The sequence below is a fragment of the Streptomyces sp. NPDC029139 genome (assembly GCF_055564335.1).
Genome location: NZ_JBVHWN010000001.1, coordinates 57,672 through 115,342, shown reverse-complemented (window position 1 = coordinate 115,342; position 57,671 = coordinate 57,672). Strand labels below are relative to the sequence as shown.

At 72.4% G+C, this 57,671-nt stretch carries 43 protein-coding genes (2 of these 43 cut by a window edge); 23 read left to right on the top strand and 20 right to left on the bottom strand.

Annotated elements, in window-relative coordinates:
* Positions 1 to 34, top strand: partial view of a helix-turn-helix domain-containing protein gene (locus tag ACZ4VW_RS00465; protein WP_467956868.1) — the 3' end only. It extends 1,037 nt beyond the left edge of the window; 34 of the gene's 1,071 nt are visible here — the last part of the coding sequence; its start codon lies off the left edge, out of view; its stop codon occupies positions 32 to 34.
* A 58-nt stretch (positions 35 to 92) separates the two neighbouring features.
* Here ACZ4VW_RS00465 and ACZ4VW_RS00460 read toward each other — a convergent pair whose 3' ends face one another.
* The 4 genes from ACZ4VW_RS00460 to ACZ4VW_RS00445 form a co-directional block, all read right to left on the bottom strand.
* Positions 93 to 830: a tyrosine-protein phosphatase gene (locus tag ACZ4VW_RS00460; RefSeq protein WP_467956866.1), complete on the bottom strand. Its 738-nt coding sequence runs from the start codon at positions 828 to 830 to the stop codon at positions 93 to 95.
* Positions 831 to 839: 9 nt separating this feature from the next.
* Positions 840 to 1,448 (bottom strand): helix-turn-helix domain-containing protein, encoded by a 609-nt coding sequence (locus tag ACZ4VW_RS00455; protein ID WP_467958113.1) that lies wholly within the window; start codon positions 1,446 to 1,448, stop codon positions 840 to 842.
* 244 nt (positions 1,449 to 1,692) lie between these two features.
* Complete coding sequence (locus ACZ4VW_RS00450; RefSeq protein WP_467956864.1) at positions 1,693 to 2,379, bottom strand: response regulator; 687 nt, start codon at positions 2,377 to 2,379, stop codon at positions 1,693 to 1,695.
* Positions 2,376 to 4,154, bottom strand: a complete 1,779-nt coding sequence (locus ACZ4VW_RS00445) for a sensor histidine kinase (RefSeq protein WP_467956862.1) — start codon at positions 4,152 to 4,154, stop codon at positions 2,376 to 2,378. Before ACZ4VW_RS00445 ends, ACZ4VW_RS00450 begins: the two co-directional genes overlap by 4 nt.
* A 187-nt stretch (positions 4,155 to 4,341) precedes the next feature.
* Here ACZ4VW_RS00445 and ACZ4VW_RS00440 point away from each other — a divergent pair, with 187 nt between their 5' ends.
* A complete protein-coding gene (locus tag ACZ4VW_RS00440) occupies positions 4,342 to 5,748 on the top strand; it encodes a cation:dicarboxylate symporter family transporter (protein ID WP_467956860.1) in 1,407 nt (468 codons plus the stop codon).
* Between the two features lie 246 nt (positions 5,749 to 5,994).
* Here ACZ4VW_RS00440 and ACZ4VW_RS00435 read toward each other — a convergent pair whose 3' ends face one another.
* The 3 genes from ACZ4VW_RS00435 to ACZ4VW_RS00425 all read right to left on the bottom strand — a co-directional run bounded on the left by ACZ4VW_RS00435 (position 5,995) and on the right by ACZ4VW_RS00425 (position 9,372).
* Positions 5,995 to 7,464 (bottom strand): glycoside hydrolase family 16 protein, encoded by a 1,470-nt coding sequence (locus tag ACZ4VW_RS00435; protein WP_467956859.1) that lies wholly within the window; start codon positions 7,462 to 7,464, stop codon positions 5,995 to 5,997.
* Positions 7,465 to 7,597: 133 nt separating this feature from the next.
* Positions 7,598 to 8,479, bottom strand: a complete 882-nt coding sequence (locus ACZ4VW_RS00430) for an aldo/keto reductase (RefSeq protein ID WP_467956857.1) — start codon at positions 8,477 to 8,479, stop codon at positions 7,598 to 7,600.
* Positions 8,479 to 9,372 (bottom strand): NAD-dependent epimerase/dehydratase family protein, encoded by an 894-nt coding sequence (locus ACZ4VW_RS00425; protein ID WP_467956855.1) that lies wholly within the window; start codon positions 9,370 to 9,372, stop codon positions 8,479 to 8,481. The genes ACZ4VW_RS00430 and ACZ4VW_RS00425 overlap by 1 nt, the downstream gene beginning before the upstream one ends.
* A gap of 44 nt (positions 9,373 to 9,416) precedes the next feature.
* Between ACZ4VW_RS00425 and ACZ4VW_RS00420 the strand changes: the two genes are divergently transcribed.
* The 3 genes from ACZ4VW_RS00420 to ACZ4VW_RS00410 all read left to right on the top strand — a co-directional run bounded on the left by ACZ4VW_RS00420 (position 9,417) and on the right by ACZ4VW_RS00410 (position 10,789).
* Positions 9,417 to 9,959 (top strand): Lrp/AsnC family transcriptional regulator, encoded by a 543-nt coding sequence (locus ACZ4VW_RS00420; RefSeq protein WP_467956854.1) that lies wholly within the window; start codon positions 9,417 to 9,419, stop codon positions 9,957 to 9,959.
* A 96-nt stretch (positions 9,960 to 10,055) separates the two neighbouring features.
* The gene (locus ACZ4VW_RS00415; RefSeq protein ID WP_467956852.1) at positions 10,056 to 10,448 is read left to right on the top strand and encodes a MerR family transcriptional regulator; all 393 of its coding nucleotides are present in this window, start codon (positions 10,056 to 10,058) and stop codon (positions 10,446 to 10,448) included.
* Between the two features lie 5 nt (positions 10,449 to 10,453).
* Positions 10,454 to 10,789 (top strand): thioredoxin family protein, encoded by a 336-nt coding sequence (locus tag ACZ4VW_RS00410; protein WP_467956850.1) that lies wholly within the window; start codon positions 10,454 to 10,456, stop codon positions 10,787 to 10,789.
* Positions 10,790 to 10,804: 15 nt separating this feature from the next.
* Here ACZ4VW_RS00410 and ACZ4VW_RS00405 read toward each other — a convergent pair whose 3' ends face one another.
* Positions 10,805 to 11,827, bottom strand: coding sequence for a DUF6817 domain-containing protein (locus tag ACZ4VW_RS00405; protein WP_467956848.1), 1,023 nt, complete (start codon positions 11,825 to 11,827; stop codon positions 10,805 to 10,807).
* Between the two features lie 133 nt (positions 11,828 to 11,960).
* On the opposite strand from ACZ4VW_RS00405, the gene ACZ4VW_RS00400 reads away from it, so the two are divergent.
* The gene (locus tag ACZ4VW_RS00400) at positions 11,961 to 14,195 is read left to right on the top strand and encodes a HelD family protein (RefSeq protein ID WP_467956846.1); all 2,235 of its coding nucleotides are present in this window, start codon (positions 11,961 to 11,963) and stop codon (positions 14,193 to 14,195) included.
* Here the strand turns inward: ACZ4VW_RS00400 and glgB are convergent.
* From glgB to ACZ4VW_RS00375, 5 genes are all read right to left on the bottom strand, one after another.
* Positions 14,182 to 16,437 carry a 1,4-alpha-glucan branching enzyme gene (gene glgB, locus ACZ4VW_RS00395; RefSeq protein WP_467958111.1) on the bottom strand — a complete coding sequence of 752 codons (2,256 nt, stop codon included), beginning with the start codon at positions 16,435 to 16,437 and terminating at the stop codon, positions 14,182 to 14,184. The two genes, ACZ4VW_RS00400 and glgB, sit on opposite strands and share 14 nt — an antisense overlap.
* Before the next feature lie 187 nt (positions 16,438 to 16,624).
* On the bottom strand, positions 16,625 to 17,977 hold the full coding sequence (locus ACZ4VW_RS00390; RefSeq protein WP_467956845.1) for a maltokinase N-terminal cap-like domain-containing protein: 1,353 nt from the start codon (positions 17,975 to 17,977) through the stop codon (positions 16,625 to 16,627).
* 241 nt (positions 17,978 to 18,218) lie between these two features.
* Positions 18,219 to 19,946 carry a maltose alpha-D-glucosyltransferase gene (treS, locus tag ACZ4VW_RS00385; RefSeq protein WP_467956843.1) on the bottom strand — a complete coding sequence of 576 codons (1,728 nt, stop codon included), beginning with the start codon at positions 19,944 to 19,946 and terminating at the stop codon, positions 18,219 to 18,221.
* Complete coding sequence (locus ACZ4VW_RS00380) at positions 19,943 to 21,928, bottom strand: alpha-1,4-glucan--maltose-1-phosphate maltosyltransferase (RefSeq protein WP_467956841.1); 1,986 nt, start codon at positions 21,926 to 21,928, stop codon at positions 19,943 to 19,945. Before ACZ4VW_RS00380 ends, treS begins: the two co-directional genes overlap by 4 nt.
* 356 nt (positions 21,929 to 22,284) lie before the next feature.
* A complete protein-coding gene (locus ACZ4VW_RS00375) occupies positions 22,285 to 23,280 on the bottom strand; it encodes an SDR family oxidoreductase (RefSeq protein ID WP_467956839.1) in 996 nt (331 codons plus the stop codon).
* 118 nt (positions 23,281 to 23,398) lie between these two features.
* On the opposite strand from ACZ4VW_RS00375, the gene ACZ4VW_RS00370 reads away from it, so the two are divergent.
* The 8 genes from ACZ4VW_RS00370 to ACZ4VW_RS00335 all read left to right on the top strand — a co-directional run bounded on the left by ACZ4VW_RS00370 (position 23,399) and on the right by ACZ4VW_RS00335 (position 35,673).
* On the top strand, positions 23,399 to 24,352 hold the full coding sequence (locus tag ACZ4VW_RS00370) for an AraC family transcriptional regulator (RefSeq protein WP_467956837.1): 954 nt from the start codon (positions 23,399 to 23,401) through the stop codon (positions 24,350 to 24,352).
* 164 nt (positions 24,353 to 24,516) lie between these two features.
* Positions 24,517 to 25,065, top strand: coding sequence for a hypothetical protein (locus tag ACZ4VW_RS00365; protein ID WP_467956835.1), 549 nt, complete (start codon positions 24,517 to 24,519; stop codon positions 25,063 to 25,065).
* A 754-nt stretch (positions 25,066 to 25,819) separates the two neighbouring features.
* Positions 25,820 to 27,235, top strand: coding sequence for a 4-hydroxyphenylacetate 3-hydroxylase family protein (locus ACZ4VW_RS00360; RefSeq protein ID WP_467956834.1), 1,416 nt, complete (start codon positions 25,820 to 25,822; stop codon positions 27,233 to 27,235).
* 14 nt (positions 27,236 to 27,249) lie between these two features.
* On the top strand, positions 27,250 to 28,779 hold the full coding sequence (locus ACZ4VW_RS00355) for an MFS transporter (protein ID WP_467956832.1): 1,530 nt from the start codon (positions 27,250 to 27,252) through the stop codon (positions 28,777 to 28,779).
* A 156-nt stretch (positions 28,780 to 28,935) separates the two neighbouring features.
* Positions 28,936 to 30,138 carry a monodechloroaminopyrrolnitrin synthase PrnB family protein gene (locus ACZ4VW_RS00350; RefSeq protein WP_467956830.1) on the top strand — a complete coding sequence of 401 codons (1,203 nt, stop codon included), beginning with the start codon at positions 28,936 to 28,938 and terminating at the stop codon, positions 30,136 to 30,138.
* Between the two features lie 11 nt (positions 30,139 to 30,149).
* Entirely contained in the window at positions 30,150 to 31,544 is a 1,395-nt protein-coding gene (locus ACZ4VW_RS00345; RefSeq protein ID WP_467956828.1) for an FAD-dependent monooxygenase, read from the top strand.
* 201 nt (positions 31,545 to 31,745) lie between these two features.
* A complete protein-coding gene (glgP, locus tag ACZ4VW_RS00340; RefSeq protein ID WP_467956826.1) occupies positions 31,746 to 34,337 on the top strand; it encodes an alpha-glucan family phosphorylase in 2,592 nt (863 codons plus the stop codon).
* Positions 34,338 to 34,467: 130 nt separating this feature from the next.
* Positions 34,468 to 35,673, top strand: coding sequence for an alginate lyase family protein (locus tag ACZ4VW_RS00335; protein WP_467956824.1), 1,206 nt, complete (start codon positions 34,468 to 34,470; stop codon positions 35,671 to 35,673).
* A 7-nt stretch (positions 35,674 to 35,680) separates the two neighbouring features.
* Here ACZ4VW_RS00335 and ACZ4VW_RS00330 read toward each other — a convergent pair whose 3' ends face one another.
* From ACZ4VW_RS00330 to ACZ4VW_RS00315, 4 genes are all read right to left on the bottom strand, one after another.
* Positions 35,681 to 37,330, bottom strand: coding sequence for a sensor histidine kinase (locus tag ACZ4VW_RS00330; protein ID WP_467956822.1), 1,650 nt, complete (start codon positions 37,328 to 37,330; stop codon positions 35,681 to 35,683).
* A gap of 120 nt (positions 37,331 to 37,450) precedes the next feature.
* Positions 37,451 to 38,119 (bottom strand): response regulator, encoded by a 669-nt coding sequence (locus ACZ4VW_RS00325; protein ID WP_467956820.1) that lies wholly within the window; start codon positions 38,117 to 38,119, stop codon positions 37,451 to 37,453.
* A gap of 86 nt (positions 38,120 to 38,205) precedes the next feature.
* On the bottom strand, positions 38,206 to 40,254 hold the full coding sequence (locus ACZ4VW_RS00320) for a M4 family metallopeptidase (protein ID WP_467956819.1): 2,049 nt from the start codon (positions 40,252 to 40,254) through the stop codon (positions 38,206 to 38,208).
* Positions 40,255 to 40,437: 183 nt separating this feature from the next.
* Complete coding sequence (locus ACZ4VW_RS00315; protein ID WP_467956817.1) at positions 40,438 to 41,337, bottom strand: TetR/AcrR family transcriptional regulator C-terminal domain-containing protein; 900 nt, start codon at positions 41,335 to 41,337, stop codon at positions 40,438 to 40,440.
* 124 nt (positions 41,338 to 41,461) lie between these two features.
* Here ACZ4VW_RS00315 and ACZ4VW_RS00310 point away from each other — a divergent pair, with 124 nt between their 5' ends.
* Positions 41,462 to 42,946: an MFS transporter gene (locus ACZ4VW_RS00310; RefSeq protein WP_467956816.1), complete on the top strand. Its 1,485-nt coding sequence runs from the start codon at positions 41,462 to 41,464 to the stop codon at positions 42,944 to 42,946.
* A gap of 251 nt (positions 42,947 to 43,197) precedes the next feature.
* Here the strand turns inward: ACZ4VW_RS00310 and ACZ4VW_RS00305 are convergent, their stop codons facing one another.
* Both ACZ4VW_RS00305 and ACZ4VW_RS00300 read right to left on the bottom strand, forming a co-directional pair.
* Positions 43,198 to 45,279 carry an ABC transporter ATP-binding protein gene (locus tag ACZ4VW_RS00305; RefSeq protein WP_467956814.1) on the bottom strand — a complete coding sequence of 694 codons (2,082 nt, stop codon included), beginning with the start codon at positions 45,277 to 45,279 and terminating at the stop codon, positions 43,198 to 43,200.
* On the bottom strand, positions 45,276 to 47,048 hold the full coding sequence (locus tag ACZ4VW_RS00300; protein WP_467956812.1) for an ABC transporter ATP-binding protein: 1,773 nt from the start codon (positions 47,046 to 47,048) through the stop codon (positions 45,276 to 45,278). The genes ACZ4VW_RS00305 and ACZ4VW_RS00300 overlap by 4 nt, the downstream gene beginning before the upstream one ends.
* A gap of 275 nt (positions 47,049 to 47,323) precedes the next feature.
* Here ACZ4VW_RS00300 and ACZ4VW_RS00295 point away from each other — a divergent pair, with 275 nt between their 5' ends.
* From ACZ4VW_RS00295 to ACZ4VW_RS00280, 4 genes are read left to right on the top strand one after another with little or no spacing between them, the layout of a single operon-like run.
* Positions 47,324 to 48,229: an ABC transporter ATP-binding protein gene (locus ACZ4VW_RS00295; protein ID WP_467956810.1), complete on the top strand. Its 906-nt coding sequence runs from the start codon at positions 47,324 to 47,326 to the stop codon at positions 48,227 to 48,229.
* A complete protein-coding gene (locus tag ACZ4VW_RS00290; protein ID WP_467956808.1) occupies positions 48,226 to 48,969 on the top strand; it encodes an ABC transporter permease in 744 nt (247 codons plus the stop codon). Before ACZ4VW_RS00295 ends, ACZ4VW_RS00290 begins: the two co-directional genes overlap by 4 nt.
* 20 nt (positions 48,970 to 48,989) lie before the next feature.
* Complete coding sequence (locus ACZ4VW_RS00285; RefSeq protein WP_467956806.1) at positions 48,990 to 50,459, top strand: sensor histidine kinase; 1,470 nt, start codon at positions 48,990 to 48,992, stop codon at positions 50,457 to 50,459.
* A complete protein-coding gene (locus ACZ4VW_RS00280) occupies positions 50,452 to 51,093 on the top strand; it encodes a response regulator (protein WP_467956804.1) in 642 nt (213 codons plus the stop codon). The genes ACZ4VW_RS00285 and ACZ4VW_RS00280 overlap by 8 nt, the downstream gene beginning before the upstream one ends.
* Before the next feature lie 348 nt (positions 51,094 to 51,441).
* On the opposite strand, the gene glgX is transcribed toward ACZ4VW_RS00280, so the two are convergent.
* Positions 51,442 to 53,658, bottom strand: coding sequence for a glycogen debranching protein GlgX (glgX, locus tag ACZ4VW_RS00275; RefSeq protein ID WP_467956802.1), 2,217 nt, complete (start codon positions 53,656 to 53,658; stop codon positions 51,442 to 51,444).
* Positions 53,659 to 53,854: 196 nt separating this feature from the next.
* Between glgX and ACZ4VW_RS00270 the strand changes: the two genes are divergently transcribed.
* The 4 genes from ACZ4VW_RS00270 to ACZ4VW_RS00255 all read left to right on the top strand — a co-directional run.
* A complete protein-coding gene (locus tag ACZ4VW_RS00270) occupies positions 53,855 to 55,072 on the top strand; it encodes a L,D-transpeptidase (protein WP_467956801.1) in 1,218 nt (405 codons plus the stop codon).
* Positions 55,073 to 55,257: 185 nt separating this feature from the next.
* Entirely contained in the window at positions 55,258 to 56,502 is a 1,245-nt protein-coding gene (locus ACZ4VW_RS00265; protein WP_467956799.1) for a L,D-transpeptidase, read from the top strand.
* Between the two features lie 75 nt (positions 56,503 to 56,577).
* Entirely contained in the window at positions 56,578 to 57,345 is a 768-nt protein-coding gene (locus ACZ4VW_RS00260) for an enoyl-CoA hydratase/isomerase family protein (RefSeq protein ID WP_467956797.1), read from the top strand.
* A gap of 101 nt (positions 57,346 to 57,446) precedes the next feature.
* A protein-coding gene (locus tag ACZ4VW_RS00255; protein ID WP_467956795.1) for an ATP-binding protein crosses the window boundary here: on the top strand, positions 57,447 to 57,671 show its start. It continues 279 nt past the right edge of the window; the window shows 225 of its 504 coding nt (coding positions 1–225); the start codon lies at positions 57,447 to 57,449; its stop codon lies beyond the right edge, outside the window.

Sequence of the window (57,671 nt, the reverse complement as noted above, 5' to 3'; positions counted from 1 at the left end):
GGGCCAGCTCTTCAGCTTCGACCGCCGGACGTGAGGGGTGTGCCCGATCCGGCGGACACGACCGGAGTGATGTCCGCCGGATCGGGCACCCCCTACGTCGCCGCGGTTTCCACCAGACGCGTGCGCAGCGCCTCGACCACGGCCGGATCGAGACCGACGTGGCCGGTGACGTACCCGTACACCGACCCGTATTCCGCCCGCAGGTCCGCCAGGAAGAGCCGCATGATCTCGGCGGGTGCCCGGCCGTAGCCCGGCCAGCGCAGTTCCCGGCCGGGGTGGGCGGCCCGCCAGTCGGCGACCAGGCGCTCCGTGGCCAGCTCGGTCAGCGCGAAGTCGTCGAGGATCTGCTCGTCGGAGACGTCGAGGAGGCCGAGCAGCACGGCGGCGAGCAGGCCCGTGCGGTCCTTCCCGGAGGCGCAGTGGAAGACGAGCGGACCCTCCGCGGCGGCGATCACCTCCAGCGCCTCGCGCAGCTCCGCCGCGCCGTCGGCCGCGACCTCGGCGAACCGGTCGGCGAGGTAGCGCCACGGGTCCAGCTCCGGGTCGATCTCCGCCTGGTCGTAGGGGCGGTGCTCGATGCTCAGGTTGTGCCAGGTGATGCCGTCGGTCTCCGGCATGCGGCCCTTCGCGGTGATCTCCCAGGGGTAGCGCAGGTCGATCACGGTGGCCACGCCCAGCTCCTGGAAGCGGTTCAGGTCGGCGCCGCGCAGCTTGGCGAGGGAGTCGGAACGGAAGAGGACGTCCCAGCGGACGGTTCCGCCCTCGGCGGTCCGATAGCCGCCCAGATCACGGAAGTTGTGCAGGTTCTCGAAGGGCACGTGTCGTCTCACGCCGACACCCTACGAGCCCACCGCCTCCCAGAAGTGCTGGACGATCCGGTCCAGGTACGCGCGGCCCGAATCCCCGCTGTCGCCCGAGGCGCCCCAGCTGCTCGTCGCCGCCATCTTCGCGTGGTAGTCCGTGTGCAGTTGCTGGAGCGCGTGCTCCAGGGTCCGCTTCGGCATGGGGAGCAGCTTCACGGCCGGGCGGACGTACGCCTGCCAGCGGGTCGTGGCGGCGTCGCGCAGCAGCTGGGCCAGGTCCTCGTCCCTGCCGGTGACCGTGACCAGGTCGCGCGGGCCGAGGCCGAGCACCTCGGCGAGGGCGGCGGTCTGGCGTTCGTTCCCGCGCCAGCGGCCCGATTCCTCCATCCGCAGGTAGGCGGCCCCGTCGAGGCCCAGGCGCCGCGCCAGGTCGTCCGGGGCGAGGCCGCGGGCCATCCGGTGTTCACGCAGAGTGGTGGCGGCGGCGATCAGCTCCCCGGGGGCGCACCAGAGGACGCCGGCGAGGGCGGTGAGTTCCTGCGAGGTGGGGGCGAGCCGGCCGCGTTCCCAGGCGACGACGGTGTCGGGGGAGACGTCGAGGCCGTACTGGGCGCGGAGGCCGTAGGCGACATGGCCCGGGGCCATGCCGAGGCCCTCGCGCAGGCGCCGCGCGGCGAGGGCGTTGAAGGGAGGGGAGGGAGGGGAGTGGTGCACGACTACCACGCTAGGTGCGGTACGTGACGAATGGCTACGGTGCGTTCACCCAAGGCCAGAAGTCGTAGAAACGTCGGAACCGGTCGGTAGCATTCCGTAATGATCTCTGTGGTTTCGGTAATCGGCGCGAGGCGTCCGCTGACCGGTGTTCCGGTGCCCTCGCGGGCGCCCCGGCTCAGCGGTTGAGCGTCGTGATCCACCGGTACTGGAGCTCCGGTCGGCCGATCTGTCCGTACTGCGGGGCCCGCGCGGCCCGCCCGTCCGAGACCAGGTGCTCCAGGTAGCGGCGCGCCGTGATGCGCGAGATCCCGACGGCGACGGCGGCCTCCGCCGCGGTCAGACCGGACGGCGCGTCGCGCAGGGTGCGGGTGACGGCTTCCAGGGTCGGGGCGCTCAGCCCCTTGGGGAGCGAGGCGGGCTGCGGGGTGCGCAGGGTGGCCAGCGCCCGGTCCACCTCGTCCTGCCCGGACGCCTCCCCGGCGCTGGCGCGGAACTCGGCGTACCGGGTGAGCCGGTCCCGCAGGGTGGCGAAGGTGAACGGCTTCAGGACGTACTGCACGACCCCGAGGGACACCCCTTCCCGCACGATGGCGAGGTCACGGGCGGACGTGACGGCGATGACGTCGGCGGAGTGCCCGGCGGCGCGCAGCGACCGCAGCAGCTGAAGCCCGTGACCGTCGGGCAGGTAGAGGTCGAGCAGGATCAGATCGACGGGCAGGCGATCGAGCACGCGTACGGCGGCGGCCCGGGTGTGCGCCACCCCGACCACGCCGAACCCGGGCACCCGCCCGGCGTACAACGCGTGCGCGTCGGCGGCCACGGGGTCGTCCTCGACGACCAGCACGCGGATGTCCTGGCTCATGCGGACACCTCCGCGCCACTCGCACCGAGGGCGAGCTCCGGCCCGGACTCCGGCTCCGCCCGCCCGGGCTCGTGCCCCGGCCGGCCGGCTTCCTGCGGCGGCTTCCGGTCCGACTCCCGGTCCGACCCCCGGTCCGGTCGCCCCGGCTCCCGTACGGGCTCCGACGTCAGCGGCAGCCGTACGGTGAACTCGGCGCCGCCCTCCGGGGAGCGGGACAGGGCCACCGTGCCACCGGCTCGGGCCGTCGCCTGGCGGACCAGGGCGAGGCCGAGTCCGCGCCCGGGGCCGTTGGTGGTCCAGCCCCGGTCGAAGACGGCGTCCTGGTCGGCCTCGGGGATCCCGCGGCCCGAGTCACCGACCCGGATCAGGAGCTCGCCGCCGTGCGTGAGGGCGGTGACCCTGACCACGGGCCGTACGCCGCCACCGGCCGCCGGTCCCGTCCCCGGGGTCCCGCTCGCCGCCTCCACCGCGTTGTCGATCAGATTGCCGAGGATCGTGACGAGGTCGCGGGACGGCAGGGCCGGCGGCAGCAGGCCGTCGTCGATGCGACTGTCCTCGGTCAGGATCAGCTCCACCCCCGACTCGTTGGCCTGCGCCGCCTTGCCGAGGAGCAGCGCCGCCAGGACCGGCTCGCCGACCGCGTCGACCACCCGGTCGGTGAGCGCCTGGGCCAGCTCCAGCTCGGCCGTCGCGAAGCCGACGGCCTCCTCCACCCGGCCCAGCTCGATCAGCGAGACGACCGTGTGCAGGCGGTTGGCGGCCTCGTGGGCCTGTGAGCGGAGCGCCTGGGTGAACCCGCGCTCCGAGGTCAACTCACCCGACAGCGCCTGAAGTTCCGTACGGTCCCGCAGGGTGACGACCGTTCCCCGGCGCTCCCCGCCCACCACCGGACGGGTGTTGACGACGAGCACCCGCTCGGCCGTCAGATGGAGCTCGTCCACCCGGGGCTCGGAGGCGAGCAGCGCGCTGGTGAGCGAGACGGGCAGTCCGAGGTCCGCCGCCGACCGGCCCACCACCTCCGCGTCCAGACCGAGCAGCGCGCGCGCCCCGTCGTTGATGAGCGCGATCCGCCGCTGTCCGTCCAGCATCACGAGCCCCTCGCTCACCGCGTGCAGCGCGGCCTCGTGATAGTCGTGCATCCGGCTCAGCTCCGCCGCGTTCATGCCGTGCGTGTGCCGCCGCAGCCGGGCGTTGATGACGTACGTGCCGGCGCCGCCGAGCGCCAGCGCCGCCCCCGCCATGCCCAGCAGGGCCGTCACCTGCTCCCGTACCTGCTCGCTGATCCGCTCGATCGTGATGCCCGCGCTGACCAGCGCGACGACCCGGCCGCCGTCGCCGTACACCGGCGTGATCGTCCGGACCGAGGGCCCGAGCACGCCCAGGTGCGTCTCGGAGAAGGTCCGCCCCTGGACGGCCGGCTCGATGTGCCCGAGATACGTACGCCCTATCTGCTCCGACTCCGGATGCGTCCAGCGCCTGCCGTCCGGGGCCATGATCACCACGAAGGCGACCCCGGTCCGCTGCCGCACCGTCTCGGCGTACGGCTGGAGCCGCGCCGTCGGGTTCGGGGAGCCGACGGCCTCCACCACCGACGGGGAGCCGGCGACGGCCGTCGCGGTCGCGGTGGACTGGCGGCGCGCGGTCTCCTCCGCCTGGGCGCGGTCCGTGACGTACGCGAAGACCGCGCACCCGGCCACGATCGCGGCCACCAGCACGACCTGCATCGCGAAGAGCTGGCCGGCGAGGCTGCGAGGCCGGGGGAACGTGAGGCGCATGCCGGTAAGTGTGCCTGGCCGGATTTGCGCCGGGGAATCGCCGTTCCCGAATCGTTTTCCGCCGAAGCCGGTCGGCGGACCTCCGACGGCCCGCCGACCGGCCGCCGACGCTTCGCCCGTGAACGAAACGAACGTAAGGGTGACCCGGGTCACAGGGTGATGGATAGTCGCGGGGATCCACCGGGACGTGGACACCCATCAGTACGAGGAGGACCCCGTGGCCGCACAACGGGACCGTACCCATTACCTGTATCTCGCCGTCATCGCCGCCGTGGTGCTCGGCATCACCGTCGGCTTCGTGGCGCCGGGAGTCGCCGTCGAGCTCAAGCCGCTGGGCACCGGCTTCGTGAACCTGATCAAGATGATGATCTCGCCGATCATCTTCTGCACGATCGTTCTCGGTGTCGGCTCCGTCCGCAAGGCCGCGAAGGTGGGGGCCGTCGGCGGACTCGCGCTCGGGTACTTCCTCGTGATGTCGACCGTCGCCCTCGCCATCGGCCTGCTCGTCGGCAACCTGCTGGAGCCCGGCTCCAGCCTCCACCTGACGAAGGAGGTCGCCGAGGCCGGCGCCAAGCAGGCCGACGGGGCGAGCGAGTCCACCGCGGACTTCCTGCTGGGGATCATTCCCAAGACGCTGGTCTCCGCCTTCACCGAGGGCGAGGTCCTGCAGACCCTGCTCGTCGCCCTCCTCGCGGGCTTCGCGCTCCAGGCGATGGGCAAGGCCGGGGAGCCGGTCCTGCGCGGCATCGGCCACATCCAGCGGCTGGTCTTCCGCATCCTCGCCATGATCATGTGGGTCGCCCCGATCGGCGCCTTCGGTGCCATCGCCGCGGTCGTCGGCGCGACCGGCGTCGACGCGCTGAAGTCGCTCGCCGTCATCATGATCGGTTTCTACGTGACCTGCGCGCTCTTCGTCTTCGTGGTGCTCGGCGCGCTGCTGTGGCTGGTCGCCAAGGTGAACCTCCTCGCGCTGCTGAAGTACCTGGGCCGCGAGTTCCTGCTCATCCTGTCCACCTCCTCCTCCGAGTCGGCGCTGCCGCGGCTGATCGCGAAGATGGAGCACCTGGGTGTCAGCAAGCCCGTCGTCGGCATCACGGTGCCGACCGGCTACTCCTTCAACCTGGACGGCACGGCGATCTATCTGACGATGGCCTCGCTCTTCGTCGCCGAGGCGATGGGCAACCCCCTCTCGCTCGCCGAGCAGATCAGCCTGCTGGTCTTCATGATCATCGCGTCGAAGGGCGCGGCGGGCGTGACCGGCGCGGGCCTCGCGACCCTCGCGGGCGGCCTGCAGTCGCACCGGCCCGAGCTGGTCGACGGTGTCGGCCTGATCGTCGGCATCGACCGCTTCATGAGCGAGGCCCGCGCCCTGACGAACTTCGCGGGCAACGCGGTCGCGACGGTGCTCGTCGGCACCTGGACCAAGGAGATCGACAAGGCCCGCGTCTCCGAGGTCCTGGCCGGCCGGGTCCCGTTCGACGAGAAGACCCTGGTCGACGACCACGCGCCGGCGGGGGACGAGGAGTCCGCCGTCCCGGACCAGCGGGCCGACGCCGCCGTGGGCGGCGAGGAGAAGGCGCGCGCGGGCGTCTGACATACCCGGGCCGGGGCCGGAAAGGCCGCCCGACGAAAGACCGCCCCGGGTCCCGGGCCTTGAGCCGGATCCGGGCACCGGGGAACGGAGACGACCCCGGCCGCGTTCCTCGCGGCCGGGGTCGTCGCGTGGTGCGGCGCCGCCGGCACGCGGAGGGGGCCCGCACCCCGGAACGCCGGGGTGCGGGCCTTTCCGTCGTGCGGAGCCGCGCGGTCGTACGGGCCCTTCCGTCGTGCGGAGCCGCGGTCAGGAGAAGGGGATCCTGACCACCGACTGGTTCCCGACGCCGACCGTGCTCGGCCCGTTCCCGATCGCGTTCCACACCTCGATCCGGACCCGTCCGTTCACCAGGTCCCCATGGCTGCCGGTGGCGGACTTCAGGCCCCTCGCCTGGGTGTAGTGCTCGTAGCCCGGCACGGGGTCGGTGGCGAAGTACTGGTACGTCTCCACCCGCTCCCAGGTCCCGTCGCCCGTACGGTCGTAACTCACCCGGACCTGCTGCCCGTTGGCGATCACGGACCCGGCGTCCACGAACAGGTCGAACTGCGTCGAGCCGCCGTTGTAGCTCCGGGTGACCGGGCCCGAGGTGAAGACCTGCGCGCCGGCCGGGCTGCCGTCGTGGTTGGCGCCGCCCGCCGAGGCCAGCGTGACGGCCGAGGCGGCCGACTGGGCGTCCCCGGCGCCTCCGCCCGTCCGCAGGTACAGCTGCGAGGACCCCGACGGCGGGGGAGTGGTCGGCGGCGGAGTGGTGGGCGGGGTCGTCGAGCCGCCGCCCTTCGTCCACACCGCCACGTAGTCGACCAGCATCGGCCGCCCGGACACCGTCGCGGCCGTCGGCGTCCTTCCGGCCAGCGCGTCCGGGAAGGCCCCGCCCATCGCCACGTTGAGCAGGAGGAAGTAGCCCGCGTGGTTGGTCATGTCGGCCCACGCCTGCGCGCCGATCCTGGTCTCGTCCACGCTGTGGAAGAGCTGGTCGTCCACGTACCAGCGCAGCTCGTTGGGGGAGACGGAACGGTCCCACTCGAAGCGGTACGTGTGGAAGGCCGACTGGCAGCTCGCGCCCGGGCAGGTGCGGCTGGCGCCGAGGCCGGTGGTCTCCCCGCAGGGGCCGCCGGGGTTCACCCCGCAGTGCAGCACGCCCCAGACCGAGTTGAGACCGTTGACGTTCTCCATGATGTCGAACTCGCCGATGGCGGGCCAGTTCCAGTAGTTGCCCCGGTAGGGCGCGCCGAGCGCCCAGAAGGCCGGCCAGTAGCCGAGGGCGGCGTCCCCGGTCACGTTCGGCATCTGGATCCGGCCCTCGATGCGCAGGGTCCCGCCCGCCGGGGCCTTGAAGTCGGCGCGCTTGGTCTCGATCCGGGCCGAGGTCCAGTTCCCCGCACCGTCCTTGAGCGGTGTGATCCGCAGGTTGCCGGTGCCGTCGAGACGCAGGTTGTCGGGGCTGGCGGTGTAGTTCTGGATCTCTCCGGTGCCCCAGTTGGCGGGGCCGCCCGGGTAGCCGTGGCCGGTGTCGATCTGCCACTCGGCGGTGTTCGGCAGGGAGCGGTCGGGGCCGTTGAAGTCGTCGCTCCACTGGAGCGACCAGCCGGGCGCCGGCGGCACGGCGCCGCTGGCGGTGCCGGCCCCGCCCAGGCCGAGCAGGGCGCCCGCGGCGAGGGCGGCGGCGAGGAGCGAGGCGAGCAGGGGAGTTCGTCTGACACGGCTCGGGGAACGCAAAGGAACACCTCCGGGAGGTGGTGCGCAGGGATGCGCAGCGGGGGGTGTGCGGGGGGTACGCGTGCTGAGAGCGCTCTCAGGATGCTTTTGTAGTTGGAGACACCGGCCCCGTCAATGGGTCGGGTGTCTTCGGTCACTGAATGCCCGGTACCGCCAATTCTCGTGCATCCAGCACCAGTTCGGCCGCCGCCGCCGAATCCCGGGCCGTCTCCGGCCGGCTCGCCCCCGGGATCGGGAGCACCGTCTCCGAGCGCGAGAGCAGCCAGGCGAGCGCCACCCGTTGCGGGCTCACCCCGCGCGCCCGCGCGACCCGGTGGAACCCCCCGAACTCCGGGTCCGCCTCCAGGGCGGACGTCCCGTCCAGCGAGCTGCGCGAGATCCCGCCCAGCGGACTCCATGGCATGAAGGCGAGGCCGAGTTCCGCGCAGAGCCGCAGCTCCGCCTCGGCGGTCCGCACGGCGGGGGAGTACCGGTTCTGTACGGAGACCAGCCGATCGCCCAGGATCTCCCGCGCGAGCCGGATCTGCCCCACGTCCACATTGGAGATCCCGGCCAGCCGGATCGTCCCCGCGTCCAGCAACTCCCGTATCGCACCCAGCGATTCGGCGTACGGAACGGCCGGGTCCGGCTTGTGCAGCTGATAGAGCCCGATCTGCGCGACCCCGAGCCGGCGCGCCGACGCCTCCGCGGCCCGCCGCAGGTGCGCGGGCCGGCCGTCCACCGTCCAGCCGCCGTCGGCCGTCCGCCCGCGCCCGCCCTTCGTCGCCACCAGCACGTCGTCCGTCCGGCCGCCGTACGCGGCCAGCGCCCGCGCGATCAGCAGCTCGCCCTCGCCGGGCCGGCCGTCCGGCGGATGGTAGGAGTCCGCCGTGTCGAGCAGGGTCACGCCCGCGTCGAGCGCCGCGTGGATCGTGGCGAGGGCGCGGGCCTCGTCCGGGCGGCCCTCGATCGACAGCGGCATGGCCCCGAGGCCGATCGCGCCGACCCGTACGTCCCCGAGCTTCCGGTACCGCATCAGCGCGCCCCGAGCGTCTCGGCGAGGGCCGGTGGCAGCCACCGCGCCGCATTCCCGAAGGAGAATCCGAGAGCCGTCGCCCGGGAGTTGTCCATCGCGTACGAGCGGGCGAAGGAGAACGGGGAGACCTCGCCGATCTCCACCTCCTGGAAAACGGTCCTGCCACCCACCTGCCGCTCGATCTCCGCGCAGATGTCCGCCGTGGTGAGCGGGCCATGGGAATGGGCGTTGACCGGTCCGGTGAATTCGGCCTCCACCGCCCACGCCATGAATTCCGCGATCTCCTCGACGTACACATAGGTCGCCGGACGGTTCACCACCGGCACGGCGATCGGCTCGCCCTCCCGGATGCGGTGCGCGTAGTGGTCGACCCGCCCGGTGAAGTCGTCCGCGCCGCCCAGCACATGAGCGACCCGCACCGCCGTGTACGGGAACGGCGGATCAGCCGCGAAGACCGCCTCCGCCTGCCGCTTTCCCTCTCCGTAGTGCGCGTCGAGGAACTCCGGGTCCTCCCACGGCAGATCCGGGTCCACGGTGACCGTACGGGCGTCCACGGCCTCCTCCCGTACCGGCGCGGCCGAGTCCTCGTACTCGTACACCTCCACCGTCGACGTCATCACATAGCGCCGCGTGCGCGGCCCGAAAACCCGCCGGGCGACGGCCGCCTGGCGCGGGGTGTAACAGACCTGGTCGACGACGACATCGAAAGTCCGGTCGCCGAGCGCGCTTTCCAGAGCCGCCTCGTCGTTCCGGTCGGCGATCAGATGGGCGACGCCTTCCGGAACACCGGAAGAACCCCGGTTGAGCATCGTCACTTCGTGTCCGGATTCCAGCAGACGGGCCGTCAACCGCTTTCCGAAATAGCGGTTCCCGCCGATGATCAGAATGTCCATACGACAAGTGTTACGTTGAGCGCTCGCCGTCTGAAGGGGGAAACATGGGAGTCCCGACCGCCGCACCGAAGGAACCACGGCATCTGCGGTCCGCCACCGAAGAAACCTCGGTGGGTGCCTTCGACCCCATCGACCGGCAGATTCTGGAACTCGTCCAGACCGACGGACGGATCAAGCTCAGCGAACTCGGCCGGCGCGTCCGGCTCAGCCCCGCGGCCGTCACCGAGCGGGTGCGCCGCCTCGAGGCGTGCGGGGCGATCACCGGATACGGCGCGCATGTCTCCGCGGCTCGGCTCGGCTACGGCATCCAGGCCTTCATCCGGGTCGACCCGCACGGCGGCTACACCCTCAAGCACCCCCGGACCCTGGAGCTGACCGCCCGGCCCGAGATCCGCGAGGTCCACCACGTGGTGGGCGAGGACTGCTGGATCCTCAAGGTCGCCGTCACCGACACGATCCATCTCGAGGAGATCCTGGAGCAGACCTCCGCGCTCGGCCGGACGACCACGTCGATCGTGCTCTCGTCCCCGGTGGAGCGCAGACCGCTGCTTCCGGCAGAGGGGTCTTCCGCCGACAGCCGTCCCTGACGACCCGGCGCCGGCGCCGCCGGACGAGGGTGGGGAGGCGCGGGAGCGGGCGCCACCGCTTGCCTTGACGTCGGCGTCAAGGCTTACGTTCGGCGTATGCGAATCGGCGAGCTGGCCGAGCGGGCCGGAACGACCACGCGGACTCTGCGCTATTACGAGTCCCGTGGCCTTCTGACCGCCCGGCGCACGGAGAACGGGTACCGCGCGTACGACGAGGACGACCTGCGGCTGCTCCGGCAGATCAGGACGCTCCAGGACTTCGGGTTCGAGCTGGAGGAGACCCGGCCCTTCGTCGACTGCCTGCGGGCGGGGCATCCGGCGGGGGACGCCTGTCCCGCCTCGCTCGACGTGTACCGGCGCAAGCTCGCCGAGCTGGACGGACTCGTGGAGCAGCTGCGGGCGGTACGTGCCCGGGTCGCCGCACAGCTGCTGCGGGCCGAGGCGGAACTGCCCGGCGGTCCGGAGCCCACATGCGAACTCGGAGGATGACGGACATGAAGCAGGTCGAAGGTGTCACCGAGGTGACGGACGGCGACTTCGGCGCCGAGGTACTGGGCGCGGAGCTGCCGGTCCTGGTGAAGTTCACGGCGGACTGGTGCGGTCCGTGCCGCCAGCTGGCACCGGTGCTCGGCGCGATCGCCGCGGAGGAGGCGGACCGGCTGAGGATCGTCCAGCTGGACGTGGACAGGAACCCGGAGACCACGCTCCGGTACGGAGTCATGGCGACACCGACGCTGATGGTGTTCCGGGCGGGCGAACCCGTGAAGTCGATGGTGGGCGCCCGCGCCAAGCGGAAGCTCCTGCAGGAGCTGGAGGACGTACTCGCCTGACCGGGCGCACGCGGATCATTCGCGCAGAACCAGCCGCACGCGGCGGGTGACCACGTTGACTGCCGTGACCTCGAACGTCAGCTCGTCCCCCGCACGCGGCGCGCGGCCCCCGAGGTCGTCGCGGTCGACCAGGGCCTCGACGCCGTCGTCGACGAGGAGGAGGACGCCGGAGGGGACCGTCCTCGTGACGCGCCCCGTCCGGACACCGCCGAAGCCGGCCCGCGCGAAGGCACGCAGCGGATCGGGCTCCAGGCTCCTGAGGGAGAGGGAGATCCGCTCCCGGCTCAGGTCGACGCCCAGGACCTCGAAGGGCAGTTCCTGGCCCTCCCGGATGACGTCGCCGGGGACGTCGTACACCTCCCAGGAGACCTCGGGGATGTTCATCATCCCCTCCACCCCGCCCAGTTCCACGAAGGTCACGTGGAAGCTCGCGATGTGCGAGACGACACCCGTCACGACATCGCCCCGCTCCAGGCCGCGCAGGAACGCCTCGCGCTCCTCGCCCTTCAGGCGCAGCGTCTCCCGCGCCTCCGCGGACGCCGCCTCACTCAGCAGCGCCCGCCACCGGGTGAACAGTTTCAGCAGTCCGCCCCCGTACCGGGTCCGCAGCGCGTGGTTCTCCCGCAGCACGTCCAGTTCGTTCGCGGCGGTCAGCTCCGCGAAGTCCTGCCGCTGCCGCGCGGTCGGCACGAAGGTCCGGCCCGTGAAACGGTCCCGGAAGAGACCGTCGGCCTCCGACAGCCCCGCGTACGAGAAATCCCGGTCGCAGCTCGCGTAGAAGTACACGAGTTCCTCCGCCTCGGCGCCGATCGCCGCCTTCAGCGTGTCCCGGCTTTCCAGCGGCAGCAGGTGCTCGGCGAATCCGTCCGTCCCGTAGAAGGCGTGGCACAGGCCGGCGAGCCGCAGCTCCTCCCGTGCGCCCCAGGCGGCCAGCCGGCCCTCGACCCGGTCGAGGTGGGCGAGCAGGGTGCCGCCCGGGTGGTCCAGTGTGTCCGCTCCCCGTGCGATCAGCAGATCGCGTGCTGTGTCTCTCCCCATGGCGCACAAAAATACCCCGACGAGTAAATTGAAGTCGGGGCTGCGTCTCGCGTATATTCAGGGATTCCGTGTCTGCACACAGCAAAAGCACGGAGTAGTTCAATAAACGCACTGTATCGCGCCGGGAGTCGAATTGTCAACCGAGGAATTTCGGAACGAGCAGCAATTCATCACAGAGCTCTACGCACGACTCGACGACCTGAGGGACCGCGCCGAGGCCGCCGTCGGCGCCGCCCTGCGCACGCCGGGCGTCGGCAGCGCCCAGGGCCGACTCGAGCGGGACGTGATGGTGGCCGAACAGTCCGGGCTGCTCGCCGCCTACAACGCCGGGGAGACGGGGCTCTGTTTCGGACGGCTCGTCTTCCGGGACGGACGCGACCACCACATCGGCCGGATCGGCATCCGCGAGGACGACCCGGACCACCCCCCGCTCGTCGTCGACTGGCGCGCCGAGGCCGCCCGGCCCTTCTACCTCGCCACCGGGTACGAGCCGATGGGGCTCAGCCGCCGCCGCCACATCACCACCCACGGCCGTGAGGTGACCGCGCTCCACGACGAGGTGCTCGACCTCGCCGACGTGACCCGCACCGGGCACGAGAACCGGGACGCCGACGAGGTCCTGCTCGCCGCGCTCGACGCGGCCCGCACCGGCCGGATGCACGACATCGTGCAGACCATCCAGGCCGAACAGGACCGCATCATCCGCTCCCCGCACCGGGGGGTGCTCGTCGTCGAGGGCGGCCCCGGCACCGGCAAGACCGCCGTGGCGCTCCACCGGGCCGCGTACCTCCTCTACGCCCACCGCGAGCAGCTCGCCCGGCGCGCCGTCCTCATCGTCGGCCCCAACCCCGCCTTCCTCGGCTACATCGGCAACGTCCTGCCCTCCCTCGGCGAGACCGGCGTCCTGCTCGCCACCCCCGGCGAACTCTTCCCCGGCGTCCGCGCCACCGGTACGGACACCCCGCGCGCCGCCGCGGTCAAGGGCGCCGCCGCCATGGCCGAAGCGCTCGCCGGGGCGGTACGGGACCGGCAACAGGTTCCCGAGCGCGGGACGCCGCTGATCGTGCCGCACGACGACGGCGACCTGGTCATCGACTGGGACATGGCCCTCGAAGCCCGCCACAAGGCCCGCGAGACGCACCTGCCGCACAACCTCGCCCGGCCCTACTTCGTCTTCCGGATCCTCGACGCCCTCGCCGAGCAGCTCGCCGACCGCATCGGCGCCGACCCCTACGGCGGGCCCAACTTCCTCGGCCCCGACGACATCGCCCTCCTCGCCAAGGGCATCGCCGCCAACCCCGACGTCCACACCGCGATCGACACCCTCTGGCCGCCGCTGACCCCCGAGTCCTTCCTCGCCGACTACCTCGCCGAGCCGACCCATCTCCCCGACGAGGACGCCGACGCCATCCGGTGCGACGGCGGCCCCTGGACCCCCGCCGACGTACCCCTGCTCGACGAGGCGGCCGAGCTCCTCGGCGAGGACGACTCGGCCGCCAGGGCGGCCGAGGAGGCCGAGCGGCAGAAGCAGATCCAGTACGCGCAGGGCGTCCTCGACGTCTCCTACGCCTCACGCACCTACGAGTTCGAGGACAAGGAGGAGCAGGACAAGGACGCCTCCGAGGTGCTCTCCGCGCACGACATCATCGACGCCGAGCGCTTCGCCGAACGCCACGAGGAGGCCGATCACCGCAGCGCAGCCGAACGCGCCGCCGCCGACCGCACCTGGGCCTTCGGCCACATCATCGTCGACGAGGCGCAGGAGCCGTCCGCGATGGCCTGGCGGCTGCTGATGCGCCGCAGCCCGACCCGCTCGATGACCCTGGTCGGCGACCCGGCCCAGACCGGCGACGCGGCGGGCGTCGGCTCCTGGGAGAAGATCCTGGCGCCCTACGTGGAGGACCGCTGGGAACTCGTACGGCTCGGGGTCAACTACCGCACCCCCGCCGAGATCATGGCGGTCGCCGCCGACGTCCGGCGCGAGGCCGACCCGGCGTTCGAGCCGCCGCGCTCGGTCCGCTCCACCGGTGTCGAGCCCTGGGAGCGGACCGCCGAGGACCCGGTGAAGGAGACCGCCGACGCGGTCGCCGCCGAGCTGCGGCCCGAGGGCCGGCTCGCCGTCATCGCCCCGCCGGCCCTGCACCCGGGCCTGACGGCCGCCCTGCCGGACGCCGCGTACGGCCCGGCGCCCGACCTGACCCGCGCGGTGGTCCTCCTCGACCCCCGCCAGGCCAAGGGCCTGGAGTTCGACACCGTCCTCGTCGTCGACCCGGACGGCATCCGGGCCGGCGCCACGCACGGCGTCAACGACCTGTACGTGGCACTGACCCGGGCCACTCAGCGACTGGGGATCATCAGGCGGGCCTGAGCCACACCGTCGCCAGCGGCGGCAGCGTCATCCGGACGCTCGACGCGCGCCCGTGGAACGGCACCGACTCGGTCTTCACCGGGTCGGTGTTCGTCACGCCTCCACCGCCGTACCGGGACGCGTCCGTGTTCAGGACCTCCGCCCAGGCCGCGACCGAGTCCGGGACGCCCAGGCGGTAGTCGTGCCGGACCACCGGGGAGAAGTTGCAGACCGCGAGCAGCGGCGCGCCCTCGGCGTCGTAGCGCAGGAACGCGAAGACGTTGTCCTCGGCCGCGTCCCCCACCACCCACTGGAAGCCCTCGGGAGAGGTGTCCCGCTCCCACAGCGCCGGCGTCGCCCCGTACACCGTGTTCAGGTCGCGCACCAGATCCCGTACGCCCCGGTGGTCACCGGCCGAGTGGTAGGTGTCGTCCATCAGCCACCACTCGGGGCCGTGCTCGGCGGACCACTCCGCGCCCTGGGCGAACTCCTGACCCATGAAGAGGAGTTGCTTGCCCGGGTGGGACCACATGAAGCCCAGGTACGCGCGGTGGGTGGCGCGCCGCTGCCACCAGTCGCCGGGCATCTTCGACACCAGCGCCTGCTTGCCGTGCACGACCTCGTCGTGGGAGATCGGCAGGATGTAGTTCTCGCTGTAGGCGTACACCATCGAGAAGGTCATCTCGTTGTGGTGGTACTTCCGGTGCACCGGCTCCTTGGACACGTAGCCCAGCGAGTCGTGCATCCAGCCCATGTTCCACTTCATGCCGAAGCCCAGACCGCCGAAACCGCCGGGCCCGACCTGGTCCGTCGCCCGGGTGACCCCGTCCCAGGCCGTCGACTCCTCGGCGAAGGTGATGACCCCCGGGCAGCGCCGGTACACCGTCGCGTTCATCTCCTGGAGGAAGGCCACCGCGTCCAGGTTCTCCCGGCCGCCGAACTCGTTCGGCAGCCACTCGCCGTTCTCACGCGAGTAGTCGAGGTAGAGCATCGAGGCGACGGCGTCGACCCGCAGGCCGTCGAGGTGGAACTCCTCGCACCAGTACACCGCGTTGGCGACCAGGAAGTTTCGCACCTCCTTGCGGCCGTAGTCGAACTCCAGCGTGCCCCAGTCCGGGTGCGCGGACCGGCGCGGGTCCTCGTGCTCGTACAGCGGCCGGCCGTCGAACTCCGCGAGCGCCCAGTCGTCGCGCGGGAAGTGCGCGGGCACCCAGTCCATCAGGACGCCGATCCCGGCCCGGTGCAGGGCGTCGACCAGGTACTTGAAGTCGTCGGGCGTGCCCATCCGGGAGGTCGGCGCGTAGAAACCGGTGACCTGGTAGCCCCAGGAGCCGCTGAAGGGGTGCTCCGCCACGGCCATGAACTCCACGTGCGTGAAGCCCAGGTCGCTGACGTAGGCGGGCAGCTGCTCGGCCAGCTGCCGGTAGGTCAGACCCGGCCGCCACGACGGCAGGTGCACCTCGTACACGGACAGCGGGGCCTCGTGGTGCGGCCGGGCGCCCCGGCTCGCCATCCACGCGGCGTCGTCCCAGGCGTGGAACGAGTCGGTGACGATCGAGGCCGTGTTCGGCGGGCACTCGGTGCGGCGCGCCATCGGGTCGGCGCGCAGGGTGTGGGAGCCGTCGGGACGGGTGATGTCGAACTTGTAGACCGCGCCCTCGCCGATGCCGGGCACGAACAGCTCCCACACACCGGTCGCGCCGAGGGAGCGCATCGGCAGGGCGGTGCCGTCCCAGTGGTTGAAGTCGCCCGTGACACGGACGCCCCGGGCGTTGGGCGCCCAGACCGTGAAGCGGGTGCCGGTCACGCCCTGGTGGGTGATGACGCGGGCGCCGAGCGCCTTCCACAGCTCCTCGTGGCGGCCCTCCCCGATGAGATGGAGGTCCAGGTCGCCGAGCGAGGGCAGGAAGCGGTACGGGTCGTGCAGGGCCAGCTCGTCACCGTCGTAGCGGACCCGGAGCTCGTACTCGGGGATCTTGCGCAGCAGCGGCAGGAACCCGGAGAAGAAGCCGTCCCCGTCGTCCCGCAGGGGTGTGCGCTTGCCCTTGGCGAGCACGGTGACCTCGCGGGCGTACGGGCGCAGGACCCGGATCGCGATCCCGCCGCGGACGGGGTGGGCGCCGAGGAGGGAGTGCGGGTCGTGGTGTTCCCCCGCGAGCAGCCGCGCCCGGTCGCCCGCGTCCAGCGGCGGCACCTTCCGTACGGGCTCCTTCCGTACGGGGTCCTGGGCCGCCCGGGGCGCGGGGGTCTTCGCCGGGGGCACTGCCGTCTTGCGGGCGGATCGGGCGGATCGGGCGGTCACGGGGATGCCTCCTGCAAGGGGGTCGGAAGGATGGAATGGGGGAGATGCGCCGGTCCCCACGCAACCGCAACGGGCGCCGGACCGCACAGGACACTCGGCCGAACGGGCCCCACGGGGGTGGTGGCGCTCACCCGAACGGGCTCGGCGGTCACTCGGAGCCCGCCAGACGCTCGATCGCCGCCATGGGGACCGGGAGCCAGTCCGGGCGGTGGCGGGCCTCGTAGACGACCTCGTAGACCGCTTTGTCCGTCTCGTAGGCGCGCAGCAGCGCGGGATCCGCGCGGGGGTCCGCACCCGAGACCTCGGCGTAGCCGGAGCAGTAGGCGGCGCGGCAGCGGGCCGCCCACTCGGCGTTCCAGGGGCGGTGCGTGCGGGCCGCGTAGTCGAAGGAGCGGAGCATGCCCGCCACGTCGCGGACCGCGGGCTGCGGACGGCACCGCTCGGCGAGCGGCTTCGCGGGCTCGCCCTCGAAGTCGATCACCGCCCAGCCGTCGTCCTGCGTCGCCCGCAGCGTCTGGCCCAGATGGAGATCACCGTGGATGCGCTGGAGCAGGCCCGAGCCGACCCCTTCGCCCACCGCCGCGAAGACGGCGCGCAGCCCCGGGACGTACGGCAGCAGCGCGGGCACCGCCTGCGCCGCGGCGTGCAGCCGCTGGTCCATCTCGGCGGCCAGATGCTCCGTCTGCGTCCGGTGCAGCCGTTCGGTCGGCAGCGCCGCGGCCAGGGCGAGGTGCACCTCGGCCGTCGCGCGGCCCAGGGCGAGCGCTTCACCGGTGAACTCCCGGCCCTCGGCGAGCGCGTCGAGGGCGAGCCGCCAGCCGTCCCTCGAGTCCCGCAGATACGGCTGCAGGACGCCGAGCGTGCTGGCGCCCGACTCGAACCAGGCCACCGGGGCCGGAACGCGCGTGCAGCCGGCCCGGGCGAGTGCCAGCGGCAGCTCCAGGTCCGGATTGGCCCCGGGGCTGACCCGCCGGAAGATCTTCAGGATGTACGCATCGCCGTACACGAGCGAGGAGTTGGACTGCTCGGCGTCGAGCACGCGCGGGGCGAGCGCGGGCGGCAGATCGGCCGACCCGTGGAAACTGAGCGGGCCGATCCGGCCCGGTGTGCGCAGCCGTTCGTAGAGCAGCCCGGCGAGCCGCGGGTCGCGCAGCCCTTCGTAGACCGCCCGGCCGGCGAGTGGCCCCTGCCGGATCCGCCCGATCAGGGCGGGGGCGAGGCGTGGCGGCAGCTGGGACCGTACGCCCAGGAGCAGTTGGTAACAGTCGGCGGGCGACCCGGCCGGGCGACCCGGCTGTTCGACCCGTACGAGAAGGTGCAGCAGCCCGGGTCCCGCGCCGTCCAGCGGCAGCAGCTCGGTGGCCGCTTCCAACGTGAATCCGGTGACCCGACGCCCCTTGCCCGCGAACCAGCGCTGCCGGGGCAGCCATTCATGGAGCAGGGGAGCGAGTGACGGGAGGAGGGCGGCCGGGGCCCGGGTGGTGGATGCGGTCTCCGGCATGGCATCGCGTCCTTTCCCCGGGGGGCGCAGATTCGAGTTCGCGTGAATCGAGTTCAAATGCGCAGAGTGTCCCGGATGGCAGCATCGACTGTCCGGAAGTGCGGGACGTGTCGGGAGGGGAAGATCCGTATGGGCCCGACAAGAAGGCCCGTATGGACCTGAATCGACCGTGTGTGGGTCACAGTGCCCAGGGTGGCGCGGGGGAAACCCGCTCCACCCCGGGCAGTTGGTCCGGCGCGCGTCAGCTCTTCGCCGACCTGGCCTTCTTCAGACGGAACCAGTAGAAGCCGTGACCCGCCAGCGTCAGCAGATACGGCCACTGTCCGATCGCCGGGAACTGCACCTGGCCGATCAGCTCCACCGGGGACATCCCGTCGAACTGCCGCAGGTCCAGCTCCGTCGGCTGGGCGAAGCGCGAGAAGTTGTTCACGCAGAGCACCAGATCGGCGTCCAGTCCCTCTTCGGGGGCGGACTCCCGGAGGAAGGCGAGCACCGCGGGATTGGACGACGGCAGTTCCGTGTACGAGCCGAGCCCGAACGCGCGGTTCTGCTTACGGATCTCGATCATCCGCTTCGTCCAGTGGAGCAGCGAGGACGGCGAGGCCATGCCCGACTCGACGTTGGTGACCTGGTAGCCGTGGACCGGGTCCATGATGGCCGGCAGGGTCAGCCGCCCCGGATCGCAGGACGAGAAGCCCGCGTTCCGGTCCGGCGTCCACTGCATCGGGGTCCGCACCCCGTCCCGGTCACCGAGCCAGATGTTGTCGCCCATCCCGATCTCGTCGCCGTAGTACAGCACCGGCGACCCGGGCAGCGAGAAGAGCAGCGCGGTGAACAGCTCCATCTGCTTGCGGTCGTTGTCGAGGAGCGGCGCGAGGCGCCGCCGGATGCCGATGTTGGCCCGCATCCGGGGATCCTTGGCGTACTCCGCGTACATGTAGTCGCGCTCTTCGTCCGTGACCATCTCGAGCGTCAGCTCGTCGTGGTTGCGCAGGAAGATGCCCCACTGACAGCGGGACGGGATCGCCGGGGTCTTGGCCAGGATCTCCGAGACCGGGGTGCGCGACTCCCGCCGTACCGCCATGAAGATCCGGGGCATCACCGGGAAGTGGAACGCCATGTGGCACTCGTCGCCGCCCGAGGCGAAGTCGCCGAAGTAGTCGACCACGTCCTCCGGCCACTGGTTCGCCTCGGCGAGGAGCACCGTGTCCGGGTAGTGGTCGTCGATCTCCTTGCGGACCCGCTTGAGGAAGGCGTGGGTCGCCGGGAGGTTCTCGCAGTTGGTCCCCTCCTGCTGGTACAGGTACGGCACCGCGTCCAGCCGGAAGCCGTCGATGCCGAGGTCCAGCCAGAACTTCAGGGCCGAGAGGATCTCCTCCTGCACCGCCGGGTTCTCGTAGTTGAGATCCGGCTGGTGCGAGAAGAACCGGTGCCAGTAGTACTGCTTGCGCACCGGGTCGAAGGTCCAGTTCGACGTCTCGGTGTCGACGAAGATGATCCGGGCGTCCTGGAACTGCTTGTCGTCGTCGGCCCAGACGTAGTAGTCGCCGTACGGCCCGTCGGGATCGGTGCGCGACTCCAGGAACCACGGGTGCTGGTCGCTCGTGTGGTTCATGACGAAGTCGATGATCACGCGCATGCCGCGCTGGTGCGCCGCGTCCACGAACTCCACGAAGTCCGCGAGGTCACCGAACTCGGGCAGGACCGAGGTGTAGTCGGCGACGTCGTAGCCTCCGTCCCGCAGCGGCGACTTGAAGAACGGTGGCAGCCACAGGCAGTCCACGCCCAGCCACTGCAGATAGTCCAGCCTGCTGGTGATGCCCTTGAGGTCGCCTACGCCGTCCCCGTTGCTGTCCTGGAAGGACCTGACGAGCACTTCGTAGAAGACGGCCCTTTTGAACCAGTCCGGGTCACGGTCCTTTGCGGGCGTGTCCTCGAAGGTGTCGGGGACGGGTTCGTTGACAGTCATGAGGTGGGTGACCCTCCGATCGACGGGGACGGTCGCAGAGCGAGGACGTGCGCGGGCCTGACGCCCGGCTCGAGGCGCACATAGTTGGCTCTGCCCCAGTGATAGGTCTCGCCGGTGAGCTCGTCGCGCACCGGTACGGTCTCGTGCCAGTCGAGGCCGAGCTCCGGCATGTTCAACGAGACCGTGGCCTCCTGGGTGTGGTGAGGGTCGAGGTTCGCGACCACCAGAACGGTGTTCGAACCCGACCGCTTGCTGTACGCGATCACCTGGTCGTTGTCGGTCGCGTGGAAGGTCAGGTTCCGCAACCGGCGCAGGGCCGGATGGCGACGCCTGATCCGGTTGAGCGTGGTGATCAGCGGGGCGATCGTGGCCCCCGAACGCTCCGCCGACTCCCAGTCCCGGGGCCGCAGTTCGTACTTCTCCGAATCGAGGTACTCCTCGCTGCCGTCACGCAGCGCGGTGCCCTCGCAGAGCTCGTAACCGGCGTACATGCCCCAGGACGGCGCGAGCGTGGCGGCGAGCACGGCCCGCACCTCGAAGGCGGGCCGGCCGCCCTTCTGGAGGTACGCGTGCAGGATGTCGGGGGTGTTCACGAAGAGGTTCGGCCGCATCTGCGCCGCCGTCTCCCCGGACAGCTCCGTGAGGTACTCCGTCAGCTCGGCCTTGGTGTTGCGCCAGGTGAAGTACGTGTACGACTGCTGGAAGCCGATCGCGCCGAGGGTGCGCATCATCGCGGGCCGGGTGAACGCCTCCGCCAGGAAGATCACGTCCGGGTCGGCCCGGTTGATCTCCCCGATCACCCGCTCCCAGAACACCACCGGCTTGGTGTGCGGGTTGTCGACACGGAAGATCCGTACCCCGTGGTCCATCCAGTGCCGCAGGATCCGCACCGTCTCGGCGACGATCCCGTCCATGTCCTTGTCGAACGCGATCGGATAGATGTCCTGGTACTTCTTCGGAGGGTTCTCGGCGTAGGCGATCGAGCCGTCGGGCCGGTGGTGGAACCACTCCGGGTGCTTCTCCACCCACGGGTGGTCCGGCGAGCACTGCAGCGCGAAGTCCAGCGCGATCTCCAGGCGCAGCTCCCGGGCGCGCGCCACGAAGGCGTCGAAGTCCTCGATCGTCCCCAGATCCGGGTGGACCGCGTCGTGCCCGCCCTCGGGCGAACCGATCGCCCATGGCACGCCGACATCGTTCGGGCTCGCCGACAGCGCGTTGTTGGGGCCCTTGCGGTGGGTGGAGCCGATGGGGTGGATGGGCGGCAGATAGACCACGTCGAAACCCATCGCGGCGATCGCCGGCAGCCGCTCGGCGGCGGTCCGGAAGGTCCCGGGCCTGGTCCGGCCGCGGACCTTCTTCACCCCCTCGGAGCGGGGGAAGAACTCGTACCAGGAGCCGTACAGCGCCCGCTCGCGCTCCACCTGGAGGGGCAACGCGGGCGAGGCGCTGACCAGTTCGCGCAGCGGGTGCCGGTCAAGGGCCTCGGTCACCTGTGGCGCGAGCGCCGCCGCGAGGCGGGCGGCGGGGGAACGGGACTCGTCACGCAGCGCGTCCGCGGCGGCCAGCACGGCCTCCCGGCCGCCGCCCTTCTTCGGAACGCCCTTCGCGGCGCGCTCGTGCAGCTCGGCGCCCTCGGCGAGGACGAGTTCGGAGTCGATCCCCGCCGGGATCTTGATCCTCGCGGCGTGCCGCCAGGTGGCGAGGGGGTCGCTCCACGCCTCGACCGTGTACGTCCACAGCCCCTCGGCGTCCGGCGTGACCTCGGCGCCCCACCGGTCGGTGCCGGGCGCCAGCTCGCGCATCGGGGTCCAGGGGCCCGGCCGTCCTGACGGGCCGCGCAGTACGACGTTGGCGGCGACGGCGTCGTGGCCCTCGCGGAAGACGGTGGCGGTCACCTCGAAGGTCTCACCGACCACGGCCTTCGCGGGGCGGCGGCCACAGTCGACCAGTGGGCGGACGTCCAGTACGGGAATACGTCCCATGAGCGGATTCACAGCATCACCTGAGGGTTTGCGGGGGTGCGGGTGGTGGTGCGCTCTTTGTAGCTCCGTCGACGGCTGGCGGGTTGCGGGCATGGCCGCTCCTGTCCGCGTTCACTCGGATGGCGGGTCTACGGGGGTGTACCGGGGGAGCCTTCCACTGACTTCGGGTGGCCAATCCGGCGCTTTGTTAACTACTCGGACGTAGCCGCACGGACAAGCACACGGCACCCACAAGAAACCGGCCTCGTCCTTGTGGGACGAGACCGGTTCACGAACGGCCGTACGGTCAGGCCCGCTGCGTGGGCCTGACCGGGTTGGGCCGTTCGGCCCAAGGGGGCGGGCCGTGCGGCCGGGGCTCAGCCCTGCGCGGACGGAGACTGATCCTCCGTGCCGGTGCCGGTGCCGGTGCCGGTGCCCGGGTCCGTGTCCGTGTCCGGGTCCGTGTCGGCGGCCCAGACCTGCCACGGCTGGCGCGTCACCCACTCCTCCACCGGCGCGGGGCGGAGGCCGAGGACCTCCGCCGACACGCCGTCGTCGTCCGCCAGGAGCAGCGGGTCCGACCCCGTCGCCATGTAGTGGTAGATCCCGGCGACCCCGGCCGCCGTGGCCGGCCCGAGCAGCTGGGCCAGCCCCCGCTCGAAGACGGCGGGCGGCAGCTGCACGTACCGCACCGTCCGCCCGAGCCCCCGGCCGAACGCGGCGGCGAGCTCCGCGCCGGTCAGCGCGTACGACCCGCCGATGTCGAAGGTGCGGCCCTCGAGCCCCTCCACGGTCAGCGCGGCGTGCACCGCCTCCGCCAGGTCACGGTGCGACAGCCAGGCCGTCGGCGCGGACGGCGGCAGCGGGTAGGCGAGCACGCCCTCGCCGACCAGGGACGGGCCGTTCCACGGCGAGAAGAGGTTGTCCAGATACACCGGCGGCCGTACGACGACCAGCGGCACGCCGCTGTCCCGCAGTACCTCCTCGGCGATCCGCCGGGTCTCGAAGGCGGCCACCGAGGTGGGTCCGTGCGGGATGCGGGTGTTGGCGTTGTGGACCAGGCGCACGACGCCGGCCTCCAGGGCCGCCAGTGCGATGTTGCGTGCGTAGAGGCGTACCCGCTCCGGCTCGTACACCAGGGGCATCGTCACCACCGCATGGGTCGTGCCCTCGAAGAGCCGCCGCACGTCCCCCGGCCTCGCCAGGTCACCGGCGACGAAGGAGGCACCGGGCAGCGGCGGCCGGTCACCGGCCGGACGACGGGTGAGCGTGCGCACCCGGTGGTGCCGCTCGGCGAGCAGACGCGCCACGGCGCCCCCCTGGAAACCGGTCGCTCCCACGACCGCGACCCTCATCGGAATATGACTGGACATGTGTGGTGGAGGCCCTTCGATAGGCTGTGGGTGCTGCTGCCCTGACGGCACTCTCAGGCTGCGGCGGGGGCTTCGTTGGTTCAATTAACAAACCGGGGCGGAAGTTGAAGGATCGTCCATGGAAATCGTGGGAACCGACCGTGACGACCTGCTGAGCGAGCTGCTTCAACCGCTCCGCCTCACCGGCGTCTTCGACAGCCGCTGGCACGTCCGCGCGCCCTGGGCGATCGAGGGCGACGCCGAACAGAGCTGCGCCGTCCTGCACTACATCGTGGAGGGCGGCTGCTGGATCACCGGCGACGGCCGAACGCCCCTGGAACTGCGCGCCGGTGACCTGATCGTCTTCCCCACGGGCACCGCCCACCGGCTGTCCGACCGGCCCGACCGCCAGGGTGTCCCGCTCAAGGCGGTGCTGCCCGAACGCAAGCCGGGCACCTCGGGCGAGATAGTCATCGACGGCAGCGGCCCGGAGAGCCGGTTGCTGTGCGCCGGACTCCACTACGACGCCAGCGCGGCCACCGGCCTCTACACCTCACTGCCGTGGGCGCTCGTCCTCGACGGCCCCCAGGTCGACCGCGAACCGCTCCTCCGCGACACCCTGCGCCTCCTGGCCTCCCCCGACCGCCCGGTCGGCCCGGGGGACCGCCTCATCACGCTGCGCGCCTTCGAGATGGCCCTCGTCCTGGCCCTGCGCCCCCTCCTCCGCGAACTCGCCGACAACCCGACGTCCCTGCCGATGCTCCGCCACCCGGGCATCAGCCGCGCCCTGGTGGTGATCGCCACCCGCTTCGCGGAGCCCTGGACGATCGAATCCCTGGCCCGCGAGGTCGGCATGTCCCGCTCGGCCTTCACGGCCGCCTTCCGCGAGCTGGTCGGCGAGTCCCCGGCCCGTCACCTGACGAGCCGCCGCATGCAGGAGGCCGCCCGGCTGCTCGCGGAGACGTCCCTGCCCCAGTCGGGGGTCCCGGCGCGGGTGGGGTACCAGAGCGCGGTCGGGTTCCACCTGGCGTTCCGGAAGTGGTTCGGGGTGACGCCGGGGGAGTACCGGGCGGGGGTGGACCATGCGGCGTGAGCGGTCCGGTGATCCCGCACGCACCAGCCGGCGCCTCGTCACGATTGCCTTCCGTCAAGCGCGATTCCACGTGGCGGCTCCGCGCTCATGACCTCATCAGGGTGATGTGCCCGGGCCCGGGCGCACCACCCTTCCCCGCACCAGAACTGACGGAAGGGCACGACATGCTCGCGATGGACCAGATCCGGGCGCTTCTGCTGAAGCACGACGACCCTCACCACCTGGAACGCCCCGCGGATTTCGACCCGGCCACTTCGCGGGAGTGTTTCGCCCGGCTGGTGAGCGCCCTGAAGGAACGCTTCGGGCCGTCCTGCTCAGGCGGCCTGGCTCAGGACGCCAGTTTCTACGGTGTCGTCGATGTCCCGGCGGACGCGACCGGTCTCGGCGGGCCCGTGTGTGTCGCGATGAGTAACTTCGGCCGCTACTTCGTCACCGCTGACGTGGTGGTCGGTAAGGAGGTACCCAGCGGCGAAGCGCGCCTGACCGAGCAGTTCGTGACGTGGCTCGACGGCGTCTGCACAGCGGCGGGGTGCACCCTCGTCCCGGCCGAGCTGCTCCGTGAGCCGTACGACGGACCGTCGGTCCTGGAGGCGCACCGGGACGAGGAACTGGTCGCGGCGCTCGTGGCTGCGGGCGAGGTGACCGCGGACGAGGACGATGAGGAGGAGGTGGGAAAGGCGTACTGGCACGACCGGTACTTCGCGTACATGTAAGACATCTGAGCCTCTGTCCGATCCGGCGCGGCCCTTTGGCCCCGCTCGGTTCGGCGCGGGGGTTCGACCCCCGCGAACCGTCCCGCTTTCTCGCCCATCAGCCGGTGGTCACACCCGTCTCCGTACCGGCTCCCCCTGCAAGATCACGATCTGCACGTGAATTATCAAGTTGTCATCAAAGGAGCGGTGGTGGACCTCTCGCGATTCCGCGGGCTTTTGGGAGACCCACTCCTTGACGGTGATTCCAGTCCAGAGTGGTCTGACATCGAGGCGCATCCCTCATCGGGATGAATAGGATAGGGGTACAGCTCTGGACCGCGCACCCTGAGCGCAGAGTAAGCCGAATGGGCGGTGGGCCACTTTCGACCTGTCCTTCACGGGCTTTTTGTGGCAGGCGCTGAACGGAGATCTCTTCCTTCGTCATCTACGGCGAACCCTCGTTCGAGCCCCTGGGCGTGATGAGTGACTAGTGGCCTAGCCGTAGCCGCTCACTCGTTGCGGGCGCGGCGGAAGCCTGCCCGGGCTCGCCCCCACCCCGGTCGGCATGGACATCTGCGTGCCGAGTCCGACGAGCGGCCGCCCACCCGCCGGACGGGCCCGAAGTGCGCAAATGCCTCGTGAACGGGAGCTGACTGGCCGGTTCTTAAAAACCGCTGGACGGACGTTCATTGCCCCCTGGGTGCCCGCCGTGAAGGCTCGGGTGCGGCACAGCCGGCCGGCACAGCCGTGACCCACGAGGAGAGGCGATACCACCGTGACGAGGTCAGGGCAGGAGTATCTGGAGGCACTGCGCGACGGGCGCGAGGTCTGGCTCGACGGGGAGCGGGTCAAGGACGTCACCGCGCATCCCGCCTTCCGGGCCACCGCGGCCTCCTTCGCGGGGCTCTACGATCTCGCCCACGACTCTCCACGCACCCCCGCCCTCGTCGCGGGCGGGGTCCACCGGGCGTACGCCGTGCCCCGTTCGTACGAGGATCTGGTGGCGCGCCGGCGGGCGTACAAGGTGTGGGCCGAGGCGAGTTACGGCTTCCTGGGGCGGACTCCCGACTACATGGCCTCCGGCGCCGCCGGGTTCGCCGCCGCGCCCGAGGTGTTCACCACCGACTGCTTCGACGGTGCCGAGAACGCCCTCGTGTTCCATCGCAGGCTCGCCGAGGGCGGGCTGCACTGCGCCTTCACCCTCACGAATCCTCCCGGCGACGAGAGCGTCCGGGTCGTCGAGGACCGCGCCGACGGGATCGTGGTGCGCGGTGCCAAGACCATCGGCACCGGCGCCGTCTTCGCCGACGAGGTGCTCGTCGGGACCATCGAGCCGCTCGCCGCCGACGACGTGGAGCGGGCGCTCTCCTTCTCCGTACGCGTGGACACGCCCGGGGTGAAGCTCATCTCCCGGACCTCGTACGAGGCGCAGGCCCGGTCCGTCTTCGACCAGCCGCTCTCCTCCCGTTACGACGAGAACGACGCGCTGCTCGTGTGCGACGACGTCTTCGTGCCCTGGGAACGGGTGCTGACCTACCGGGACGTGGGCGCGACGGCCGCCATGTGGTGGGAGACGCCCGCGTACCTCAACCTCGTGCACCAGTCCGCCACCCGCTTCTGGACCAAGCTCGAGTTCCTCGCCGGGCTCGCGATCCTGATCGCCCGGTCGAACGGCACCGAGAAGGTCCCCCAGGTCACCCAGGCCATCGGACGGCTGCTCGGGATGGTCGCCCAGGCCAAGGCGTTCGTCCTCGCGGCCGAGGCGTCGTGGGAGCCGGTCGACGACGGGCGGGGCGGGGTGCGGCCCGGCACGGACATCTCCTTCGCCCAGCGGATCATGGCCGGCGAGCTGTACCCCCGGGCCGTCCAGGACATCAAGCTGCTCGCGGGCGGGTCGATCATCCAGACCCCGGCGAGCGCCCGCGACCTGCTCCACCCCGAGCTGGGGGAGCTCGTACGGCGGTACTTCCGTACGCCCGGGCAGCCCGCCGAGGACCGGCTCAAGCTCCTCAAGCTCGCCTGGGACGCGCTCGGCTCCGAGTTCGCCGGGCGGCACGAGCAGTACGAGCGCTTCTACCAGGGCGCCCCGCACGTCTATCTGACGATGCAGACCTGGGCCGGCGCCGCCGAGGACTGTGCGTCCCTGGCGCAGGCGTGTCTGGACGGGTACGACCTCGGGACGACCCGGTGAGGACCCCTGGACCGATGCCCCCTGGCCCGGAGACTTCCGGACCGGAGACTTCCGCATCGGCGCCCCCCGGGCCGGCGACCTCCCCACCGGCGCCCCCCGGGCCGGCGACCTCCGAACCGTCGCCCCCCGTACGCGGCGCGCTCGCGCTGCTCGCCGCCACGCAGCTGCTGCTCATCCTCGACACCGCGATCGTCAACGTCGCCCTGCCCTCCATCGGCGAGGACTTCGGAGCGGGAGCCGCCGGGCTGTCCTGGGTGGCGAACGCGTTCCTGATCACCTTCGGCGGCCTGCTGCTGCTCGGCGGGCGGGCGGCCGATCTGCTCGGCCACCGGCGGGTGTTCCTCGCCGGGCTCGGGCTCCTCGCGGTCTCCTCCGCCGTCGGCGCCCTCGCGCCCGGCGCGGGCGTCCTGGTCGCCGCCCGCGCGGTTCAGGGTGTGGGTGCCGCGTTCGCCGCGGCCGCCGCCTTCGCGCTCCTGCTCGTCCTCTTCCCCGACGGGCCCGCCCGGCACAAGGCGCTCGGCGCGTTCGCCGCGATGGGGGGTCTCGGCGGAGTCCTCGGGACCGTACTCGGCGGAGTCCTCACCGACCTCCTGGGCTGGCGGTCCACGCTCTGGCTCAACGTCCTCGCCGCCGTGCTGCTGGGCGCCCTGGCCCTGCGGGTGATCGGCGAAAGCGCCCCGGGCGGCAAGGGGTTCGACCTCGCCGGCGCCCTCACCGGCACCGGCGGCCTCGGCCTCGTCGCCTACGCGCTCGTCGGCGCCGGCGAGAACGGATGGCTGTCCGCGCCGACCCTCGGCGCGGGCGCCGGCGGGCTCGCCCTCCTCGCGGCCTTCGCCGTCGTCGAGACGCGCACCGGCCGGCCGCTCGTGCCGCCCGCCGTCCTCCGAAGGCCCGCCCTGTGCCGCGCCAATCTTCTCGGCGCGCTCGCGCAGATGACGCTGTTCCCGATGTTCTTCCTGGTCAGCGTCTATCTCCAGAGCGTCCTCGGGTACGCGCCGCTGGGCGGCGGGCTCGGCCTGCTGCCGCTCTCCCTCGTCGTCGTCGCCGTCGCCCCGCAGACCGGGCGGCTCATCTTCCGGCTCGGCCTCACCCGGACCATGACCCTGGGCTTCGCCCTGCTGTGCGCCGGCACGCTCTGGCTCGCCCTCGCCCTCACCCCCGACGGCGGCTTCCTGACCACCGTCCTCGCCCCGAGCCTCCTCCTGGGCGTGGCCCTGCCGCTGGTCATGGTCACCACCAACGTCGCCGCCACGGCCGAGGCCGCCCCCGAGGAGACCGGGCTCGCCTCCGGACTGGTCAACACCAGCCAGCAGTTCGGCTCCGTCCTCGGCCTCGCCGTCCTCGTGGCCGTCGCCACGACCAGTACCGAATCAGCCACCGCGGCCGCCCGGACCGATGGATTCCGGGCCGCTCTGCTCGTGGGAGCGGTCTTCGCCGCCGTCGCCACGACGATCTCCGTACGCTTGCGCATGCCCACGCCCGCCCCGGCGCCGACCACGCCCGGGCCGAGTGGCAGAACCACGGCGACCACGCCGACACGGTGACCACGCCGCACCACGGCGACCACGCCGACACGGTGACCACGCCGACCCCGTAGACCCGGCGCACGAGCCGAAGGACGCACTCCCCTGCCTCCCCCGGCCAGGGACCCCCAGTGGCGTCCTGAGGCGAACGCGCCCCAAAACAGAGGGGGCATTCCGTTGGCCCTGTACGACCTTGTCGCGCCCCGGCTCGAAGAGCGCGGGGACCCGCGCTACCGCATAGCCGACATACGCGCCGCCGACCCGCTCGGCGCCGACGCCCTGCTCGCCGCGCTGCCCGCGATGAACGCCGCCGCCGACGTGCCCGCGCTCACGGTCGCCCTGCGCACCGTCGTCCCCGACCCGGAGCGGGCCGCCGAGTGGAGCGTGGTCGACGCGCTCGCCGCGATGCGCGACCTCGGCATCCTGCTCGGCTCACTGAAACGTCACGGCATCCAGCCGGTGACCGCCGTCCCCGAGGTCCTCCCGGTCCTGGAACTCCTCGGCCGCCGGACCGACATGGTGCCCCGCGACACCGTGCACCACTACACCACCTGGAACCCGACCGGACCCCGCCGGCGGACCTACACCGGCCATCCCATGGAGGCCCATCTCCAGGAAGCCGTCCGGATGACGTTCCCCGGACTCGTCGCCGCCCTCGACACCTGCTCCCGGCTCGCCCGGCTCGAACCGTACGACCCCGGCTTCGCGGGCGCCCTCGACCGCATCGCGCAGCACGTCCAGTCGATGGTCGACTCCATCGACCACACGGTCACCCACGTCACCCCGGAGTTCTTCGCCACCACCCTGCGCCCCTACTTCGAGGAGATCGACGTCGCCGGCCGCGACTACCTCGGCCCCGCCGCCGCCCAGGTGCCGCTCTGGCTGGTCGATCTGACGCTCTGGCAGTGCGACCGCTCGAACCCCGCCTACGACGCGTTCCTCGCCGACTCCCTCCAGTACAGCCTGCCGTCCTGGCGTGACTTCCACGCCCGTCATGCCGGCCGGGTGTCCGCCGTCAGCAAGCTCTCGGCGGCCCTCAGCTGGGAGAACGCCGAGCGGCTGCCCCCGCAACTGGCCGCCTCCGCCCACGCGCTCGGCAGGGTGCTGCGGATCCTCAAGACCTTCCGCGCCCGGCACATCGGCATGGCCCGCAAGGCGTACGCGGACGAGCTGCGGCTCTACGACGAGGGGAGCGGCGGCGCCCCGATCGCCCTGCTCCGCTCGATCCTCGACCTGACGCGGGACAACGAGACGCTGGTCCGCCGCGCGACCTGCGGCCCTGCGGGGGGAGGGGGCCGGGCCCCTTCCGCGGCGGGGGCCGCGGCGAGGGCCGGTGCCGGTGTCACGGCGGGGGCCGCTGCCGGCACCCCGGCGAACTGAGGGAGGGCCGCATGACCCTCCGTACCCCGTACGAGCCCTTCCCACCGGACGGCGGACGCGACCTGCCCGGCGGCGGGCTCCTCCACGTCGTCGTCGCCGGCGGCGGCATCGCCGGTCTCACCACCGCCCTCGCCCTGCACGCCGCCGGCCACGACCGCGTCACCGTCGTGGAGTCCGCCCGGGAGAGCCGCCCCGTCGGCGCCGGGCTCAACCTCATGCCGCCCGCCGTCCGCGAACTCGACGCGCTCGGCCTGCTCCCGCGCCTGGAGGCCGGCGCCCTGCGCACCCGCGAGCTGCGCTACTACCACCGCTCCGGCAGTCTCATCTCCCGCGAGCCGCGCGGGCTCGGCGCCGGCTACCGGTGGCCGCAGCTCTCGATCCACCGGGCGCACCTCCAGCACGTCCTCGCCGAGGCGGTACGGGAACGGCTCGGCCCGGCCGCCCTGGTCACCGGCGTCCGGGTCACCGGGGTGGAGCCGCTGCCCGACGGCAGGCCCCGCGTGCGCGTCGAGCACCGTGACGGGGCCCGGCGCGGCCGGGCCTCGCTCGAACCGGACGTGCTCGTCGGCGCCGACGGCATCCGCTCCGCCGTCAGGGCCGCGCTGAACCCCGACGAGGGCAGCCCGCCCTGGAACGGGATGCTGGTGTGGCGGGGTGTCTCGCGGATGCCGGCACGGGCCGTCGGCTCCTTCATGTTCATCGCGGGCGACGACCGGCAGAAGGCCGTGGTCTACCCGATGCACCGGGAGGGGAGCGACGTACTGGTGAACTGGGCGCTCGCCCGGCCGACCGAGACCGCGCACGAGGCGTACCGGGGGGACTGGAATCGTCCCGTGCCGGTGGAGACGTTCCTGCACCACTTCGAGGGCTGGGAGTTCGACGGCGTCAGCGTCCCCGAGGTGCTGAGGGCCGCCGACACCGCGCACGAGTACCCCATGGTCGACCGTGAGCCCCTGGACCGGTGGACCCACGGCCGCACCACCCTGATCGGCGACGCGGCCCACGCGATGTACCCGATCGGCTCCAACGGAGCCACCCAGTCCGTCGTCGACGCCCGAGCCCTCGCCCACGCGCTGGCCGTCCACCGCGATCCGGCGGAGGCCCTCGACGCGTACGAGCGCGACCGCAGACCCACCACCACCGCGCTCCAGCGCGCCAACCGGCGGCTCGGGCCCGAGGTCGTCATCGATCTGGCGCACCAGCGGGCCCCGCACGGGTTCACCGACATCCAGCGGGTGATCCCCGCCGCCGAACTGGCCGCGATCGCCGCCCGTTACGCGGCCACCGGCGCCTGCGACCAGGACGCCGCCAACCGCGACTCGCCCTACACCGTGCCGTCGGGGCCCGCCCCGAGCCGACCGCCTGCCGGGCTCCGGGCGGGCGCCCCCCGGGGCCCCAGCCGCTGACAGCCCGCCGACGCTTCCCGGCGGTCGGCCGACGGTCCGCCGATGCTTCCCGGCGGTCCGCCACCCGCGTACGCCACGGCGCGCGACCCCCGCGCGCCGTGGCCGGGAGAGGGCGCGGTGGCCTACCGTCGGGGTTGCACGACCGGCTGCACAGCGTGGTGCGTCCGCTCCGCTCCGTACTCCCCTGCGAAGGTGGAACACGTGAAGGCAATCCGTCGATTCACCGTGCGTCCCGTCCTCCCCGACACCCTTCGACCGCTCACCGACCTGGCGCGGAACCTGCGCTGGTCCTGGCACGAGCCGACCCGTCAACTCTTCGACTCCCTCGACCCCGACCGCGCGGACCGGCCGGGTGCCCGCAGTGGCGGGGACGTCGATCCGGTCCGGCTGCTGGGTTCCGTCTCCGCCGACCGCCTCGCCGCACTCGCCGCCGACCAGGAGTTCCTGGACCGGCTGCGGGCCGCGGCCGAGGATCTCGACCACTATCTGCACGCCCCCCGCTGGTACCAGGAGCGGCAGGGGCAGCTGCCCGCCTCCATCGGATACTTCTCCCCCGAGTTCGGGGTCACCGCCGCCCTCCCGCAGTACTCCGGCGGCCTCGGCATCCTGGCCGGCGACCACCTCAAGGCCGCCAGCGACCTCGGCGTCCCCCTCATCGGTGTCGGCCTGCTCTACCGGCACGGCTACTTCCGGCAGTCCCTCTCCCGCGAGGGCTGGCAGCAGGAGCACTATCCCGTCCTCGACCCCGGCGAGCTGCCCGTCTGTCTGCTCCGCGAGAGCGACGGCACCCCCGCCCGGGTCACCCTCGCCCTGCCCGGCGGCCGCAGTCTGCACGCCCACATCTGGACCGCGCAGGTCGGCCGGGTGCCGCTGCTGATGCTCGACTCCGACGTCGAGGAGAACGCCCCCGCCGAACGCGAGGTCACCGACCGGCTGTACGGCGGCGGCAGCGAACACCGGCTGCTGCAGGAGATGCTCCTCGGCATCGGCGGTGTCCGTGCCGTCCGTACGTACTGCCGGCTCACCGGCACCCCCGCGCCCGAGGTCTTCCACACCAACGAGGGCCACGCCGGCTTCCTCGGCCTCGAACGCATCCGGGAGCTCGCGGGCGACGGGCCGCACGGGAAGGGCCTCGACTTCGACGCGGCCCTGGAGACCGTCCGCGCCGGGACGGTCTTCACCACCCACACGCCCGTTCCTGCCGGGATCGACCGCTTCGAGCGGAGTCTCGTCGCCCGCCACCTCGGCGAGGACGGCGAGCTCCCCGGAGTCGACGTGGGCCGCGTGCTCGCGCTCGGCGACGAGACCCCGCTCGGCGGCGAGCACGGGCTGTTCAACATGGCCGCCATGGGCCTGCGCCTGGCGCAGCGCGCCAACGGCGTCTCCACCCTCCACGGGTCCGTCAGCCGTGGGATGTTCGCCGGTCTGTGGCCCGGCTTCGACCCGGAGGAGGTGCCGATCGACTCGATCACCAACGGGGTGCACGCGCCGACCTGGACCGCGCCCGAGGTCGGCCGCTGCGCCGAAGGGGCCGGCGACCGGGAGCTGTGGGAGCTGCGCAGGACCCTGCGCGAACAGCTCGTGACCGAGGTACGGGAACGGCTGCGGGCCTCCTGGCGGCAGCGGGGCGCCGCGGCGGCCGAACTCGGCTGGACCGACTCCGTCCTCGACCCGGACGTGCTCACCATCGGGTTCGCCCGCCGGGTCCCCTCGTACAAGCGGCTCACGCTGATGCTGCGCGACCCCGAGCGGCTGCGGGCCCTGCTGCTGCACCCCGAGCGGCCGGTGCAACTCGTCGTCGCGGGCAAGGCGCACCCGGCCGACCTGGGCGGGAAGCGGCTCGTGCAGGAGCTGGTGCGGTTCGCGGACGATCCGCGGGTGCGGCACCGGATCGTCTTCCTGCCCGACTACGGCATGGGCATGGCCCGCAAGCTGTATCCGGGCTGCGACGTCTGGCTCAACAACCCCCTGCGCCCCCTGGAAGCCTGTGGGACCAGCGGGATGAAGGCCGCCCTCAACGGCTGCCTCAACCTCTCGGTCCTGGACGGCTGGTGGGACGAGTGGTTCGACCCCGACTTCGGCTGGGCGATCCCGACGGCCGACGGGGCGGCGGCGACGGACGAGGAGCGCCGCGACGACCTGGAGGCGAACGCGCTCTACGAGCTGATCGAGCGCCACGTCGCCCCGCGCTTCTACGACCGGGGCGCGGACGGGGTGCCGGCGCGCTGGACCGAGATGGTCCGCAGGACACTGGGCGACCTCGGCCCGAAGGTGCTCGCCGACCGCATGGTGCGCGAGTACGTCGAGCGGCTGTACGTCCCGGCGGCCCTGGCGCACCGGGCCCTCGTGCCGGACACCGCCCGGAGCCTGGCCGCCTGGAAGGGGCGGGTGCGCGGCGCCTGGCCCAAGATCGCCGTCGACCACGTCGAGGTCGGTGAGGTCGGCGAGGACCTGGCCGACGCGGAGCTCGGTGCGACGACGGCGGTACGGGTGCGGGTGGCGCTCGGCGCGCTGGACCCGGACGACGTGGAGGTCCAGGCGGTCACCGGCCGGGTCACCCCCGACGACGCGCTCGTCGACACCCGGGTGTGCGCGCTCAAGCCCGCGGGCGGCCCGGACCTGGAGGGCCGCGTGCCCTATGAGGGTTCGCTCGTCCTGGACCGTACGGGCCCCTTCGGCTGCACGGTCCGGGTGCTGCCCTCGCATCCGCTGCTCGCCTCGGCGGCGGAACTGGGGCTGGTGGCCCTGCCGACGGAGGCGACGGGGGAGGGGGCGGGTGTGCTGATGCGCTGACCGGTGCGTCAGTCCTCTGGTACGGACCAGGGTCTTGACGTGTTCATGGGGTGCCTTTAGGTTCCACGCTCGACGCGGAGTTCACTCCGCCGGCCTGCGTTCACATGACGGAACGAAAGGTACCCCCCACATGCGTCGCAAGACCCTGGTCCTCGCCCTCGCTGCGGCAGTCGCAGCCACCCTCGCCCCGACGGCCGCCGCGGGCGAAGGGCAAGAACACACCGCCCCCGCGGCCGTCACCGCCCCCGCGACCTTCACCCACCCCGGCGTCGTCGTCTCCCGGCCGCAGCTCGACTTCGTCCGCTCCAAGGTCCAGGCGGGCGCCCAGCCCTGGAAGAGCGCCTACGACCAGATGATGGCCGGCGGTTACGCCTCGCTGAGCCGAACCCCCAAGCCGCGGGCGATCGTCGAGTGCGGGTCCTCCTCCAACCCCAATCACGGCTGCACCGACGAGCGGCAGGACGCGGTCGCCGCCTACACCCAGGCGCTCGCCTGGTACATCACCCGCGACGACCGGCACGCGCGCAAGGCGATCGAGATCATGGACGCCTGGTCGGCCGTGATCAAGGACCACACCAACTCCAACGCCCCGCTCCAGACCGGCTGGGCCGGCTCCTCCTGGCCCCGGGCCGCCGAGATCATCAAGCACACCTACACCGGGGGCTGGGCCCACTCCGGCCGCTTCGCGACCATGCTGCGCACGGTCTACCTCCCCGAGATCATCAACGGCGCCGCCACCAAGAACGGCAACTGGGAGCTCATCATGACCGAGGCCGCGCTCGGTATCGCCGTCCATCTGGAGGACCGCGCGGCCTACGACAAGGCCGTCGCGACCTACCTCGGCCGCGTCCCCGCGTACATCTATCTGACGACCGACGGCTCCCTGCCCAAGCCGCCACCGAACAGCGGCATCGACACCCGCGACGAGATCGTGAAGTACTGGCAGGGCCAGACCACCTTCGTCGACGGCCTCTCCCAGGAGACCTGCCGGGACTTCGGCCACACCGGCTGGGGCCTCGCCGCCGCCGTCCACACAGCCGAGACCAGCCGCATCCAGGGCGCGGACCTCTACCCCCGGGTCTCCGAGCGGCTGCGGCACGCCCTCGGCTTCCACACGAAGTACGAGAACGGCGCGGCCGTCCCGTCCTGGCTGTGCGGGGGCACGGTCGAGCCCGGCCTGGGGAGGGTGACGGAGGTCGGCTACAACGCCCTGCACGGCCGCATGGGGATCCCCATGACGAACACCGCGCTCTACACCGAGGCGCGGCGGCCGTCCGGCACGGACAACTACTTCGTCTCCTGGGAGACCCTCACCCACGCCGAAAACCCGCACTGACCCCGCCTCATCCCACCAGCGCCTTGCCGGCGAGCCGCCCGTCGGCGAGGCAGAGGCGGTAGACCGGGACGGCCGCGAGCAGCTCCGAACGGTAGTAGAGGCACCGGTCCATGCCGGGCGGCTCGGCCGGAGCGCCGGCCGGGGGACCGTCCAGCGGGTGCGGCGGGAGCCGTTCGGCGTCGGCGGTGAGGGGATCGCCGACGCGCAGCGCGGCGTAGTCGTCCCGGTCCAGGAACGAACGGGCCTGCGTCCAGAGCCCGAAGGCGAGCATCACGAGACCGAGCGCGGTCACCAGCGCGAGCGGGATCCAGATCGCCCGCGCCAGCCCCCGGCGCACCTCCCGGCGCGCCCGGTCCCGTTCCCGTACGGCCGTGGAGGCCGCCGGTGGCGCGGCGGCCGCCGCCCCCGGCTCCAGCGGCAGCACGGCGCGGACGGTGAATCCGCCCGCCCCGTCCGGGCCGTGGTGCAGCCGGCCCCCGGCGAGCCGCACCCGCTCGTCGAGGCCGACGAGCCCGGTGCCGCCGGTCGGATCCGGGGCCGCCGCCCGGGCAGCGGGGCCGGCCACGGGGTTGGACACCGAGACGGTCAACACGCCGCCCGCGCGCTCCAGCTCGACCCGCACGGGCGCGCCGGGCGCGTGCCGGGCCGCGTTCGTCAACGCCTCCTGCACCACTCGGTGGGCGGCCCGGTCGACCATCGGAGGAGTGTGGGGGGCTTTCTCGGTGTCCTCGGCTTCCCGGACCGGCCCGGCCTTCCCGGATTCCCCGGTCTTCCCCGATTCCCCGGCCCTCCCGGATTCCCCGGCCATCCCGGATTCCCCGGCCCTCCCGGTCACCGTCAGGTCCACCCGCATCCCGGAGGCGCGCGCCCGTTCCACCACCTCCTCGACCGTCTCCCCGGCCGGCGCCGTCCGGGTGCCCGGCGCCTCCTCGCCCGCGCGCAGCACGCCGATGATGTCCCGGAGCCGGGCGGTGGCGTCGGCGGTCGCCCGCCGCAGCTCCCCGGCCGCCTCCTGCTGCCGCGTGCCGAGCGCCGGATCGACCTCCAGCGCGGCCGTTCGCAGCGCGATCAGGGCGAGGTCATGGCCGAGCGAGTCGTGCATGTCGCCCGCGATGCGGGTGCGTTCGCGCAGCCGCTCGCGCTCGGCGACCGCCGCCTGCTCGCGCTCCATGCACTCGGCCAGCTCCCAGCCCGTCCGGACCAGCCGGGCGTACTGGCGCACGTAGCGGCCCGCGAGCCAGGGCGCGACGATCGCCAGGGCGAGGGCGAGGACCAGGGTGAACCACTGGGCGAACGGCACCCCCGACCACAGCACGAGACCGAGACCGGCCGCCGCCACCGCCCCGAAGAGCGCGAGCGCGGCCCGGGTCTGCTCCTGTCGGCGTCCCGCGAGATAGCCGAAGACGACCAGGGCCAGGCTGTACGCCGGGGTGTACAGCTCCACCGTCGACGCGAGGCTCACCGCGACCGTGACGGCGAGCGACACCAGGGGCGAGGACCGGGAGAACGCCACGCACCCGCCGAGCACGGCGACACCGACGGCGACCTGCCCCCAGGAACCGCCGTCGTTCGGGTCGATCCGCAGCAGGACGGGGACGGAGAGGAGCCCCCACAGTCCCAGGTCGACCAGAAGATCCCGAAGTCGTTCGCGCCGCATCCCCCCAGCTTGCCGGACGTCCACGGCCGGGGCGCCCGACGAAAGGCAGGCCCGTGCGCCCCGCCCGGGGCGGCGGTCCGCCCCACGCCGTGGGCGACCGGTCGCGCTCGACGCCCGGCGTCAGGCCGGGCCGGCCTCGTCCTCCACCAGGCCCGCCTCGTACGCCAGGATCGCGAGCTGCACCCGATTCTTCAGGCCGAGGCGGGCCAGGACCGTGCTCACATGGGCCTTCACCGTGCCCTCCACGACGTACAGCCGGGCCGCGATCTCCGCGTTCGACAGGCCGGCGCCCACCAGCGCCACGACCTGCCGTTCCCGCCCGGTCAGCGGCTCCAGCCGCTCGCGTGCCTCCGCGGCCCGCGAGAGGCGGCCGGTCGGGAGGTGGGCGATGACCCGGCGGGTGACCTCGGGGGAGAGGAACGCGGCCCCGCCGGCCACCGCCCGTACCCCCGCGAGCAGTTCCCTCGGGTCGCCCGACTTCAGCAGGAAGCCGGCCGCGCCGGAGCCGAGGGCCTGGGCGATGTACGCGTCCTCGGAGAACGTCGTCAGCATCACGACCGCCACGTCCGGCACCGCGCGGCGCAGTTCCTCCGCCGCGCCGAGGCCGTCGAGCCGGGGCATCCGGATGTCGAGGAGGACCACGTCGGGCAGGTGGCGGCGGGCGAGTTCGACGGCCTCGCGTCCGTCGGCCGCCTCCGCGACCACCTCGATCCCCGGGTCGGCGGCGAGGATCGCCTTCACCCCGGCCCGGATCATCGTCTCGTCGTCCGCGAGCAGCACCCTGATCATGGCCACCACCCTAGACACGGACGCGCGGACGCCCGGAGGGAACGAGCCCTCCGGGCGTCCGCCCTGCCGCTGCCGTGCCGACGACGTTACGGGAACGTCAGCTTGAAGCTGTTGATGTAGCCGGTGTCCTGCGCGGCCTTGTCCTGGACCCGCAGCTTCCAGGCGCCGTTGGCGACCTCGCTGGACGCGTTGACCGTGTACGTGGCCACGACGTTGTCCGCCGAGTCGGAGGACGAGAACGGCTTCAGGTTGTAGACCGAGCCGTCCGGGGCGACGAGGTCGACGACCAGGTCACCGCGCCAGGTGTGGACGATGTTGACGTCCACCTTGAGGGTGGACGGCGCGTTGCCGGTGACACCCGTGACGTTGACCGTGGAGGTCACCGCGGCGCCGTTGTCCGGGATCGACACGTCGGCGGTGTTCTCGAAGGTCTTGCCGGTGCCGGGGTCGCCGCCGCCGGGACGGGCACCCACGTTGACGCCGGCCCAGGCGTGCTCGACGGCCTTCACCTCGGCGCTGCCGGCGCCGTACAGCTCGGTGGCCACCGCGACCGTGCCCGTACGGGCACCGGCGTAGTTGGTGTTCGAGCCGAACTTGGTGGTGAGCGCCTTGAACCAGATCAGCGAGGCCTTGTCACGGCCGATGCCCGTGACGGGCAGGCCGTCGGAGGTCGGCGAGTCGTAGCTGACGCCGTTGACGACCTTGGCGCCGCTGCCCTCGGAGAGCAGGTAGTACCAGTGGTTCGCCGGGCCCGAGGAGTAGTGGACGTCGATCGAGCCGATGCCGGAGTACCACGCGTCCTTGGACGAGCCGTCCTTGCTCGGCTTGTCCATGTAACGCAGCGGGGTGCCGTTGCCGCGGATGTCGATCTTCTCGCCGACGAGGTAGTCGCCCGGGTCGCTGGCGTTGTTGGCGTAGAACTCGACGGCCGCCGCGAAGATGTCGGAGGTCGCCTCGTTCAGGCCGCCCGACTCGCCGCTGTAGACCAGGCCGGCGGTGTTGGACGTGAGGCCGTGGGTCATCTCGTGCGCGGCCACGTCGATCGAGGTGAGCGGCTTGGTGTTGTTCGCGCCGTCGCCGTACGTCATGCAGAAGCAGGAGTCCGACCAGAAGGCGTTGACGTACGCGTTGCCGTAGTGGACCCGGGAGTACGGGGCGACACCGTCGCCGCGGATGCCGTTCCGTCCGTGCACGTTCTTGTAGTAGTCCCAGGTGAGCGCGGCGCCGTAGTGCGCGTCGGCGCCCGCGGTCTCCAGGTTCTGCGGGGTGCCGTTGCCCCAGACGTCGTCGGGGCCGGAGAAGAGCGTTCCGGTGCCGGACGTGCCGCGGTTGAGGTTGTACGTCTTGTGGTTGCCGCGGTTGGCGTCGGTCAGCGTGTACGGGCCGGTGCCGCTGGTGCCGAGGGTGACCTGGCCGGCGTACTGGGTGTTGCCGGTGCCGGTCTCGATGGCCTGCCACTCGTACAGCTTCTCGCCGGTCTTCGCGTCGGTGACGACGTGCAGCTCGTTCGGGGTGCCGTCGTGCTGGATGCCGCCGACGACGGTCTCGTACGCGAGGACGGGCGAACCCTGCGCCATCCAGACGACCTTGCGTGGCGCGCGGTCGGCCTTGGCCTTCTGGGAGCCCTCCGCGGCGGCAGCGCCCAGCGCCTGCTTCTCGGCGGCGGCCGGGGCGACGTCGGCGGTCGTGTCGACGTTCTTCAGCTCGGCACGGGACGCCTTGGTCACGCCCTCGGTCTTTCCGGCCTTGGTCTCGGCGACGATGAGGTCGCCGCCCAGGACGGGGAGTCCGGCGTAGGTGCGCTCGTAGCGCGTGTGGGTCGTGCCGTCGCGGTCCTGGACGACGTCGCGGACGACGAGCTTCTCCTGGACGCCGAGGCCGAGCGACTTGGCGGTCGCCGCCTTGTCGGCGTCGGCCGCGCGTATCAGCGCGGTGCGCTGGGCGGGGGAGAGGTCGGCCGGCAGCTTGCCCGGGTTGACCTTGCCCGCGGACCGGGCCGAGGGTGCGGCGGGCGTGACCTGCCCGGAGGTGTCCGCGGCGGTCGCGGCACCGGACTGGACACCGACCGCGAGCATGGCGGCGGCAGCGATCAGAGCGCCGGTCGCGGTGGCGCGACGGCTGGGCGTGGATCTCACGCAGACTCCTTTTGCGAGGGGGGTACCGGACGACTGGGTGGGCCCTCCGGGCGGAGCAAACAGAGCTGTGGAGCACGAACTCTCATACGAGTCGGGGAGAGAGTGGCAGTCGGCACAGGCATCTGTCAGGAGCGCGTCAACAAGTTGGCCGGAAATCGTCCGGTGCCCGAAAGGTCGTGTTCGTTAACCGGACGTTTCGTCGATCATGACCGCGATGCCGTCCAGTGTTCGCCGGAGCCCGAACTCGAAGAGCGTCTCCAGGTCGATCGTGAAGTCCTCGTCCCCGCTCAGACCGCTGAGCAGCGGGTACGCGCCCCCGCCCGAGATCGCCTCGTAGTACGGCTCGTTCCGCTCCATCCACTCGCCGTCCGAGATCCCCGAGTCCTGCCGGGCCTGCTCCTCCAGCGCGTCGGCCATGGCCACCCCTTGGACATAGGCGAAGACGACCAGATGCGTGTGGATCTTCTCGAAGGGGGTCAGGCCCGTGCCCCGCAGCGCCCCGAGCACCCACTCCGTGTACGCCATCGCGTGGGGCGAGGCCATGGGGCGGGTGAACGAGGCCAGCGCCTGTGCCATCCAGCGATGCCGTGCGTGGACAGCGCGCAGCCAGCGGGCCGCGTGCTCCATTCCCGTACGCCAGTCGGCCGGCACCGGCCCCAACGGAACCTCGCCGCAGGCCGCGTCGGCCATCAGCCGCACCAGCTCGCCCTTGCCCGGCACATGCCGGTACAGCGTCATGGTCGACGTCCCCAGCTGGGTCGCGATCCGGCGCATGGACAGCGCCGAAAGCCCCTCGGTGTCGGCCAGTTCGAGCGCGGCCCGGACGATCCGCTCACGGTTCAGGGCCACCGCGGCCGGGGCGGCGGCCGATCGGGCCACCACTGTCCCGACGCCCGGCTCGGCCCTCACCAGCCCCTCCTGGCGCAGCGCCGCCAAGGCTTTGGTGGCCGTCGCCATGGCCACGCCCCACTCGCGGGTGATGGCCCGGGTGGACGGGACGCGGTCGCCGGGGGAGAGCTCCCCCGCCCTGATCCGGCGACGGATCTCGGCGGCGATGGCGAGATAGGGCGGTGGGGTCGGCACGGCGGGGAGTGTACTAGTGCGCCCAACGCCCCGTACACCCTTGCGACCTGGTCGTTCGACGGCGGGGCAAGGGTGCACTAGAGCGGTGGTGGCACCGTACGCCGCCGGCTGCTTCGCTCCCCGCATGACGCTTACGACCCCACCGGGAACCGACCTCGCCGGCCGCCGCGAATGGACCGCGCTCGGCGTGCTGATGCTGCCGCTGCTCCTCGTCTCCATGGACGTCTCCGTCCTCTACTTCGCCATCCCCTCCATCAGCGCCGACCTGGGTCCGGGAGCCACCGAGCAACTGTGGATCCTCGACATGTACGGCTTCGTCCTCGCCGGACTCCTCATCACCATGGGCGCGCTCGGGGACCGCGTCGGTCGCCGCAGGCTGCTCCTCGGCGGCGCGGCGCTCTTCGGCCTGGCGTCGGTCGCCGCCGCCTGCGCCGACAGCCCCGGCACGCTGATCGCCGCCCGCGCGCTGCTCGGGATCGGAGGGGCCTGCCTGATGCCGTCCACGCTCGCCCTGATCCGCACCCTCTTCCGCGACGAGGCCCAGCGGGCCACGGCCGTGACCCTGTGGACGACCGTGATGGCGAGCGGGATCTCCCTCGGCCCCGTCGTCAGCGGCGCGCTCGTCGAACACTTCTGGTGGGGCTCGGTGTTCCTGATCAACCTGCCCGCGATGGTCCTGCTCCTGGTCCTGGGGCCGACGCTCCTGCCGGAGTCGAGGGGGACGGTCGCACCGGGCCGGTTCGACTGGACCAGCGCCCTGCTCTCCCTCGCCGCGCTGCTGCCGCTCATCCACGGCATCAAGGAAATCGCCAAGGACGGCTGGCGGCCGCTGCCGGCGCTCGGGGTCACGACGGGCCTGCTGTTCGCCCTGCTGTTCCTGCGCCGTCAGTCCCGGCTCGCGGACCCGATGGTCGACCTCCGGCTGCTGCGCAAGCGGGCGTTCGGGGGATCGGTGCTGGTGAACCTGCTCGCGATGGTCGCCACCGTCGGCTTCGCCGTCTTCCTCACCCAGTACCTGCAGTCCGTCCTCGGCCAGAGCCCGCTGGAGGCGGCGCTGTGGAGCCTGGCGCCGTCGGCGGGTGCCGTGATCGCCGCCCCCACCGCCGCCGCGCTCGCCGAACGGCTCGACCGGGCCGCCGTGATGACCGGTGGATTCCTGCTCTCGGCGGCCGGCTTCGCGTCGCTGATCCTCATCGGGGCCGGCACCCCGTTCTGGATCGTCCTGGCGGGAGCCACGGTCTACGTCTCCGGTCTCGTCTCCGCCATGACCCTGGCCAACGAGAGCGCCCTCGGCGCGGCCCCGCCCGAGCGGGCGGGCGCCGCGGCGGCCGTCCTCGAATCGGGCACGGAGCTCGGCGGCGCGCTCGGCATGGCGGTCCTCGGCTCGATCGGAGCCGCCGTCTACACCGCCGCGATGCCCGCCACGGCCCCCGCGGCGGCCCGGGAGACCCTTGGCGGCGCGCTGGCCTCACCCGGCCCCGTCCTGGACGCCGCCCGCGGCGCCTTCACGGACGCCCTGAACGGGGCGGCGGGAGGAGCGGCGATGGTGATGCTGCTGGCGGCGGCCCTGTCGTATGCCCTCCTCCGCGGCCGGACGGAGCGGCCCTGACAAGGTCGTGGTCGTGGAGCTCACCGTACCGACTCGGCGGCGGCCGGCATGGGACGCGACCGGAGGCCGGGGTCGGAGCGTGAGGGGTGTTCGGACGTGATGGCGTCGGAACTCGCGTGTCAGCGGGGTGAGACGCAGTCCGGGCACCCCCCACCGGAGGCCCCGGAACCCGAACCACCCACGGGTGAAGCCAGGGTCCGTGAGGGGCCCAGGACCACGAGGCCCGGTCCGCCGCCCCCCCCTTGGGGGTGTCACCCCACCAGGCTGTCCCGCCACGCGCGGTGGAGGGTCGCGAAGCGGCCCTGTCCGGCCACGAGTTCCGCGGGCAGCCCGTCCTCCACGATCCGGCCGCGCTCCATCACCAGGACCCGGTCCGCGATCTCCACCGTCGACAGACGGTGGGCGATGACCACCGCGGTCCGCCCGGCGAGCACCGTGTCCATCGCCCGCTGCACCGCCTGTTCCCCCGGTACGTCCAGCGAGCTCGTCGCCTCGTCCAGGATCAGCACCGCCGGGTCCGCGAGCAGCGCGCGGGCGAAGGCCACCAACTGCCGTTGGCCCGCCGAGATCCGCCCGCCCCGCTTCCGTACGTCCGTGTCGTACCCGTCCGGAAGACCCGCGATGAAGTCGTGGGCGCCGATCGCCTTCGCCGCCTGCTCGATCTCGGCCCGGGTGGCGTCCGGGCGCCCGATCGCGATGTTCTCGGCGACCGTTCCCGAGAAGAGGAACGCCTCCTGGGTCACCATCACCACACCGCGCCGCAGTTCGGGCGTCGCCAGGTCGCGGACGTCGACCCCGTCCAGGAGCACCCGCCCCTCCGTCGGGTCGTAGAACCGCGCCAGAAGCTTGGCGAGCGTGGACTTGCCGGCGCCCGTGGACCCGACCACGGCCACCGTCTGCCCCGCCGGGATCGTCAGGTCGAAGCGGGGCAGCACCTCGCCGCCGGTCCGGTACGCGAACCGCACACCCTCGAAGACGACCTCCCGGCCCGGTCGGCCGTCCCGGCGCGCGGGGAGTTCCTTGGGAGCGGTGGTCTCCGGGACACCGGGCTCCTGCGCGAGCAGGCCCGCGATCTTGGCGAGCGACGCGGCCGCGGACTGGTACGAGTTGAGGAACATGCCGAGCCGGTCGATCGGGTCGTACAGCCGCCGCATGTACAGCACCGCCGCCGCCAGCACACCGAGCGCCAGCGTCCCGTCGGCCACCCGGTACGCGCCCCACAGACACATACCGGCCACCGCGGTGTTCGCCACGAGACGCGAGCCGACGACATACCGCGCCATCTCCAGGAGCGCGTCGCCGTTGCTCCGCTCGTGCCGCCGGTTGAGCGCGCCGAACTCGGCGTCGTTGGCGCGCTCCCTGCGGAACGCCCGCACCGGCCGGATCCCGTTCATCGTCTCCGCGAACTTCACGATCACGCTCGCGATGGCGGTGGACCGCTCGGCGAAGACGACGGCGGCGCGCCGCTGGTAGATCCGTACGAGCAGGTACAGCGGTACGAAGGAGGCGACGGCCACCGCGCCGATGCCCAGGTCCAGCCAGAGCAGCATCGCCGCGATGTAGACGAACGCCAGGACGACACCGATCAGCTCCTGGAGGCCCTCGGAGAGCAACTCCCGCAGGGACTCCACGTCCGTGGTCGAGCGGGAGATGAGCCGGCCCGAGGTGTACCGCTCGTGGAAGTCCACGCTGAGCGCCTGGGCGTGCCGGAAGATCCGCCCGCGCAGATCGAGCAGTACGTCCTGGTTGACGCGGGCGGCGCCGCGGACGAAGGCGTACTGGAGGAGTCCGGCGGCCGCCGCGCACACGAGGTACCCGACGGCGACGGCCACGACGGGCCCGAAGTCCCCCTCCCGGAAGGCCGGCACGCCGCGGTCGATGGCATACGCGACGAGCAGCGGACCGGCCTGCACGGCGGCCTGCTGGAGCAGCAGCACGAACGCGGCGACGCCCACCCGCGCCTTGTGCGCGGCCAGCAGCGACCGCAACAGGGTTCCGGTGGCCCCGGGTGCGGTGGGCAGATCGTCCCGGTCGAAGGGGTCCCCGGGCGCGGGCGAGGCGCCCGGTTCGGCGGCACCCGCCTCGGGTGTGCCCCGGCCCCGCCCAGGGCTCGTCGCGCCGGCGGACCGGTCGGCGGGCGCGACGAGGTCGGTGCCCGCCGTGTCCTGGGCCGCGACGAGGTCGGTGCCCGCCGTGTCCTGGGCCGCGACGAGGTCGGTGCCCGCCGTGTCCTGGGCCGCGACGAGGTCGGTGCCCGCCGTGTCCCGGGCCGCGGTGTCCCCATCCCCAGTAGCCCCGGTCTCGGCCGGTGGGGCCGTCGTCGGATCCGTCATCGTGCCTCAGTCCCCTCGCCCGACATCAGCCAGGCGTACTCGGCGTTGCTCCGCAGCAGTTCGTGATGGGTGCCCACCGCCGCGATCCGGCCCTCCGACAGGAGCGCGACCCGGTCCGCGAGCAGCACCGTCGACGGGCGGTGGGCCACCACCAGGGCGGTCGTGTCGCGCAGCACCTCCCGCAGGGCCGCCTCCACCAGCGCCTCCGTGTGCACGTCGAGCGCCGAGAGCGGGTCGTCCAGGACCAGGAAGCGGGGCCGGCCCACCACCGCGCGGGCCAGCGCCAGGCGCTGGCGCTGCCCGCCCGAGAGGCTCAGGCCCTGCTCGCCGACCTGCGTGGCCGCGCCCTCGGGGAGCGCCGCGACGAAGCCGTCCGCCTGGGCCACGCCCAGCGCGCGGCGCAGTTCGGGCTCGCCGGCCCCGGCGGCGGCGCCCATGAGGACGTTCTCGCCGACGCTCGCCGAGAACAGGGTCGGCTCCTCGAAGGCCACCGACACCAGCTCGCGCAGCCGTTCGCGCTCCATGCGCGTGATGTCCTCGCCGTCGAGCAGGATGCGCCCGCCGGTCGCCTCGTGGAGCCGCGGTACGAGCGCGGTCAGCGTCGTCTTCCCGGAGCCCGTCCCGCCGACCAGGGCGAGCGTTTCGCCGGGGCGGATGTGCAGGTCGACGCCGTCGAGCACGGGCGGCGCGTCGGCCGCCGCGTCCGGGTAGCGGAAGGAGACGTTCTCGAACCGCACCCCGTCCCGGGACCCCGGTGCGACCGAGGGCGGGCCCGGCGTCTCCTCCTCCTCGTCCATCACCTCGAAGTACCGCTCGGTCGCGGTCGCCGCCTCCTGGCTCATCGCGAGCAGGAAGCCGATCGACTCCACCGGCCAGCGCAGAGCGAGCGCCGTCGACAGGAAGGCGACCAGCGTGCCCGCCGACAGATCGCCGTCGGCGACCCGGACCGTGCCGAGCACGAGCGCCGCGCCGATCGCCAGCTCGGGAATGATGGTGATGAACGCCCAGATCCCGGCCAGCAGCCGGGCCTTGACCAGCTCCGTGCCCCGCAGCCGCTCGGCCAGTTCCCGGAAGGCGAGCGCCTGGCTGCGGTGGCGGCCGAAGCCCTTGACGATCCGGATGCCGAGGACGCTCTCCTCCACCACGGTGGTCAGATCGCCGACCTGGTCCTGGGCGCGGCGGGCGACGACGGCGTACTTGGTCTCGAACACCGAGCAGAGGATCACCAGCGGGACGACGGGCGTGAGCAGCACCAGGCCGAGCGTCCAGTCCTGGGCCAGGAGCAGGACATAGCCGGCCAGGATCGTCACGCCGTTGACCAGCAGGAAGGTCAGCGGGAAGGCGAGGAACATCCGCAGCAGCATCAGATCGGTCGTGCCGCGCGACAGGAGCTGGCCCGAGGCCCACCGGTCGTGGAAGGCGATCGGCAGCCGCTGCAACCGCCGGTACAGATCGGCCCGCATGCCCGCCTCGACCCCGGCCAGCGGCCGGGCCACCAGCCATCGCCGGCACCCGAAGAGCACCGCCTCCGTGATCCCGAGCAGCAGCAGGTAGAGGGCGCCCAGCCACACCCCGCCCGGATCGCCTGCGGCGACCGGCCCGTCCACCATCCACTTCAGGACGAGCGGAATGACGAGTGACAAGCAGGAGGCGACGATCGCGACGACGGCCGCCGCGGCCAACCGCCCCCGCACCGGCCGTACATAGGGCCACAGGCGCAACAGGGTCCGTACGGCCGACTTCTTGGTGCTTCCATCTTTTCCGGGCATCACGACCGAGCCTACGGTTCGCCACTGACATCCCTCATCCGGTTTTTCTCCCCTGGCGGCATCCCGTTCCGCCTGCCGATCCTTCTCCTGACGGAAGAACGTGCAGGCCGGGGGTCTGGCGCAGGAGCGGTCCCGGCCCAGCGCGGTCAGGTGGCGGCGGCGGCACAGGACCCCGGGCCGGCCCGGGGTCGTACGGGCCATCAACCGATCGGCTGATACGGCTTCGAGCGCGATGGCCGATGTCCGGGACGGCACCCCGCGGCCAGTCTTGAGGCATGTCCATGTTCGAAGTGCACGGCCTGCGCAAGGTCTACGGCGACAAGACGGTCGTCGACGACGTCTCCTTCGAGGTCGCCGAGGGGGAGATCTTCGGCATCCTCGGCCCCAACGGGGCCGGCAAGACCACCACCGTCGAGTGCGTCGAGGGGCTCCGGGTGCCCGACGCCGGGACCGTACGGGTCGGCGGGCTCGACCCCGTCGCCCGGCACGCCGACGTCACCCGCATCCTCGGCGTACAGCTCCAGGAGTCGGAGCTCCAGCCCAAACTCACCGTCCAGGAAGCCCTCGAGCTGTACGCCTCCTTCTACGAGCGGCCCGCCGACTGGCGCGGGCTGGTCGAGCGGCTGGGTCTCGAAGGGCAGCTGAGCACCCGGTTCGCGAAACTGTCGGGCGGGCAGAAGCAGCGGCTCTTCATCGCGCTCGCCCTCGTCGGCGACCCGCGCGCCGTCGTCCTCGACGAGCTCACCACCGGACTCGACCCCCGCGCCCGCCGCGACACCTGGGCCCTCGTCGAGGACATCCGGGCGGCCGGCGTGACCGTCCTGCTCGTCACCCACTTCATGGCGGAGGCCCAGCACCTCTGCGACCGGATCGCCGTCATCGACAAGGGCCGCGTCGTCGCGCTCGACACCCCCGACGGGCTGATCGGCCGCGCGACGGCCTCCAAGGTCATCTCCTTCGCGGCCGGCACCCCCCTGGACCCGGCCGAACTGCGTGCCCTGCCGCAGGTGGCCGCGGTGGACACCAAGGACGGGAGGACCGTCGTCGAGGGGACCGACGCCACCGTCGACGCCTTCGTCGCCCTCCTCGCCCGCCGGGGCGTCACCGCCCGCCAGCTCCGCGTCACCGACGCCACCCTCGACGACGCCTTCCTCGACCTGACAGGAGCCGACCAGCGATGAGCACCGCCACCACCATGGTCCTGCGGACCGAGGCCCGCCTCTTCGCCCGCGAACCGGGCTCCTTGTTCTGGATGATGGTCTCGCCGACCGTCCTCCTGGTGATCCTCGGCCTGATCCCGTCCTTCCGCGAGGTGTCCGAGGACCTCGGAGGCCGCCGCGTCATCGACCTGTACGTCCCCGTCGCCGTCCTCTTCGCCCTCATCATGTCCGGGCTCCAGGCCATGCCGCCCGTTCTCGCCGGCTACCGCGAACGCGGCATCCTGCGCAGGCTCTCCACCACGCCCGTCCGCCCGTCCTCGCTCCTCGCCGCCCAGATCGCCCTGCACGCGGCGGCCGCCCTCGTCTCCTCCGTCCTCGTCATCACGGTCGGCCGGCTGGCGTTCGGCGTCCGGCTGCCGCAGAACCTCGCCGGGTACGCCCTCGCGCTGCTCCTCGCCGTCGCCGGCGGACTCGCCCTCGGCGCCGCCGTCTGCGCCGTCTCCCGTACGCAGAAGATCGCCACCGCGATCGGGTCCGTCGTCTTCTTCCCGACGATGTTCACGGCCGGAGTCTGGGTCCCGGTCCAGGCCATGCCGGATACGCTGCAGCGCATCGTCCAGCTCACGCCGTACGGCGCGGCATCCCAGGCCCTCGACACGGCGATGGCGGGCGGCTGGCCGGAGTGGACCGCGCTCGGGGTGATGGCCCTGTGGACGCTCGTGCTGACCGCGGCGGCGGCCCGCTGGTTCCGCTGGGAGTGACGGAGGGGGAGGGCACGGGGATGGCGACGACGGTCGAGGAACGCTGGCAGCAGTTCTTCCGCTGGGGGCCGTTCGCCCTGCTGGGCATCGCCACGGTGATCGGCGCGGCGGCCGCGGACCTGATCATGGACGGTACAGAGCTGGTGGCGGGCGCCGCCCTCGCCCTGACGGCCCTGGCGCTCGAACTCACCTGGGCCGCCCACCAGCGCCGCCCGCGCCCCGACGCCGCCCCTGACCAGGGCGGGCCGGACGCGGACTCCGCGGCCGCCCTCCGTCCCGTGACCGACGCCGGCGCCCGTGCCGGTACCGCCAGCAGCGCGCCCGGCGCACCCCGCGCGCCCGGCTCCGACCCGGGCCCCGCCCCCGGCCCGGGCCCCGCCCCCGGCCCGGCCCCCACCCCCACCCCCACCCCCGACCCGGGCCCCGCCGCCCCGCTCGTCGCCGGGGCCCCCGGGCCCGCCTCCGTCACCTACTTCTGCCTCCGGACCGCGCTCGCGTTCGCGCTCGCCTGGCTCAATCCCTTCTTCGCCATCTACGCCTGCATCGGCTACTTCGACGCCGAGCACCTCCTGCCCCGCCGCCCCGCCCGCGTCGGCCTGCTCGTCACCGCCGTCACCATGGCCGGCTCCCAGTCCGGTGGCCTGCCGCCCGCCTCCCTCGTCAACTGGGTCGCCTTCGGCGGCCTGTTCGCGCTCAACGCCTGCCTCGTCGTCGTCTTCTCCCACCTGAGCACGAAGGAGGCCGAGAAGGCCGCCGAGCGCGCCGCCACCATCACCGAACTCGCACGCACCAACGCCCGCCTGGAACAGGCCCTCGCCGAGAACGCCACCCTCCAGGCCCAACTCCTCCTCCAGGCCCGTGAGGCGGGCGTCGCCCACGAGCGGCGCCGGCTCGCCGCCGAGATCCACGACACCCTCGCGCAGGGACTGGCCGGCATCATCGCCCAGCTCCAGGTCGTCACCGCCACCCCCGACCCCGACCTCGCCCGCGTCCACCTCCAGCGCGCGGCCGACCTCGCCCGCCACAGCCTCGGCGAGGCCCGCCGCTCCGTGCAGAACCTCAGCCCGGCCGCCCTGGAGCACGACACCCTGCCCGAGGCCCTCAAGAAGACCGTCGCCACCTGGTCCGAACGCACCGGCATCACCGCCCGGTTCACCGTCACCGGCACCGAGGACCCCCTCCACGAGGAGGTCGCCGCCACCCTGCTGCGGATCGCGCAGGAAGCGCTCGCCAACGCCGAGCGCCACTCCGGTGCCTCCCGGACCGGCGTCACCCTCTCCTACATGGGCGACGAGATCACCCTCGACGTACGGGACGACGGGCGCGGCTTCGACCCGGCGGCCGTCCCCGCCCGGACCGGCGGCGGCGGTTTCGGCCTCGACGGCATGCGTGCCCGGGCCGAACGCCTCGCCGGCCGCGTCACCCTGGAGACGGCGCCCGGCGAGGGCACGGCGGTCTGTGCCCGCGTACCGTTGGTGCACGATGACTGAGATCTCCCTCCTGATCGTCGACGACCATCCCGTCGTACGCGACGGCCTGCGCGGCATGTTCGCCGTCGACCCCGGCTTCGACGTCCTCGGCGAGGCGTCCGGCGGCGTCGAGGCCGTCGAACTCGCCCTGCGCCTCGACCCCGACGTCGTCCTCATGGACCTGCGGATGCCCGGCGGCAACGGCGTCGACGCCATCGCCGAACTGACCCGGCGCGGCGCCCGCTCCCGGGTCCTCGTCCTCACCACGTACGACACCGACACCGACACGCTCCCGGCGATCGAGGCGGGTGCCACCGGCTACCTCCTCAAGGACGCGCCCCGCGACGAGCTGTTCGCCGCCGTCCGGGCCGCCGCCGAAGGCCGTACGGTGCTGTCCCCGGCCGTCGCCTCCCGGCTCGTGTCCCGGGTCCGCACCCCCGCCGCGCCCATGGACCAGAGCCTCTCCGCCCGCGAGCGCGAGGTCCTCGAACTCGTCGCCAGGGGAACCTCCAACCGCGCCGTCGCCGCCGAGCTCTTCATCAGCGAGGCGACCGTGAAGACTCATCTGACGCACATCTATGGCAAGTTGGGCGTCAAGGACCGGGCGGCCGCGGTCGCGGTGGCGTACGACCGGGGCATCCTGGGCCGCAACTGACCCGTGCGACGCGACTCGGGGGAGTCATGGACGTCCACCACTTCACCACCGACCCGCCGGACCCGGCCGACCGCTTCGGCCGGTGGCACGACATGACGGCCACGGCCCTCATCCCGACCGTCATGAGCAGCGCGTACGCGGACGACTTCCGCGCCGAGGCGCACGCCCTGGACCTCGGCCGGGACGGCGCGCCGAGACTGGTCGGGCACGCGGAGCCGTCACGGGGGACGTCGGGGGCGGCCCGCGCGCCGGTGCCCCGGGCGTGCGTGCCGCCACGGCACGCAGGGGGAAGCACCACCCCTTCCCGCACCGGCCACCGCCGTCGCGCCGCGGCGGCCGGTGCGGGTCTCACCCGTGGACCCGCAGCAGCAGCACCGACCGCGCCCCCACCGTCACCGTCTCCCCGCCCCGGTGCACCGTCCCCGGGGCGTCCGACTGGTCCTCCAGCGAGGTGTCCAGGACCAGTTCGTACGACTCCGCCCACGGCGGCCCCGGCAGCCGGTAGGCCACCGGGCGGTGGTCCGCGTGCAGGATCGCCAGGAAGCTGTCGTCGGTGACGTGGACGCCGCGGGCGTCGCGGCCCGGGATGTCACGGCCCGAGAGGTAGAGCCCGAGCGTGGCGGCGGGCGCGTACCAGTCCCGCTCGGTCATCTCCGTACCGTCCGCGGTGAACCAGGCGAGGTCGCGCAGCCCGTCCGCGGCCTGCGGGCGGCCGGAGAAGAACGCGCGGCGGCGCAGCACCGGATGGGCGTGGCGCAGCGCGAGCAGCCGGCGCGTCAGGGCGAGCAGTTCCCGCCGCCCCGGGTCCTCGGGCAGCGACCAGTCCAGCCAGCTGGTCTCGTTGTCCTGGCAGTAGGCGTTGTTGTTGCCGCCCTGGGTGCGGCCCATCTCGTCGCCCGCGACGAGCATCGGCACCCCGGTCGACAGCAGCAGGGTCGTCAGCATGTTCCGCAGCTGCCGCAGGCGCAGCGCGCCGACGTCCGGGTCGTCGGTCTCGCCCTCCGCCCCGCAGTTCCAGGCGCGGTTGTCGTGCGTCCCGTCCCGGTTGCCCTCGCCGTTCGCCTCGTTGTGCTTGCGCTCGTACGTGACGAGGTCGCGGAGCGTGAAGCCGTCGTGCGCGGTGATGAAGTTGACCGAGGCGTACGGCCGCCGCCCGCCCCACGCGTACAGGTCGCTCGAACCGGAGAGGCGGTAGCCCAGGTCGCGTACGTCGGGCAGGGCGCCGCGCCAGAAGTCCCGCACCGCGTCACGGTAGCGGTCGTTCCACTCCGTCCACAGCGGCGGGAAGGCGCCGACCTGGTAGCCGCCGTTGCCGACGTCCCACGGCTCGGCGATCAGCTTGACCCGGCGCAGCACCGGGTCCTGGGCGATGACGGCCAGAAAGGGCGAGAGCATGTCGACGTCGTGGAAGGACCTGGCCAGCGCCGCCGCGAGGTCGAAGCGGAAGCCGTCGACGCCCATCTCCGTCACCCAGTACCGCAGCGAGTCGGTGATCAGCCGCAGCACCTGCGGCTGGACCACGTGCAGGGTGTTGCCGCAGCCCGTGTAGTCGGCGTACCGGCGGGCGTCGGACTGCAGACGGTAGTAGCCCCGGTTGTCGATGCCCTTCAGGGAGAGCGTGGGGCCCAGCTCGCCCGCCTCCGCCGTGTGGTTGTAGACCACGTCGAGGATGACCTCGATGCCGGCGGCGTGCAGCGCCCGCACCATCTTCTTGAACTCGCCGACCTGCTGCCCGGCGGTCCCCGACGCGGAGTAGCCCGCGTGCGGCGCGAAGTAGCCGATGGAGTTGTACCCCCAGTAGTTGCGCAGGCCCCGCCGGAGCAGATGGTCCTCGTGCGCGAACTGGTGCACCGGCAGCAGCTCGACCGCCGTCACCCCGAGGCGTACGAGATGGTCGATCGCCGCGGGGTGCGCGAGCCCGGCGTAGGTGCCCCGCAGCTCCTCGGGGATGCCCGGATGGAGCTGGGTGAAGCCCTTCACGTGCAGCTCGTAGATGACCGAGTCCGGCCAGGGGGTCTTCGGCCTGCGGTCGTCCGACCAGTCGTCGTCGTCATGGACGACCACGCCCTTCGGCACGAACGGCGCCGAGTCCCGGTCGTCGCGCACGGTGTCGGCCACATGCTGCTGCGGCCAGTCCCGGACGTGCCCGTACACCTCCGCCGGCAGCGTGAAGTCCCCGTCCACGGCCCGGGCGTACGGATCCAGGAGCAGCTTGGCCGGATTCCAGCGGGCGCCCGTCCACGGGTCCCAGCGGCCGTGCACCCGGTAGCCGTACCGCTGCCCGGCCTCCACCCCCGGCACGAAGCCGTGCCAGATCTCGTGGGTGAGCTCGGTCAGCGGCAGCCGCCGCTCCGTCCCGTCGGCGTCGAACAGACACAGCTCGACGGCCTCCGCCCCGCCCGCCCACAGGGCGAAGTTGGTGCCGGACACCCCGTCGGGCCCGACCCGGCACCGTGCGCCCAGGGGTGTGGGCGCACCCGGCCACACCACGGGCCGGAACCGCTCCGGGGCAAGGGGAAGCCCCACTCCGTCCGGTACCGCCTCCTGCTCGGCTGCGCTCGACACCTGTCGGCCTCCTGCGGCTCGGCGGGCCTCCCCCTTGCCTGGCGGCGAGGGAGAAACCCCATGGCGCGGAGCGCGCGGCGTCCCGGCCGCGACTTCCCGCACGTGGTCCTCCCACCTGTTCTGCCCCCGACGGCCGTCCTCCCAACGTGACCCGCACGCACGTTTCCCCTGGAGGGGGCCTGTCGTTGGGCTGAGCGTGACACTTGTATGGAAGCGGGCGGGGTACGCCCTCGCGGTGGCGGCACTGATGGTGGGCCTGTCGGGCTGCACCGACGGCGGGGGCGACGGGGGGATCGGCGTCTCGCTGCCCGGGAAGGCGCGGGCGCCCGGCGACGTCATCCGGATCAGTCCGGAGGACGGCAGCCGTGCCGTGCCGGCCGAGGGGCCGATCGAGGTACGGGTGGACAGCGGACGCCTCGAACGGGTCACCGTCGTCCAGGTCGAGGACGCCCAGCGGACGGCCGTCCCCGGGGCGATCAGCGAGGACGGGCTGCGCTGGCGGCCGGCCGCGGACGCCCGGCTCGCGCTCGCCGCCAAGTACAGCGTGGATGCCGTCGCGCTCGACGGCCACGGCCGGCGCTCCGCCCGCCACACCACCTTCACCACGGTCGTGCCCGAGCACCGCTTCATCGGCTACTTCAAGCCGGAGAACCGTTCCACGGTCGGCACCGGCATGATCGTCTCCTTCGCCTTCAACCGTGCCATCGAGAACCGCGAGGCCGTCGAACGGGCCATCAGGGTCACCTCGCAGCCGCCCGTGGAGGTCGTCGGCCACTGGTTCGGCAAGGAACGGCTCGACTTCCGCCCCGCCGAGTACTGGCGGCCCGGCACCCGCGTGACCGTCGAGCTCGCCCTGCGCGACGTCGAGGGAGCGCCCGGGGTGTACGGCATCCAGCGCAAGACGGTCGGCTTCACCGTCGGTCGCTCCCAGGTCTCCCTGGTGGACGCGGCGGCGCACACCATGGAGGTCCGCAGGGACGGCGCGGTGCTCGCGACCCTGCCCATCACGGCCGGGGCGCCGAAGACCACCACGTACAACGGGAAGATGGTGGTCACGGAGCTGTACGACGTGACGCGGATGGACGGCCGGACCGTCGGTTTCGGTGGCGAGTACGACATCAAGGACGTACCGCACGCGATGCGGCTGACCGAGTCGGGCACCTTCCTCCACGGCAACTACTGGGCCGCGCCCTCCACCTTCGGCTCGGCCAACGTCAGCCACGGCTGTGTCGGCCTGCGGGACGAGAAGGGCGGCAGCCCGGACTCCCCGGCGGGCTGGTTCTTCGACCGGACCCTCATCGGCGACGTGGTGGAAGTCGTCAACTCCCGTGACCGAAAGGTCGCTCCCGACAACGGGCTCGGAGGCTGGAACATGGACTGGAACCGGTGGAAGGCGGGTTCCGCCCTGCGGTGAGCCCCCGTCGTCCCCTCGTCGACCCGCGTGACGTGCACGGTTCCTGGATCAACTGGGACTGAACGGTGACATTCACGTGGAACTTTCGTGTCCTGCGGTGTGATTATCTAGCGCCGTGCGCGCGGAGGATGCGTGCGGGGGTGCGGGCCGTGGCGAGACCAGGCCGTGCGAGGGGAGACACCATTGTGAACGGGCAGCCGATATCGGCCGGGGTGGGTCGTGGACGGCGGCGCGGGGGCGCACGTCTGCAGGCCGTGGCTGTGGGGGCGTTGCTCCTGGTGCTGACGGCCTGCGGGGGCGGGGACCCGGCCGGCAAGGGCGGGGAGGACCCGGCGCGGAGCGGCGGGGGCAAGCAGGAGATCGCGGCGTCGCAGGCGGTCGTCACGATCGCCCCGAAGGACGGCGCCGAGTCGGTCGCCACCAGCGGCGCGCTGAAGGTGACGGCCGAGCAGGGGAAGCTGACGACGGTCACCGTCGCCGACTCCAAGGGTGTCGAGGTCGAGGGCAAGCTCGCGGCGGACGGTACGAGCTGGCAGCCCGTCGGCCACCTGGCGGCGGGCACGCAGTACAAGGTCCACGCCGTGGCGAAGGACTCCGAGGGCCGTGAGTCGGCGAAGGACACCACCTTCACCACCCTGGTCCCGAAGAACACCTTCATCGGGCACTACACGCCGGAGGACGGTTCGACCGTCGGCGTCGGCATGCCGGTCTCCATCAACTTCACCCGGGGCATCACCAACCCGGAGGCGGTGGAGAAGGCCATCAAGGTGACCGCCGAGCCCGCCGTGCGGATCGAGGGTCACTGGTTCGGCAACGACCGCCTCGACTTCCGCCCGGAGGAGTACTGGGCCGCGGGCACCAAGGTGACCGTCGAGCTCAACCTCGACGGCGTCGAGGGCCGGCCGGGCGTCTACGGCAAGCAGAAGAAGAAGGTCTCCTTCACCATCGGCCGCCGTCAGGTCTCCACGGTCGACGCCAGCGCCAAGACGATGAAGGTCGAGCGCGACGGCAAGATCATCAAGACGATCCCGATCACCGCGGGCGCCCCGTCCACGACCACGTACAACGGTCAGATGGTCATCAGCGAGAAGTACAAGGTGACCCGCATGAACGGCGCCACGGTCGGCTTCGGCGGCGAGTACGACATCAAGGACGTACCGCACGCGATGCGTCTGTCCACCTCGGGCACGTTCGTCCACGGCAACTACTGGGCCTCGCCCGGGACCTTCGGTTCGGCGAACGTCAGCCACGGCTGTGTCGGTCTGCGGGACGCGCGCGGCGCCGGCGACAGCTCGACGCCCGCCGCCTGGTTCTACGACCGTTCGATCATCGGCGACGTCGTGATCGTGAAGAACTCCAAGGACAAGCAGATCAAGCCGGACAACGGCCTCAACGGCTGGAACATGCCGTGGTCGGAGTGGATCAAGTAGACCGTCCTGAGGAGACCCGGTGCTGTGACCAACGGCACCGGGTCTCACGCCGTTAACGCCCACTAACCTGCCTCCATGACTGTGAACCTCGAAGTCGCCGAAGGCGTCGGCACCATCCGTCTCGACCGTCCCCCGATGAACGCCCTCGACATCGCCACCCAGGACCGGCTGCGCGAGCTGGCCGCGGAGGCGACCGACCGCGACGACGTGCGGGCCGTGATCCTGTACGGCGGGGAGAAGGTGTTCGCGGCGGGCGCGGACATCAAGGAGATGCAGGTCATGGACCACGCGGCCATGGTCAAGCGGTCGCGCGCGCTCCAGGACTCCTTCACCGCGATCGCCCGCATCCCCAAGCCGGTCGTCGCCGCGGTCACCGGCTACGCCCTCGGCGGCGGCTGCGAGCTGGCGCTCTGCGCCGACTACCGGATCGCCGCCGACAACGCCAAGCTCGGCCAGCCCGAGATCCTGCTCGGTCTCATCCCGGGCGCCGGCGGCACCCAGCGGCTGTCCCGGCTGATCGGCCCCTCCAGGGCGAAGGACCTCATCTTCACGGGCCGGATGGTCAAGGCCGACGAGGCCCTGACGCTCGGTCTGGTCGACCGGGTCGTCCCGGCGGCCGAGGTGTACGAGCAGGCCCACGCCTGGGCGGCGAAGCTCGCCCAGGGCCCGGCCCTCGCGCTGCGGGCCGCCAAGGAGGCGGTCGACCAGGGCCTGGAGGCCGACATCGACACCGGTCTCGCGATCGAACGGACCTGGTTCGCGGGCCTGTTCGCCACCGAGGACCGCGAGCGCGGGATGCGCAGCTTCGTCGAGGAGGGCCCGGGCAAGGCGAAGTTCGTCTGACCCTGGCATATGCCAATCGAATCCCCCGGAATTGTCGATTCCGGGGGGCCGATTCCGCCAGAACGGCCCCGCGGTCCGTTCCGTCCGGCCATGATGGGGGCATGGCGGGCCTGGAGGGTGTGGAGCAACCGCGGCAGCACGGCGGTGCGACCGCCGCACGGTGGGTACCGGCAGCCGAGGACGAACAGGCCCTCAAGGCTCTGGAGTTGTACGGAAATCCGGCCGAGGAGGATGTCCGGCTGCCCTCCCGTCCCGAGTCCGCCGCCGTCGCCCGCCGGCTCACCCAGTGCGTCGTCCTGCGCCAGTGGGCGCTGTCCCCGCAGATC

What these genes read in the sequence shown, in the direction of transcription:
- ACZ4VW_RS00445 (WP_467956862.1), bottom strand. Translation starts at nt 4,154, where the DNA reads ATGCGCCTCACGTTCCCCCGGCCTCGCAGCCTCGCCGGCCAGCTCTTC.
- ACZ4VW_RS00295 (WP_467956810.1), top strand. Translation starts at nt 47,324, where the DNA reads ATGTCCATGTTCGAAGTGCACGGCCTGCGCAAGGTCTACGGCGACAAG.
- ACZ4VW_RS00365 (WP_467956835.1), top strand. Translation starts at nt 24,517, where the DNA reads ATGCTCGCGATGGACCAGATCCGGGCGCTTCTGCTGAAGCACGACGAC.
- ACZ4VW_RS00330 (WP_467956822.1), bottom strand. Translation starts at nt 37,330, where the DNA reads ATGCGGCGCGAACGACTTCGGGATCTTCTGGTCGACCTGGGACTGTGG.
- ACZ4VW_RS00410 (WP_467956850.1), top strand. Translation starts at nt 10,454, where the DNA reads ATGAAGCAGGTCGAAGGTGTCACCGAGGTGACGGACGGCGACTTCGGC.
- ACZ4VW_RS00390 (WP_467956845.1), bottom strand. Translation starts at nt 17,977, where the DNA reads ATGCCGGAGACCGCATCCACCACCCGGGCCCCGGCCGCCCTCCTCCCG.
- ACZ4VW_RS00335 (WP_467956824.1), top strand. Translation starts at nt 34,468, where the DNA reads ATGCGTCGCAAGACCCTGGTCCTCGCCCTCGCTGCGGCAGTCGCAGCC.
- ACZ4VW_RS00290 (WP_467956808.1), top strand. Translation starts at nt 48,226, where the DNA reads ATGAGCACCGCCACCACCATGGTCCTGCGGACCGAGGCCCGCCTCTTC.
- ACZ4VW_RS00450 (WP_467956864.1), bottom strand. Translation starts at nt 2,379, where the DNA reads ATGAGCCAGGACATCCGCGTGCTGGTCGTCGAGGACGACCCCGTGGCC.
- ACZ4VW_RS00355 (WP_467956832.1), top strand. Translation starts at nt 27,250, where the DNA reads ATGCCCCCTGGCCCGGAGACTTCCGGACCGGAGACTTCCGCATCGGCG.
- ACZ4VW_RS00415 (WP_467956852.1), top strand. Translation starts at nt 10,056, where the DNA reads ATGCGAATCGGCGAGCTGGCCGAGCGGGCCGGAACGACCACGCGGACT.
- ACZ4VW_RS00280 (WP_467956804.1), top strand. Translation starts at nt 50,452, where the DNA reads ATGACTGAGATCTCCCTCCTGATCGTCGACGACCATCCCGTCGTACGC.
- ACZ4VW_RS00405 (WP_467956848.1), bottom strand. Translation starts at nt 11,827, where the DNA reads ATGGGGAGAGACACAGCACGCGATCTGCTGATCGCACGGGGAGCGGAC.
- ACZ4VW_RS00370 (WP_467956837.1), top strand. Translation starts at nt 23,399, where the DNA reads ATGGAAATCGTGGGAACCGACCGTGACGACCTGCTGAGCGAGCTGCTT.
- ACZ4VW_RS00420 (WP_467956854.1), top strand. Translation starts at nt 9,417, where the DNA reads ATGGGAGTCCCGACCGCCGCACCGAAGGAACCACGGCATCTGCGGTCC.
- ACZ4VW_RS00305 (WP_467956814.1), bottom strand. Translation starts at nt 45,279, where the DNA reads ATGACGGATCCGACGACGGCCCCACCGGCCGAGACCGGGGCTACTGGG.
- ACZ4VW_RS00455 (WP_467958113.1), bottom strand. Translation starts at nt 1,448, where the DNA reads ATGGCCCCGGGCCATGTCGCCTACGGCCTCCGCGCCCAGTACGGCCTC.
- ACZ4VW_RS00430 (WP_467956857.1), bottom strand. Translation starts at nt 8,479, where the DNA reads ATGCGGTACCGGAAGCTCGGGGACGTACGGGTCGGCGCGATCGGCCTC.
- ACZ4VW_RS00300 (WP_467956812.1), bottom strand. Translation starts at nt 47,048, where the DNA reads ATGCCCGGAAAAGATGGAAGCACCAAGAAGTCGGCCGTACGGACCCTG.
- ACZ4VW_RS00380 (WP_467956841.1), bottom strand. Translation starts at nt 21,928, where the DNA reads ATGGGACGTATTCCCGTACTGGACGTCCGCCCACTGGTCGACTGTGGC.
- ACZ4VW_RS00345 (WP_467956828.1), top strand. Translation starts at nt 30,150, where the DNA reads ATGACCCTCCGTACCCCGTACGAGCCCTTCCCACCGGACGGCGGACGC.
- ACZ4VW_RS00310 (WP_467956816.1), top strand. Translation starts at nt 41,462, where the DNA reads ATGACGCTTACGACCCCACCGGGAACCGACCTCGCCGGCCGCCGCGAA.
- treS (WP_467956843.1), bottom strand. Translation starts at nt 19,946, where the DNA reads ATGACTGTCAACGAACCCGTCCCCGACACCTTCGAGGACACGCCCGCA.
- ACZ4VW_RS00325 (WP_467956820.1), bottom strand. Translation starts at nt 38,119, where the DNA reads ATGATCAGGGTGCTGCTCGCGGACGACGAGACGATGATCCGGGCCGGG.
- ACZ4VW_RS00285 (WP_467956806.1), top strand. Translation starts at nt 48,990, where the DNA reads ATGGCGACGACGGTCGAGGAACGCTGGCAGCAGTTCTTCCGCTGGGGG.
- ACZ4VW_RS00375 (WP_467956839.1), bottom strand. Translation starts at nt 23,280, where the DNA reads ATGTCCAGTCATATTCCGATGAGGGTCGCGGTCGTGGGAGCGACCGGT.
- ACZ4VW_RS00425 (WP_467956855.1), bottom strand. Translation starts at nt 9,372, where the DNA reads ATGGACATTCTGATCATCGGCGGGAACCGCTATTTCGGAAAGCGGTTG.
- ACZ4VW_RS00260 (WP_467956797.1), top strand. Translation starts at nt 56,578, where the DNA reads ATGACTGTGAACCTCGAAGTCGCCGAAGGCGTCGGCACCATCCGTCTC.